This window comes from Mucilaginibacter sp. OK098, from assembly GCF_900142915.1.
In the GTDB taxonomy this organism is placed as follows: Bacteria; Bacteroidota; Bacteroidia; order Sphingobacteriales; family Sphingobacteriaceae; genus Mucilaginibacter.
In genome coordinates this window covers 1-57,671 of the sequence record NZ_FRCM01000009.1, presented here as the reverse complement: position 1 = coordinate 57,671, position 57,671 = coordinate 1, and the positions used below count along the sequence as shown (strand labels likewise).

General features: G+C 42.8%; 48 protein-coding genes and 1 tRNA gene (1 of these 49 running past the window's edge). 31 read left to right on the top strand and 18 right to left on the bottom strand.

Features of this window, described 5'->3' with window-relative positions; translation table 11 throughout:
* Positions 1–500: the 3' end of a Gfo/Idh/MocA family protein gene (locus BUE31_RS26165; protein WP_073406830.1), read on the top strand. Its footprint begins 1,024 nt before the window's first position; 500 of the gene's 1,524 nt are visible here — the last part of the coding sequence; its start codon lies beyond the left edge, outside the window; the stop codon is at positions 498–500.
* A gap of 536 nt (positions 501–1,036) precedes the next feature.
* On the opposite strand, the gene BUE31_RS26160 is transcribed toward BUE31_RS26165, so the two are convergent.
* Positions 1,037–1,765 carry a nucleotidyl transferase family protein gene (locus BUE31_RS26160; protein WP_073406829.1) on the bottom strand — a complete coding sequence of 243 codons (729 nt, stop codon included), beginning with the start codon at positions 1,763–1,765 and terminating at the stop codon, positions 1,037–1,039.
* A 674-nt stretch (positions 1,766–2,439) separates the two neighbouring features.
* Here BUE31_RS26160 and BUE31_RS26155 point away from each other — a divergent pair.
* The 3 genes from BUE31_RS26155 (at position 2,440) to BUE31_RS31625 (ending at position 6,097) form a co-directional block, all read left to right on the top strand.
* Positions 2,440–3,504, top strand: coding sequence for an AAA family ATPase (locus tag BUE31_RS26155; protein ID WP_073406828.1), 1,065 nt, complete (start codon positions 2,440–2,442; stop codon positions 3,502–3,504).
* A 167-nt stretch (positions 3,505–3,671) separates the two neighbouring features.
* Complete coding sequence (locus tag BUE31_RS26150; RefSeq protein WP_073406827.1) at positions 3,672–4,700, top strand: DUF6371 domain-containing protein; 1,029 nt, start codon at positions 3,672–3,674, stop codon at positions 4,698–4,700.
* 35 nt (positions 4,701–4,735) lie between these two features.
* Positions 4,736–6,097 carry an ATP-dependent DNA helicase gene (locus BUE31_RS31625; protein ID WP_159440748.1) on the top strand — a complete coding sequence of 454 codons (1,362 nt, stop codon included), beginning with the start codon at positions 4,736–4,738 and terminating at the stop codon, positions 6,095–6,097.
* 176 nt (positions 6,098–6,273) lie between these two features.
* Here BUE31_RS31625 and BUE31_RS26140 read toward each other — a convergent pair whose 3' ends face one another.
* Entirely contained in the window at positions 6,274–6,510 is a 237-nt protein-coding gene (locus BUE31_RS26140) for a hypothetical protein (protein WP_143167267.1), read from the bottom strand.
* A gap of 53 nt (positions 6,511–6,563) precedes the next feature.
* A complete protein-coding gene (locus tag BUE31_RS26135; protein ID WP_234997910.1) occupies positions 6,564–7,028 on the bottom strand; it encodes a hypothetical protein in 465 nt (154 codons plus the stop codon).
* A gap of 262 nt (positions 7,029–7,290) precedes the next feature.
* Between BUE31_RS26135 and BUE31_RS26130 the strand changes: the two genes are divergently transcribed.
* The 4 genes from BUE31_RS26130 to trmB all read left to right on the top strand — a co-directional run bounded on the left by BUE31_RS26130 (position 7,291) and on the right by trmB (position 9,542).
* Complete coding sequence (locus BUE31_RS26130; protein ID WP_073406824.1) at positions 7,291–7,776, top strand: hypothetical protein; 486 nt, start codon at positions 7,291–7,293, stop codon at positions 7,774–7,776.
* 144 nt (positions 7,777–7,920) lie between these two features.
* Complete coding sequence (locus BUE31_RS26125; protein ID WP_073406823.1) at positions 7,921–8,367, top strand: DUF6934 family protein; 447 nt, start codon at positions 7,921–7,923, stop codon at positions 8,365–8,367.
* A gap of 10 nt (positions 8,368–8,377) precedes the next feature.
* Entirely contained in the window at positions 8,378–8,572 is a 195-nt protein-coding gene (locus BUE31_RS30830) for a hypothetical protein (protein WP_143167266.1), read from the top strand.
* Positions 8,573–8,894: 322 nt separating this feature from the next.
* On the top strand, positions 8,895–9,542 hold the full coding sequence (trmB, locus tag BUE31_RS26120) for a tRNA (guanosine(46)-N7)-methyltransferase TrmB (RefSeq protein ID WP_073406822.1): 648 nt from the start codon (positions 8,895–8,897) through the stop codon (positions 9,540–9,542).
* A 272-nt stretch (positions 9,543–9,814) separates the two neighbouring features.
* On the opposite strand, the gene BUE31_RS26115 is transcribed toward trmB, so the two are convergent.
* The 5 genes from BUE31_RS26115 to ruvX form a co-directional block, all read right to left on the bottom strand.
* Positions 9,815–10,564 (bottom strand): hypothetical protein, encoded by a 750-nt coding sequence (locus tag BUE31_RS26115; protein WP_073406821.1) that lies wholly within the window; start codon positions 10,562–10,564, stop codon positions 9,815–9,817.
* Between the two features lie 64 nt (positions 10,565–10,628).
* A complete protein-coding gene (locus BUE31_RS26110; RefSeq protein WP_073406820.1) occupies positions 10,629–11,459 on the bottom strand; it encodes a glucosaminidase domain-containing protein in 831 nt (276 codons plus the stop codon).
* A gap of 111 nt (positions 11,460–11,570) precedes the next feature.
* Positions 11,571–12,119, bottom strand: coding sequence for a glucosaminidase domain-containing protein (locus tag BUE31_RS26105; RefSeq protein WP_073406819.1), 549 nt, complete (start codon positions 12,117–12,119; stop codon positions 11,571–11,573).
* Positions 12,120–12,122: 3 nt separating this feature from the next.
* Positions 12,123–12,761 (bottom strand): O-methyltransferase, encoded by a 639-nt coding sequence (locus BUE31_RS26100; RefSeq protein WP_073406818.1) that lies wholly within the window; start codon positions 12,759–12,761, stop codon positions 12,123–12,125.
* Positions 12,762–12,937: 176 nt separating this feature from the next.
* Positions 12,938–13,351, bottom strand: a complete 414-nt coding sequence (gene ruvX, locus BUE31_RS26095) for a Holliday junction resolvase RuvX (protein ID WP_073407042.1) — start codon at positions 13,349–13,351, stop codon at positions 12,938–12,940.
* A 258-nt stretch (positions 13,352–13,609) separates the two neighbouring features.
* On the opposite strand from ruvX, the gene BUE31_RS26090 reads away from it, so the two are divergent.
* From BUE31_RS26090 to rmuC, 4 genes are all read left to right on the top strand, one after another.
* Positions 13,610–14,755 carry a DNA polymerase III subunit gene (locus BUE31_RS26090; RefSeq protein ID WP_073406817.1) on the top strand — a complete coding sequence of 382 codons (1,146 nt, stop codon included), beginning with the start codon at positions 13,610–13,612 and terminating at the stop codon, positions 14,753–14,755.
* Positions 14,756–14,757: 2 nt separating this feature from the next.
* Positions 14,758–16,125 (top strand): PSP1 domain-containing protein, encoded by a 1,368-nt coding sequence (locus BUE31_RS26085; protein WP_073406816.1) that lies wholly within the window; start codon positions 14,758–14,760, stop codon positions 16,123–16,125.
* Complete coding sequence (locus tag BUE31_RS26080; protein WP_073406815.1) at positions 16,122–16,601, top strand: gliding motility lipoprotein GldH; 480 nt, start codon at positions 16,122–16,124, stop codon at positions 16,599–16,601. Before BUE31_RS26085 ends, BUE31_RS26080 begins: the two co-directional genes overlap by 4 nt.
* Positions 16,602–16,721: 120 nt before the next feature.
* Entirely contained in the window at positions 16,722–18,116 is a 1,395-nt protein-coding gene (gene rmuC / locus BUE31_RS26075; protein WP_143167265.1) for a DNA recombination protein RmuC, read from the top strand.
* Positions 18,117–18,172: 56 nt separating this feature from the next.
* Here rmuC and BUE31_RS26070 read toward each other — a convergent pair whose 3' ends face one another.
* Positions 18,173–19,030 (bottom strand): hypothetical protein, encoded by an 858-nt coding sequence (locus BUE31_RS26070; RefSeq protein WP_073406813.1) that lies wholly within the window; start codon positions 19,028–19,030, stop codon positions 18,173–18,175.
* Between the two features lie 56 nt (positions 19,031–19,086).
* On the opposite strand from BUE31_RS26070, the gene BUE31_RS26065 reads away from it, so the two are divergent.
* Together BUE31_RS26065 and BUE31_RS26060 are read left to right on the top strand one after the other, a co-directional pair.
* Positions 19,087–19,410, top strand: a complete 324-nt coding sequence (locus tag BUE31_RS26065) for a hypothetical protein (protein ID WP_073406812.1) — start codon at positions 19,087–19,089, stop codon at positions 19,408–19,410.
* A gap of 213 nt (positions 19,411–19,623) precedes the next feature.
* Entirely contained in the window at positions 19,624–19,863 is a 240-nt protein-coding gene (locus BUE31_RS26060) for a Fic family protein (RefSeq protein ID WP_073406811.1), read from the top strand.
* A gap of 167 nt (positions 19,864–20,030) precedes the next feature.
* Here BUE31_RS26060 and thiL read toward each other — a convergent pair whose 3' ends face one another.
* A complete protein-coding gene (thiL, locus tag BUE31_RS26055; protein WP_073406810.1) occupies positions 20,031–21,077 on the bottom strand; it encodes a thiamine-phosphate kinase in 1,047 nt (348 codons plus the stop codon).
* Positions 21,078–21,439: 362 nt separating this feature from the next.
* Between thiL and BUE31_RS26050 the strand changes: the two genes are divergently transcribed.
* Entirely contained in the window at positions 21,440–23,062 is a 1,623-nt protein-coding gene (locus BUE31_RS26050; RefSeq protein ID WP_073406809.1) for a hydrolase, read from the top strand.
* Positions 23,063–23,364: 302 nt separating this feature from the next.
* On the opposite strand, the gene nadA is transcribed toward BUE31_RS26050, so the two are convergent.
* Entirely contained in the window at positions 23,365–24,357 is a 993-nt protein-coding gene (gene nadA, locus BUE31_RS26045; RefSeq protein ID WP_073406808.1) for a quinolinate synthase NadA, read from the bottom strand.
* A gap of 407 nt (positions 24,358–24,764) precedes the next feature.
* Here nadA and nadB point away from each other — a divergent pair, with 407 nt between their 5' ends.
* Both nadB and BUE31_RS26035 read left to right on the top strand, forming a co-directional pair.
* Complete coding sequence (nadB, locus tag BUE31_RS26040) at positions 24,765–26,357, top strand: L-aspartate oxidase (protein ID WP_073406807.1); 1,593 nt, start codon at positions 24,765–24,767, stop codon at positions 26,355–26,357.
* Between the two features lie 117 nt (positions 26,358–26,474).
* A complete protein-coding gene (locus tag BUE31_RS26035; protein ID WP_073406806.1) occupies positions 26,475–26,975 on the top strand; it encodes a hypothetical protein in 501 nt (166 codons plus the stop codon).
* Between the two features lie 7 nt (positions 26,976–26,982).
* Here BUE31_RS26035 and BUE31_RS26030 read toward each other — a convergent pair.
* Positions 26,983–27,055 (bottom strand) — tRNA-Gly (locus BUE31_RS26030).
* Positions 27,056–27,115: 60 nt separating this feature from the next.
* Positions 27,116–27,622: a hypothetical protein gene (locus tag BUE31_RS26025; RefSeq protein ID WP_073406805.1), complete on the bottom strand. Its 507-nt coding sequence runs from the start codon at positions 27,620–27,622 to the stop codon at positions 27,116–27,118.
* 101 nt (positions 27,623–27,723) lie between these two features.
* Between BUE31_RS26025 and BUE31_RS26020 the strand changes: the two genes are divergently transcribed.
* Positions 27,724–28,236: a gamma carbonic anhydrase family protein gene (locus tag BUE31_RS26020; RefSeq protein WP_073406804.1), complete on the top strand. Its 513-nt coding sequence runs from the start codon at positions 27,724–27,726 to the stop codon at positions 28,234–28,236.
* Here BUE31_RS26020 and BUE31_RS26015 read toward each other — a convergent pair.
* The 5 genes from BUE31_RS26015 to BUE31_RS25995 all read right to left on the bottom strand — a co-directional run bounded on the left by BUE31_RS26015 (position 28,226) and on the right by BUE31_RS25995 (position 34,737).
* Positions 28,226–29,869, bottom strand: coding sequence for an Ig-like domain-containing protein (locus BUE31_RS26015; RefSeq protein WP_073406803.1), 1,644 nt, complete (start codon positions 29,867–29,869; stop codon positions 28,226–28,228). The genes BUE31_RS26020 and BUE31_RS26015 overlap by 11 nt on opposite strands.
* A gap of 117 nt (positions 29,870–29,986) precedes the next feature.
* Positions 29,987–31,849: a tRNA uridine-5-carboxymethylaminomethyl(34) synthesis enzyme MnmG gene (gene mnmG / locus BUE31_RS26010; protein WP_073406802.1), complete on the bottom strand. Its 1,863-nt coding sequence runs from the start codon at positions 31,847–31,849 to the stop codon at positions 29,987–29,989.
* Between the two features lie 114 nt (positions 31,850–31,963).
* Positions 31,964–32,218, bottom strand: a complete 255-nt coding sequence (locus BUE31_RS26005) for a CBU_0592 family membrane protein (RefSeq protein ID WP_073406801.1) — start codon at positions 32,216–32,218, stop codon at positions 31,964–31,966.
* Positions 32,219–34,084 carry an ABC-F family ATP-binding cassette domain-containing protein gene (locus BUE31_RS26000; RefSeq protein ID WP_073406800.1) on the bottom strand — a complete coding sequence of 622 codons (1,866 nt, stop codon included), beginning with the start codon at positions 34,082–34,084 and terminating at the stop codon, positions 32,219–32,221.
* A complete protein-coding gene (locus tag BUE31_RS25995) occupies positions 34,081–34,737 on the bottom strand; it encodes an oxidoreductase (protein ID WP_073406799.1) in 657 nt (218 codons plus the stop codon). Before BUE31_RS25995 ends, BUE31_RS26000 begins: the two co-directional genes overlap by 4 nt.
* Positions 34,738–35,233: 496 nt before the next feature.
* Here BUE31_RS25995 and BUE31_RS25990 point away from each other — a divergent pair, with 496 nt between their 5' ends.
* The 13 genes from BUE31_RS25990 to BUE31_RS25925 all read left to right on the top strand — a co-directional run.
* On the top strand, positions 35,234–36,232 hold the full coding sequence (locus BUE31_RS25990; RefSeq protein ID WP_143167264.1) for a tail fiber protein: 999 nt from the start codon (positions 35,234–35,236) through the stop codon (positions 36,230–36,232).
* Positions 36,233–36,252: 20 nt separating this feature from the next.
* Positions 36,253–37,038 (top strand): hypothetical protein, encoded by a 786-nt coding sequence (locus tag BUE31_RS25985; protein WP_073406797.1) that lies wholly within the window; start codon positions 36,253–36,255, stop codon positions 37,036–37,038.
* Between the two features lie 10 nt (positions 37,039–37,048).
* Entirely contained in the window at positions 37,049–38,245 is a 1,197-nt protein-coding gene (locus BUE31_RS25980; protein WP_073406796.1) for a hypothetical protein, read from the top strand.
* Positions 38,246–38,502: 257 nt separating this feature from the next.
* Complete coding sequence (locus BUE31_RS25975) at positions 38,503–42,417, top strand: PKD domain-containing protein (protein ID WP_073406795.1); 3,915 nt, start codon at positions 38,503–38,505, stop codon at positions 42,415–42,417.
* A gap of 17 nt (positions 42,418–42,434) precedes the next feature.
* Positions 42,435–46,298 carry a DUF6443 domain-containing protein gene (locus BUE31_RS25970; protein WP_073406794.1) on the top strand — a complete coding sequence of 1,288 codons (3,864 nt, stop codon included), beginning with the start codon at positions 42,435–42,437 and terminating at the stop codon, positions 46,296–46,298.
* Positions 46,299–46,333: 35 nt separating this feature from the next.
* Positions 46,334–46,723: a hypothetical protein gene (locus BUE31_RS25965; RefSeq protein ID WP_073406793.1), complete on the top strand. Its 390-nt coding sequence runs from the start codon at positions 46,334–46,336 to the stop codon at positions 46,721–46,723.
* A 761-nt stretch (positions 46,724–47,484) separates the two neighbouring features.
* On the top strand, positions 47,485–48,264 hold the full coding sequence (locus tag BUE31_RS25955) for an MlaE family ABC transporter permease (RefSeq protein WP_073406791.1): 780 nt from the start codon (positions 47,485–47,487) through the stop codon (positions 48,262–48,264).
* A 2-nt stretch (positions 48,265–48,266) separates the two neighbouring features.
* Positions 48,267–49,055 (top strand): ABC transporter ATP-binding protein, encoded by a 789-nt coding sequence (locus tag BUE31_RS25950; protein ID WP_073406790.1) that lies wholly within the window; start codon positions 48,267–48,269, stop codon positions 49,053–49,055.
* A complete protein-coding gene (locus BUE31_RS25945; RefSeq protein ID WP_073406789.1) occupies positions 49,052–49,816 on the top strand; it encodes an MlaD family protein in 765 nt (254 codons plus the stop codon). The genes BUE31_RS25950 and BUE31_RS25945 overlap by 4 nt, the downstream gene beginning before the upstream one ends.
* Positions 49,817–50,265: 449 nt before the next feature.
* Entirely contained in the window at positions 50,266–50,457 is a 192-nt protein-coding gene (locus BUE31_RS25940) for a hypothetical protein (protein ID WP_073406788.1), read from the top strand.
* A gap of 20 nt (positions 50,458–50,477) precedes the next feature.
* Positions 50,478–51,323 carry a hypothetical protein gene (locus BUE31_RS25935; protein WP_073406787.1) on the top strand — a complete coding sequence of 282 codons (846 nt, stop codon included), beginning with the start codon at positions 50,478–50,480 and terminating at the stop codon, positions 51,321–51,323.
* Complete coding sequence (locus BUE31_RS25930) at positions 51,323–55,027, top strand: DUF5977 domain-containing protein (protein ID WP_143167262.1); 3,705 nt, start codon at positions 51,323–51,325, stop codon at positions 55,025–55,027. The genes BUE31_RS25935 and BUE31_RS25930 overlap by 1 nt, the downstream gene beginning before the upstream one ends.
* A gap of 32 nt (positions 55,028–55,059) precedes the next feature.
* On the top strand, positions 55,060–57,671 hold a 2,612-nt coding region (locus tag BUE31_RS25925; RefSeq protein ID WP_073406785.1), incomplete at its 3' end, for a DUF6443 domain-containing protein.

The window sequence follows — 57,671 nt, the reverse complement described above, 5'->3', positions numbered from 1 at the left end:
ATATGAACGCAGCCCTGGGCGATATCTCGTCTGAAAATGATTTTGAGGGTTGTACGCTGTTTATTGGCACCAAGGGTAAGGCTAGCTGCGGCTGGGGCGGCAGTCACCCGCGGTTGTTGCCGCTGGCGTTGAACAAGGATGTGCATGTGCCCGAAAAGTATCCGCGGATACAGGGTGGCATGGATGGCCATTGGTGGCAATGGGTTGATGCAAGTATTGCTGGCTATGGTAAAATGGAGGTCGACTCGCCGTTTGTGGGGTATGCCGGGCCGCTTACCGAAACGGTGCTGATGGGCAACCTGCTGCTGCGCACCTTTAACCTCCGCGAAAAAATAAAACGCACCGATCCGGTTTATGGCAATATGGAAGGCTACAAATTCAGCGGCCGCTATACCAGTCTTAAATGGGATGGTGAAAATATGAAGATCACCAATTTTGATGCTGCTAACCAGTATATTAAACGCGAGTATAGGAAGGGTTGGGGAGAATTGGTTTTGTGAGGAGGATACATAGTTGATGGTTCATAGTTCATAGCCGGAAAGGTGGTCAGTTGGCCGTTTTGAGTAGGCAGTTGGCAGTGAGGAATGCAAAAAAGGGGTGTCATGCTGAGGCTCTCGAAGCATGAGCGCGGGGCTTGGGGATGCTGTGGGTATGAGTAAAGCCTGCTGGTTGCTTCGAAGCTATATTCCCTCTTAGAACTTAAGCATCTTCCCGCTCATAGCCGCGGAGGCTTAGTCCTTTTTTGTCTTGATACAAAAAAGGACCAAAAAAAATCAAGACAGAAAAAAGCTTCCGCGCTGCAGGCCAGACTCCCAGGCCCGCTTTTCTGTCGTGCCCTTGCCCGCTTTTGTTTTTGGATCGGATTGGGCTTCATTCTTTATTCAGGCACCTGCTTTTTTGGAGGATGTCTGCTGACAAGTAGGAGAAATTTTAGGTAACCAACAACTTTCCCAAAAGTATCCGCCCTGCGCGATTCTTCCTACTGCCACTTCCTTTCTTTCCATGGACCATCGACTATTGACCATCGACATTCTCCTCAACTATGAACCCCCAAAAGCACCAGCCACTGGTAACCATCAACTTTTTCAATTTCCTCCAATTGCTCATTTGCTATTTTAACGGTAAGGGGGATCTCGTTGGTTTTATCAAACGGACTTGTTCTTAACCGGGCATCGTATATGCCGTTGTACATTTTTATGTGAGGGTCATCTTTCAGGCGGTAGGTTGGGTATTGGCCTACCACCGCTGCAGCCTCGTCAAATTGGCCGGCCTTGAAGTTGCGGGTTACATCGCTCTTGTCTATTACCACCCTGAAGGAGTCTTTCAGTGTCCGCAGCTTAATATTTCTTAGCGCGCATTCATACTCAATAGTTGAGGTTGAGCCCGTTTCGCCAATGCCAAAGTATTGGTTTTCGCCTATCCAGAGTTCCTTTAGGGTTATCGTGCTGTCTTTAGCTAATTCATTAAAAACACCTTCGGCGCCCGCACTCAGGTCGTCGCTGCCAATGTCGAGCACCAGTATGTTATTGATCCCTAAATGTTTAAAAAGCTCGATCCTGGCAGGCAGATCGAAATAGTCTTTATAAAGCTTGCCATAGGTAAAGATTGCCGGGTTTGGATAAACAATAATTATATATGGGTTTAAGCCTTTGGTTTTACTGTAGGTGAGCAGCTTTTTAAATATGGCCCTGTGGCGGGGTAAAAGCGGGTCCCAGGTGCCCAGGATGGCTATGGCGTTATTGTTGATGTTTTTGTGGAAGATCATTGTTTAAAGCTTGGCTTGCACCGTGTGGGGCGATGGTGTTAAGGTAAGAAATTTAGATGGGAGTTGGTATGGGGGAGTTCATGGTTGATGGTTCATAGATGATGGTTCATAGTTCATAGCCGGAAGGGTCGATGGTCCATAGAAGGAGGGGGATTATGCCATTGTTGTTACCTGGGGGGCGGAAGAATCAAAACAGGTTAAATTAGCCTTTTTGTCATCCTGAACGCAGTGAAGGATCTTATCTAACTGATAAGTCGTCGCTATACTTGTCCTGCGTTCCTATCCCGCGTAGAAGATCCTTCGTCCGCGCTCCAGGATGACAAATTAATAGCCTCCAGACACCTGTGGTGATAACACCAACAAGATCTCCAAATAAATATTACAGATTATTCTTGATTGTTAAATAATTTTCTGTATATTTGTATTGAACATAAGCCTCCAGCTATTTCAAGCTTCAAAAGCGTCCGTTCGTCCGCTGACCCCTTAGTCCCCGGACAAACGAACACCCTAAAATCATAGCACTCAGGTCTTCTTATTAAATAGAAGATCAGGCCCTTTATAAAAAGGGTTATAGGAGGAGTATTATCTAAAAAACTCATTTTTTTTCCAGTAAAAAAGCAGCCGCATACCCTATCAACTGGAAATAACCAGCCTGCAACAAATAATAAAATTATATGAACACCAACAATGAAAGCTCAAAAAGCACTTACTACACCAAGCCTGACCAGATGGATTCCTTCCTGGAAAAAGTTATCCCCCAACCTGAACCATCTACCGATTTGCTCACCACCCATTCTGCTGGGCATTGGTTAAAGTCGGCAAGCAAAAAGGCTATTCCCAAAATGTTATTCGGTAAGTTTTGGTACGAGGGCGAGATCTGTATTTTATTTGCCGATAGCAACCTGGGCAAATCCATACTGGGGGTGCAGATAGCCAATTGTATAAATACCGGTAAAGCAATGGAGCCGTTCCAGCTGGAAAGCGAAGTACAGCCAACCCTGTATTGCGATTTTGAATTAACCGAAAAACAGTTTGAGGCCCGGTACTCTGATAATTACGAGAATCATTACCCTTTTAAAAGTGATTTTTACCGGTCGGAGTTAAACCCCGATTCGGTGATCCCCGAAGGGTTTAAAGATTTTGACGAATACCTTATTGCAGCGCTTGAGCGCACCATTGTGCAAAATAAGGCCAGGGTTGTTATAGTTGATAACCTTACCTACCTGCGTAATGAAACCGAGCAGGCTAAAGATGCCCTGCCGTTAATGAAGCAGTTAAAAAAGCTTAAAAACAAGTACAATCTGTCGTTACTGGTGCTGGCTCACACGCCTAAACGCGATTTAACCCAGCAAATAACGCTTAACGATTTACAAGGCAGTAAAATGCTGATGAACTTTTGCGACAGCGCCTTTACCATAGGCGAAAGCAGCGCCGAAAAAGACATGCGCTATTTAAAACAGATAAAGCAGCGCAACACCAACCAGGTATACGGTTACACCAATATTTGCCTGTGCCGCATAACCAAGCCTTTTAACTTTTTGCAATATGAATTTGCAGGCTACGGCAACGAGTTTGACCATATTAAAAAGCCGGGCGACCGCCTTAACAGCGATGATATGGAAAAGGCAGTTAAGCTAAGGCTTGAAGGGTTAAGCTTACGCGATATTGCCAAACAAATGGGCATAGGTTACCAGAAGGTTGACAGGCTGATAAAAGCTGCCGAAAAACGAAATGCCTGAATCCGTCCGTCCGTTCGGGAACCCACAGGTAAGAGAACGGACGGACGGGGTAGGAAAGTCATTGGTCATTGTGTCATTAGTCATTGCCTTGCAGACGATGACCTGAAATGACCCAATGACAGCACCGCGAAATGACCAATGACCAATGACTAATGACACAATGACCAATGACCACCCCACACCGCTACACCCTCGAACCCTATCGCGGTAGCAAAACCCGCTACCATTGCCCTGAATGTAACCAGCGCTCGCGCACGTTTACCCGTTATATTGATACCCAAACAGGCGATCACCTTGCCGACCACGTTGGCAAATGCGACCGCCTTGACCAATGCGGCTATCACTACAAGCCCCGCGACTTTTTTAAAGCCAACCCCGGCGCTTATAAACCATCAAACAACAACTCTTTTAATATGCTGCCAACAACTAAATACTTTGATACCATCCCGCCATCAATTGTTGAAGGCACCATGCGCGGGTACGATAAAAACGTTTTCACCATGTTTTTGGCCGAAATGTTTGGCGCTGAACAAGCCATCGCCTTAATAGAAAAATACAAGATAGGCTGCGCAAAACACTGGCCCGGCGCAACCGTATTTTGGCAGATTGATGCAAACGATAAAGTACGCACCGGCAAGGTAATGTTGTATGGCGGTAAAGATTGCCGCCGTATAAAACAACCCTTTAACCATATTGCATGGGTGCACCGGCTGTTGCGGGCAAAGCCAGACAAGGGCCAGCTCTCCGCAGTAAAGTTAGATTACCTGCCCCAGGCTTCCGATTATCAGCTAAAGCAATGCTTATTTGGCGAGCACCTACTCTCCCTTGAGCCTTTTAAAACGGTGGCTATTACCGAAAGCGAGAAAACCGCCATTATAGCCAGCGTTTACTACCCTAATTACATTTGGCTGGCAGCCGGCAGTTTAGAAGGCTTAAGTGTTGACAAATGCCAGGTGTTAAAAGACCGCACCGTGCGCCTGTATCCCGACATTAACGGCTATGCCAAATGGCATAGCAAAGCCCGCGAACTTAACGCCCGCATCCCCTCGGCAACTTTTGTGGTTGATGAACGCCTGCTGCACAACGCAAGCGACCAGGATCGCTTGAGCGGAATAGACATTGCCGATAAATGGATTGATGAAAAGCTGTTAGAATGGGAGCTGGAAAAGGAATTAGAACGCAGCAAGGGCAAGTAATCAATTTAATAATCAATAACCTTAACAGCCAACAAATGACAACCTATCACAACTGGTTTAACAACACCAGTAGCGCCAATAAATCAGCTAAAAAATTTGAACCGAAAAATAAATTACCCGACAACCTGCTTATAACCGATGAGTTTGCAGCCGCATTTCAGCAAATGGAGTATACTGATGATTGCGTCTATATTACCGGTAAGGCGGGCACAGGCAAATCAACCCTGCTAAAGTTTTTCAGGCAAAATACCAGCAAAAATGTAGTGGTGCTGGCACCTACAGGCATAGCCGCTTTAAATGCTGAAGGCGCTACCATCCATTCATTCTTCAGGTTTGCGCCGCAGCTTTCAAAAAAAGAAACCATTGTTAAAGACCACAGCAGGCACCAGCTTTTCAGGCAGCTGGACATGATTATTATTGACGAAATATCAATGGTGCGGGCCGATGTGCTGGATTGTATTGATTATGCCTTAAAGATAAACCGCAATGATTACAGTCCGTTTGGTGGTGTGCAGATGGTGTTTTTGGGCGATGTGTACCAGCTTGCGCCCGTAGTTGCAGGTAAAGAAACCGCTGCTTACCTCGACAGGCGCTTTGGCGGTCCGTATTTTTTTAACGCCACCGTTTTAGCCGGGGTGAACCTTGAATATATTGAGCTGCAAACCATATTCAGGCAAAAGGATGCCGCGTTTAAAGATCTGCTGAACAGCATCCGCGCAAATAACATTACCAACGGGCAATTGCAGCAACTAAACAAACAATACCTGCCCGGTTATACCCCCGCTGCCACCGATGTAAGCCTCACCCTTACAACTACCAATCAAATTGCTGATGATGCCAACAAAAGCAGGATGCAAAGCCTGCAAGCCCCGGAATTTACCTACCCGGCTATTATAAAAGGCAAATTTGAACCCTCGGCATACCCCGCCGACCCAAACCTTGTTTTAAAAGAAGGCGCACAGGTAATAATGCTAAAAAACGACAGCCTGAAACGCTGGGTAAACGGCAGCATTGGCATTGTTGAAAGCCTTAGCGATAACAGCGTAACCGTTAAATTAAACGATATAAGCTACACCATTGACCGGGCCGAATGGGAAGTGATAGCGTACCAATACAATACCAGGAGCAAGAAAATTGAGGCTGTGGTAACCGGTTCGTTTAAGCAATACCCCCTAAAACCGGCGTGGGCAATAACCATACACAAAAGCCAGGGCCAAACGTATGATAAGGTAATAATTGACTTAGGCACCGGCGCATTTGCCCACGGCCAAACCTATGTGGCACTAAGCAGGTGTACCTCCTTAGAGGGCATTGTGTTAAAAAAACAGATCCGCCACCAGGATATTATTGTTGACCCAAAAGTGGCACAGTTTATAAAACAGCGCACATCCTGGTAAAGCGTCCGGGGTGTTCTTTTGGGGATGGGGAGGAGAACGGACGGACGGTTTGGGAAGGGGGAGGTTAAAGGCGAAAGGTAGAAGAACTTTACCATCTCGTCATTGCGAGGAACAGCCTGTCCCGGATTTATTCGGGAAAGCAAACGCTGAGCTGTGCAGATCAATGGAGGTAGACGCTATTGTTGCTGCAGGGCAGCAATGCAGGTGCTTCTTAAAGGCATTTTACTACTGAGCATGCGGACCACAAGGGTGGACCCTTGCGGTAGCGGAGAGGAGGTTAAAGGCGAAAGGTAGAAGAGCTTTACCATCTCGTCAATTGCGAGGAACAAAGCAAACTCTGAGCTATGCAGATCAATGGAGTAAGATGCTATTAGTGCGGCAAGGGCAGCAATGCAGGTGCTTCTTAAAGGCATTTTACTGCTGGGCATGTGGACCACAAGGGTGGACTGTTGTGGTAGCGGGGGGCTTAATTCGATTTTATAATATTGTCTTCTTGTAGTTTTTTTAGAGCCGATAATATCCTTTTTACTATTAATTCATATTTAGACCAATCATATTCTACAATTTTTGATTTATCCCTAAACTCCATCAAAGAAATTATTGCTGTTTCGCTTTCCTTGAATGTGTCGACATAATGAGCGAAGATATTACGCTCATTATTCAATAATCGTAGTTCTTCTATAAATTTACTACTCGGCCAAGTATTGTTTTTAGTTTTTATAAAATCAGGCGTTTTTCTATCCAATATCGTTTTTAGCGCAGTTCTCTTAGCCTCAAATGTTAGCCTATTCAAAATAATATTCATTAAATCATATTTTTTGTCTGAATCTATAAAATATGAAGCTATATAAACATCTATAGTTGTTTCTAAGGCAGCGAACTGCGCTAATAAAAAACCTCGATAATAATGTTTCTCTTTATGAGTTGGCATTTCCATTGTGATTTAAATTTAGTCCTCTAATCTAATTAATTGTTTTCAAATAGATTTGTCCCCCGCTCCCGCAAGGGTCCTCCCTTGTGGTCCGCGTTCAGGTAGCCATAATGCTATGTTGAATAAAGCTTATGGTAACATCTGTCCGCCGCCACCCCATTCCCCTGACCAAACAAACACCTGTTCAGCACAACAATCATCCCATCAAAATTTTTCAATACATTTATCCCCTAACCCACCCACTTCAACAAACAACAACCCCATGGATGAACTCATAATCTCCAATTTCGATACCGCCTATTACAACAGGGCGATAGGTGGTGCCGTTGTATTTGTTGTGCTCACCGGGAGAATGCTGTATGCTTGCCTGTTGGGTAACCCGGCACCCCCCATGGCTGCTTATATAATTACGCTGCTTTTATGTGGCGTGCTTTGGGTTTATTATTATTTCTTTTCAAGATCATGGAAAAGGATCACGGTAACCGCCACCGAAATAATTGTGTACGATGTTGTTTTTAAAAAGCAGGTAATTATTCCTTATGCGGAGATCACCCGGATGGGCACTTACAGAACGCGAAAAGGTTTTTCTCAAAACTTTGCTATTGAGTTTAAGGATGATCAGTCGGTAGCCTTTAATGAAGCCTGGTATGATAATTACAACAAGCTAACCATGGCTATTTACAACCACAAATACGGCCCGGGCCATGCCCGCGAAAGGTATTTGGAACGGAGGGGGGACAAGACATAGCACACCACCGTGATTGATGCTAAGAGGACGTAAATAAAAAAATATTGAGTTAGTTTTTATCTTCATTTCTCAAGCACTACTGAAAATAATAATTATTAGGTTTGGGATGCGTACAATAAGCAATCATTAAATAATTCCGGTTGAATGAATTTAGAGCGTTATCCTTATTTAGTAAAAAATAATTTTCATGATTACGAGTTTTATAGCGAAGGGCCGAACGGTCGCATAAAAAAGGCGGTACGATTTACCAAAATCAATGATGAGGAGCCTATATTCTATAACCTGGGATTTGGTGACGTTTCAGAAAAAACGGATGCTATTGACGATAGTATAGTAAGCAACAATAATGATAGGGATATAGTGCTGGCAACAGTAGCTAAAACTGTTATTGATTTTACGAATATTCATGGTAATCACTATGTTTTTGCAACCGGAAGTACACCTGCGAGAACCCGGCTTAATCAAATAAGCATCTCCGGATTATTCAATGAAATAAGCATAGATTTTGAAGTATTGGGTTTTAAGGATGGGAATTGGCAGCCATTTAAAAAGAACGCAAATTATGAAGCGTTTTTGGTAAAAAGGAAATAAAGCAATATATTTGAATATAGGAATAAGGAAAGGAGTTGTTATGCCCGCAGTTAAGAAATCAGAAAAAGAAAATAGTTTTTACGATAATGCCATTATAAGTGATAAAGTTAAGGATCGCAGTAATGATCCTTACTTCGTAAAAAAAGCGGAAGAGGCTAAAGCGTTTTTGCACAAGCATCCGCTACCAGAGCACTTGAAAAAATAGGAATTGATGAAAAGAATAAAATAAAGGCCGGAAGAAATTCCGGCCTTTATTTTTAGCCATCCAAAAGTGTCAACCCACACCCGGCGCTCGCTGCTGCAAGGGTCCGCCCTTGTGGTCCACATGTTATGGTAACCGCGTACAATTTTGATTTTGAAAAGGATCAAATCACACCGTCCGCCTGTCCGCCACCACTCCATCCCCCAAACGGACGAACACTTGCAGGCTCAACCTAAAGCCGGGATTTTACGCTAACAAACCCCCAATTCAAATCACCCTAAATTAAATTCCCGAAAACCCTATTTTTGCGTTTTAAATATTTTAAGTGGGAAAAGATAAATTAAGGCGTTTTGCAGAGATCGATACTTTCAGCAACGTTTTACAGTTAGATGCCGGCAAGCCTTTTAAAGGGCAATGGAACACCGGTTTTTTTAAAAACAGCAACCCGGTTGTGCTCGAGCTGGCCTGTGGTAAAGGCGAATACACGGTTAACCTGGCTACCCTGTTCCCCGGTAAAAACTTTATCGGGATTGATTATAAAGGGAACCGCATCTGGCGTGGCGCCAAAACCGCGCTGGAAGATGGGGTTGGCAATGTTGGCTTTTTACGCATCCAGATTGAAACGCTGATAGAATATTTTGCCCCCGGCGAGGTCGACGAGATCTGGGTCACCTTCCCCGATCCGCAACCGCAGCTGAGCCGGGAGAAGAAACGACTTACCTCAACCCGCTTTTTGGATATGTACCGCGTAATATTAAAACCCGGCGGCTTTGTAAACCTCAAAACCGATAACGACGACCTGCATGCCTACACCGTCGAAAAAATTGCCGACACAGCCCTAAACCTGCATGTAAGAACCGAAGATCTTTATCATTCAGAACATGCCAATGAGGTGCTCAGCATCAAAACCTATTACGAGAAAAAATATTTGAAGCATAATAAAAACATTAACTACCTGAAGTTTTCTTTTTAGTGGCGGTGGGTGATTGCATGGGAGGGGCTGTTCCGCTGTGCATTGGCGTGAATATCGCGCGCAGAATCTACTCCCCCGGTCATTGCTTCGCTCGACCTGCCCTCTCTTCCGCAAGCGGGAAAGAGGGCTAAAAAAAACTTTCATTTTTTCTTTTCCTCACCTCTTTCCGTCGCAGACGAAGAGAGGTCGACCAGCCGCTGGCTAGCGGAGTCGTCGGGTGAGTCAACTCTGCGCCAAGCTTCTTCCACAAGCAGTAAAGAGAGCTAAAAATCTTAATTGATTACCGATGGGGTAACCAGGGCCGGGAGTGCGTAGGTGCGCTGGTTGCGCATATATCGGCGGAAGTTGGCTCTTATCATGGCAACAAATTCATATTCGCTGGCGGTTTGCGTGGTGTAATAGCCGGGGCGGTACCTGAGCATAAATGAGGCTAGTTTTTCGCCCTTTAGCCCGGTAATGTTGCCTACATAGGTGGGGTTAAAGCGGAAATCTATGCTGTTTTGCTCAAAGTCGCGCTGTATGGTTTCGCGCAGATGTGCGGCATTCCGGCCTTCCCTGCTAAAAGCATTCCACAGGGCATCAATGCTTAAACCGGCCCCGCCGCTTGATGGACTGGTTAAAAAATCGCTATAGGCCAATGAGCCGTATGCCTTACTAAAATCGCGCTGGCTTGCACGGAGCCGCATCAACGGACTAAGCACCGTATCATGCACCGTAACCAGGTTTAGCTGGATAGCCAGGCGCTCCAGGTAAATGGCAAGGGGGGCATTGCTAATAATTTTGATGGTATCGGGGTGATATTCGGCTTTCGTGAAAACAAGCTGATCACCGGGTTTGGCAGCTATAGCAAATTCGCCTTTTAAATTGTTATAGGCCGAAATTCCGGTAGTGATATTATGGATGCTTACGGTTGCTACACGGTCTTTGCTTTCTTTTTCAAACACAATACCGTCAACTGTTTTATCCTGCGAAAAACACTTAACCGTTAGAAACAAAAAACATAATACCAAACCCCACTTCATTGCAGCACTAAAACTACGGCTTTCGCTTAATCATAAGCGTACTATTTAACAAAAATTAACAACATCACCGGGTAACTACAATTTTCTGGCCAATTTTAATATTATTATCGCCAATATTGTTTAGCGCCTTCAGGCTGTCAACAGCTATTCCAAAACGTTTGGATATGTTATATAGTGTGTCGCCCTGCTTAATGGTGTACGTTTTATCAACAGGCGGGCTTTGAATAGAGTCTTTTGCGGCTTTGTCTTCTTTTTTGTCAATCTGCGTAAATACGCGGTCAACCCGTTTTATTTTGGCAACCTCGGTTCCTTCGGGGCTGTCGTACTGGTTAAGGTTATATTTCTGGATGATGCCTATCAGCAGCTGCGGATACTTCGGGTTGGTGGCATAGCCGGCTTTTTTTAGTCCGTAAGCCCAGCCCTGGTAGTCGTTTTTATCCAGCTCGAACAAATGGGCATAGTTTTTCTTTTGCAAAAATATGGAGTGATCACGGAACGAGTCTTCCGGCTTATCATATACCCTGAAGCTGTCGTTAGCGTTATCATCATCCTTATAGTAAACCTTTCCCTGCCATGAACTCCCGCTTTTTATGCCGAAGTGGTTATTGGCTATGCGGGCCAGGCTGCCATTGCCGCTGCCTGACTCAAACAGGCCCTGCGCCAGCGTTATACTTGCCGGGATGCCGTACAAATTCATCTCCTGGACAGCGATGGCCTTATACTTGTCAATATATTGCAAAGAAGTAAGCGGGGTATAGTTGGCAAGGCTTGCGCTATTGGTTTTTTGAACGCTTTTGTTGTTCTTGCGGGCCAGCCTGTCTGATACTGTTCCCTTACGGGCAGAGCAGGCGGTAACAAAAACCATCCCCATAAATAAATATACGAATTTTCTCATTTCAATAACAAATCAATATCACCGGCCAGGTGTGTCCCGGCCAGAATTATGACTTATAACGTAGGTTTTGAGCTGTAAGTTTCGTTTAGGGGATAGATTAACGCTCTTTTTTTAATTATTTTGCGCCATTTGATCCTGATTTGCAGTGTTTTCCTTCTCTGCCGGGTTCTCGTCGAAGTTATAAAGCTGATATTTTTTTATCAACCCCAACACCTGCGCCGACCATTTGTGGCTGCTGGCATAACCATGTTTCTGGATACCGTGCGCCCAACCTGTATAATCAAAATGGGTAAATTTATCCGCAAGGCCGCTAAATTCGCTGCGTTCGGTCATAATGCGGGCAAAATCCTGGAAGGAGTCATATACCGATTCATACCGTTTATATTTTGAATGCACTTTTTTGTTGTGCTTGTAAAAAACAGCGCCGCCGCCGCCCTTTACACCAAACTGATTGTTTAAATTTTGTGCCAGGGTGCTGTTTCCGCAACCCGACTCGTGCATTGCCACGCCTAACACTATACTTGCGGGAACTCCGGTTTGATGCATTATTTTAATGGCATCGTCCTTAAATTGTTCAATATATGATTTGGCGGTGTTTTTTTGTGCTGAGGCCAAAAGGGTTGAGGCCAGCAATAATGTAACCAGTACGAGTTTCTTCATAATTTATTTTTTTCTGATGATCAGTAATCCATCACGCACGGGCAGAATCATTTTTTCTACGCGGCTGTCTGCGGAAACCTGGTCATTTAGCTTGCGGATGTTCTCAGTGTCGGCATCATTTTCTTCGCCATACACCTTTCCTTTCCACAAAACATTATCAATTATTATTAATCCTCCGGACCTTACTTTGTCAAATACAAGTTGAAAGTATGTATAATTATTCTTTTTATCAGCATCAATAAACACCAAATCCCAATTATCAACGTCTAAACCGGGAATTATTGCCGTAGCCTCGCCAAAATGCAGCTTTATTTTTTTGCCAACATTTGTTGAGTTAAAATGTGAATTCAACATTGGCTTCAGCTCGCGGTTCACTTCAATAGTGTGGATCAGGCCATCTTCCGTTAGTCCCTCGGCAAGGCAAATGGTGGCATAGCCGGTAAAAGTACCCACCTCCAAAATGCGTTTCGGCTGGATCATTTTGCTCAGAAAACTAAGCACCCGCCCCTGGTAATGGCCCGATAACATGTGCGGACGCAATACCTTCAGGTAGGTTTCCCTGTTGATGTTTTGCAGCGCTTCCGGCTCCGGCTCGCAATGCTCATCAAGGTATGTTTGGAGTGTGTGATCCAAAATTTCCATGGGGCAAAAGTAAGGAATTTTATTTTAATGGAAATTTGGGATGCCTGTTTGCTGTTTTTGAACCATGATTAAAAGATTCTCATGATACAAAGCGGCAAAAGCACTGACAGCCGCAAACACCCAACATACAAGCATCCCTCCATCCACTAATCAAGCAAATCATGGTTCAAAAAAAATCAGAACCTCCTCTTCTCCATAAAAGACTGCAATAATATTACCGCTGATATCGTATCCACCAATTCCTTATTCTGCCGGTGTTTTTTATTCATGCCGCTTTGCGCGATGGTTGCTGAAGCCATTTTGGAAGTAAAGCGCTCATCCAGCATTTCAATCGGAATTTCGGGGAAAGTCTTGTTGAGGAGGTTCACAAATCCTTTTACATGGATGGCCGACTGGGATGGTGTGTTATCCATCTGCTTGGGTTCGCCTACTATAAAGCGTTCCACCTGTTCTGTTTGGAAGTATTTTTTAAGATAATCTATAATATGGAGCGGATGGATGGTGTCCAGTCCGGTAGCGATGATCTGCATGGGGTCGGTTACCGCAATGCCGATGCGCTTGGTACCGTAATCAAAGGCCATAACTCTCATAGATGTGAGATATGGGGTGTGAGGTATGAGATTAAGAAGCGCATGGGAGCAAAGATAAGTTGAATTAGTAGGATATTCGCTTTTGGTAATAAGAAGCGATTTAAAACCAATCATCACATCATCTGATGTATAAGGATTGTTAATTTTCGTCAAAAAAACTGCTCCTTTTTCCCAGATCTCACATCTCATATCTCGGGTCTATTGTAAAATCTTACATCACCTATCTCACATCTCATATCTAATTCCTATTTTGCACCAATGCAGTTTAAGCAAATAGTTGGACAGGATGCTATAAAGCAACGGTTAATTACCTCGGTAAAAGAGAACCGGGTTAGTCACGCGCAGTTGTTTTTGGGGCCGGGCGGATCGGGGAGCTTGCCGTTGGCGGTTGCATATGCACAATATTTGTCGTGCGAAAACAAGCTGGAAGATGATTCCTGCGGCGAGTGTTCGTCATGCCGCAAGTACCAGAAACTGATGCACCCTGACCTGCATTTCTCTTATCCATTCTTCGCCAAGCATAAGGACGATACTGCGATATCTTTTATTGAACAATGGCGCGATGCATTTATAGCAAACCCATATTTAAGCCTCGATACCTGGCGCGGATACCTGGATGCCGAAAACAAACAGGCAAACATCAACATTGCCGAGTGCCACCAGATCATCAAAAAACTGAGCTTTAAGCCGTTTGAATCGCCTTATAAAATTTTAATCCTCTGGCTGCCTGAATATTTGGATAAAGAGGGCAATGCCCTGCTAAAAATTATTGAGGAACCACAGCCAAACACTTTGTTTTTGCTGGTGGCCCAAAACCAGGACCAGATCCTGAATACCATTTTGAGCCGTACGCAGCTAATAAAAATTCCGCCTTTAGGCTTTGATGAAATAAAAAATCATTTGATAAGCCAGCATAATCAAACGGTTGATGCCGCTACCGAAATTGCATACTTAAGCAATGGCAGCTTAACCGAAGCCCTGACCATGCTTGAATATGACAACAAGGGTTATCACGGGCAGTTTGTGCAATGGCTGCGCCTGTGTTTTGCCAATAAAGGGCTGGAGGTAATGAGCTTTGTTGACCAGGCATCGAAAATGGGGCGCGAAAACCAGAAGAACTTTTTACGTTACGGGATAAACTTTTTACGGGAATGCTGCCTGCTGCTATCCGGCGCTGGCAGCCTGGTGCATTTACCGGCACATGAGTTGGAAACGGCACAAAAAATGACCAATGTAATGAATGTGCCTATGGCGCAGGCAATTGTTACCGAGCTGGAAAAGGCGCATTATCATGTGGAAAGAAATGGGAACCCTAAAATTTTATTTTTAGATGTATCTTTACAAATTATAAAAATACTTAGCTTTAAAACGATCCCGCAGGGGACACATTATATACCGAATTAATTATGGGATGCGGAAGTTGTTCAACGGGGGGCGGATGCTCGCCGGCCGGCTGCAAAAGTAATGGCTCATGCCTTACTAATGGTTGCAGCAAATTAGATGTTTACGATTGGCTGTCGCATATGGACATGCCAACTAACTATAAGCCTTTTGGCATTATCGAAGTAAAATTTAAAGGTTCGAGGAAAGAGTTTTTTCTTAATGCCGATAACATTTATCTTGAAGCCGGCGAACTGGTGGTGGTTGAAGCCGCTACAGGTGGTTATGACGTGGGCCATGTTTCTGTAACCGGCGAGCTGGTTAGGATGCAAATGGTGAAGCGCCGGGTTAAAGAAGAAGATGTTGCAAAAAAGATCTATCGCAAAGCTACCGTTGCCGATGTGGATAAATGGAAAGCGGCCAAAGAGCTTGAATGGGAAACCATGCATAAATCGCGCACCCTTGCGCTGGAGCTTAACCTATCAATGAAGTTAAGTGATGTGGATTACCAGGGCGATAAAACCAAAGCCACCTTTTATTATACGGCCGAAGGCCGGGTTGATTTCAGGGAACTGATCAAAAAAATGGCTGAAACCTTCCGCATCCGTATTGAAATGCGGCAGATCGGGATGCGCCAGGAGGCAAGCAGACTTGGAGGCATCGGATCATGCGGGCGCGAGTTGTGCTGCTCAACCTGGCTTACTGATTTTAAAACGGTATCAACCTCCGCTGCGCGGTATCAAAACCTTTCGCTCAATACTTTGAAACTGGCAGGCCAGTGCGGCAAGCTTAAATGCTGCCTCAATTACGAGCTGGATACTTACATGGATGCCCTGAAATATATCCCTGATAATGTAAACGTGCTGCGTACCGAAAAAGGGGATGCGCGCCTGCAAAAAACGGATATATTTAAAAAGCTGATGTGGTTTAGCTATCCGCGGGAAGAATCGTGGATCCCATTGCCGCTTAGCCGTGTAAAGGAAATTCAGCAAATGAACAAAGACGGCGTTATTCCGGCAGACCTGGGTGAAGTGGTTGAAGTTGAAACCAAGCCGGTAAAAGTTTTAGATTATGAAAACGTGGTTGGCCAGGATAGTTTAACCCGCCTTGACGAGCGCAGAAACCAAAACAACAAAAAGAAAAATAAGAACCGGAATAAAAACCAACGCCCCGGCGGACAGGGTGAAGGAGGCGGTGCGCCCCGCCCGGATAACGCAGCTCAGGGCGCGGCACCCCAGGCAGCACGTACGCAAGAAGGAAGGCCTGAAGGTGGAAATCCTAACCGGAATAAAAACTTCCGTCCGAACAGAAACAATCAAAACCGCCCCGGCAATCCGGGTCCCGATGGTAACCGGGACAGGAACAAGGGAGATCAGCCAGGTAAAAAGGAATGAAAAAAAGGTTGAAGCTCTTTTATTTAATATTGTCAGCAAGCCTGTTATTGCTTGCCGGCTGCACCGATAAAAACGCAGTTATTGATCAGAACACGGAAGTGCCCGATCATAACTGGACCTACCTTAACCGGTTCAGGTTCCCGGTTAAAATTGATAATGAAAAACAGGCTTACACTGTTTATATGAACCTAAGGGTAACCGGTGATTATAAATATTCAAACCTGTTTGTGCTGATCTCGCAAACTGGGCCCGATAAAAAAACTGCCCCAAAGCGCTACGAAATGAAGCTGGCCAATAAGGATGGCGAATGGCTGGGTAAAGGATCAGGTAATTTATACAGCTACCAGGTTCCTTTCCTTATTGATTATAAATTTCCGGTAAAAGGTACCTATACCTTTGTTATTGAACAAAATATGCGCGATAACCCGTTGCGGGAGGTGAGCGATGTTGGAGTGAGGGTGGAGAAAGCAAACTAAGATTAGTAGGATTCAAAGATTATAGGATCCTGAAACGTGTTAATTAATCTTAGGCATCCTCAAATCCTAAAAATCTTAGTTTAAATTATTTACCTTAATTTTGCTAATATTTTTATCAAAATGAGTGTTTATATTTTAGTGGCGTCTATCGTTATTCTTTTAATTGCTGTTTTTTTATTTTTGAAGAAACCGGCTACTGCCGTTTCTGCGGAGGAGCTACTGCGTTTAAAAAATGAAAATCAATCGCTTAATATTGAGTTGGCCAAAGCGGAACAATATGCCATTGGGCTGATCTCCGAAAAAGACAGCATCACCAGCCTGCTTAAAGAAGAAAAGAACCGGTTACTGGATGAACTGATAGACGAGCGTTCGCAACTGGCGGCTGCCAATCAATCACTGGAGAGTGCGCGGGCTTATTATAAATCGCAGCAGGAAAAGATCCAGGAACAAAAAATTGAGGTTGACCAGATCCGCAAGGATTTCCAGCTGGAATTTCAAAATATAGCCAATAAACTGTTGGATGAAAAATCGCAGAAGTTTATTGAAACCAACCGCACCAATCTTGATATACTTTTAAATCCGCTTAAAGAAAATATAAAAGCCTTTGAAGAGAAGGTGGAAAAGGTTTATAACATGGAAGCTGCCGAGCGCAATACGCTTAAAGGTGTCATCACCCAGCTGATGGACCTGAATAAACTGATCAGCAGCGAGGCGCAAAATTTAACAAAAGCCCTAAAGGGCGATAATAAAAAGCAGGGAAATTGGGGCGAAGTGATCCTTGAAAAAGTGCTGGAGCGCTCGGGACTGGCTAAAGATAGGGAATACCGCCTGCAGGCCAGTATTGTTGGTTTGGATGGAATGCGGTTACAGCCGGATGCCATTATTGACCTGCCGGATGATAAACACCTGGTTATCGACTCCAAAGTTTCCCTGGTTGCTTATGAGCGCCTGGTAAATGCCGAAACCGAAGAGGAACGCAGGCTATATTCAAAGGGGCATGTGGAATCAATCCGTGCGCACGTAAATAATTTATCATCAAAAAACTACCACGATCTGTACCAGATCAATTCGCCGGATTTTGTTTTGCTTTTTGTGCCGATAGAATCCTCTTTCAGCTTTGCTGTACAGATAGATGCGGAGCTTTTTAGCGATGCCTGGGATAAGCGGGTGGTGATTGTAAGCCCGTCTACCTTACTGGCAACGTTGCGCACCATAGCCAGCATCTGGAAGCAGGAGCGCCAAAACCGCAACGTTCTTGAAATTGCCCGGTTAAGCGGGGTGATGTATGATAAGTTTGTTGGTTTTGTTGGGGATATGGAAGGCATTGGCAAAAACATAAAGCTGAGCCAGAATGCTTATGACAGCGCGTTTAATAAGCTGGTTGACGGGAATGGGAATTTGACAAAAACTGCCGAGAAAATTAAAAGTCTTGGGGCAAAGGCCAATAAGCAGATAGATCAGAAATATATAAATGATGGTGAGGACTTCCTGTCAACTGAGAAGGAAACCGTTTAAACTATTTGTGCCGTTTTAGACTGGGGCATGCTAAGGCAAATAAAGGTAATTTATTCCTACTTAGTTGCCGGCGTTATTTTTGTTTCATGAACAGATGTGATTTTTGCCTTCCCCGTCATTGTCATTGTTTTTATTTGCATTTGATAATTAAAATCCAGGCCATTGCTCATTGTTGTCGGGAAATTGTGTGCAATATCATAAACAAGTTTTCCGCCGCCTTTTCCAATACCTTTTCCTGTCATTTTAACGCCGTCCTTTTCCATATTCATATCAAAATTCATTGATTGATCCATGTCGAAAAAAGCGCTGTTGTTTTCTATTGATATAAGTTTGTACACAATTTTTATTGTCGACGCCATATTAAAACCTGCAACAGGAAGGTTGAATGGTACTTCCTGTGTAAAAGACTCGCCGGGACTTAGTGCCTTTTCCGGAAAACGTAATTGATTTATCAAGCTGCTTAACATTGATGAAATGACCGTTTTTATGCTTTCATTTAATGCTTTACCTGGTATCGAATCCAAAGTTATCTTTCCCTCGGTTGTATAAGTGCCGTATATTTTTACCCCGATAATCGGGTTTGCAGGACTTGATGTTTCGGTACCATTAACGGCTTTTGTCGACTTAATGTCTTTAAAAGTAAAAATTATTGGGAACTCGCTTGCTGCATTAACAGTCCCTGTCTGAACACTTGTCGTCATTTTTGTTGAAGTCGTCATTGTCACTGGCATCTTTGTGCCACTGGCTTTAATTTTTTCCATGTCCGCGGCATCACCGGTCATGTTCATTTCCATGGAAATATTTGTGTCATAGGAAAGAGCAGGCACATATTTAATCTTGAACAAAATACTTTGCTGCGCCTTAAGCTGACCGAATATTAAGAAAACAAGGATAAATAGAAGAGGTGGCTTCATTAATTATAAATTTCTTAAAGATAATTAATTCGTGCTATTTTGTATTGATATAAAATATGGCCGAAAAATTAAAGATAATACCCATTCACCTGTTGGAGGTATTCATCCAACAGGTGAACCGGGATCTTCAAGTCTCCTTTGATAATTTAAAGGATGCGGAGATCTCAACGGATACTTTTAGTTTTTATACGTCGATATCAGCAATTACATCGTCGCGGATTGAGGATGAGCAGATGGAGATTGACAGCTATGTGAAACATAAAATGCTGGGTATTGAATACTTGCCCGACCTGGTACAAAAACCCGATGATTTGTACCGGGCCTATCTGTTTGCCCAGCAAAATGAGTTAAAAGCATCAAATTTTTTTTCAATCCCATAAAATAATAGCTACTCATTTACTGCCTCCTGCAAAACGGGGAAAATTGCGCCTGGCAATATGGTTGTATTGGAGCACAATATCGGCGGATCCCGTTTGAAGCAGCACCTGTAAGCCGGGTAACCGCGCTTTTTTATTTACTTTGTGGCGATATAGAACTGCTAAAAAACAAGTCCTTTCCTGCCCGGAGGTGTTTTATTTTGCCCTTTCATCCATTTGGCACTTGTAAATATTCACCCGTTTGAGGATGGCAACGGGCGCGTTGGCAGGCTGCTTGAAAAATGGTTTATAGCCGAAAAACTGGGTAGTAAGGCCTGGTACCTGCAAAGCGAATTGAATTATTATAATAATGTAACCCAATACTATAAAAACCTGAACCGCCTTTGTGTTTTTTATGATGAACTGGGTTATAGCAAAGCAATGCCTTTTTTATTGATGCTGGCTGATGCGTTGTAAATTAACAAGCAATAATGCGAAATTTTTCTGAACCATGATTCGCTTGATTTTAGGATTAAAGGATGAATGATGTAAATCAATTTCTTTTTCCAAAAAAATCAAGACATCTTAAAATCAAGCGAATCATGGTTCAAAAGACAAGGATAATTACATGGCTTGTCTGTCAATTAAACCCCGCTCTTAAACGCATTCCACCCCTGCGCAGTCAACGCATGTACTGCTCCTGCCTTCGTGACTAAATTACAGCCTGCTGAGGGCTCAGTGATGTAGCCGATGATGGTGATGTCCATTTTAAACTTGATCTTTTCGTAGTCGGCTTGTTTAACGGTGAAGAGGAGTTCATAATCTTCGCCACCGCTCAGGGCGCATACAGTTGGGTCGAGGTTAAATTCGCGGGCGGTATCAAAGGTCATCGGGTCAAGCGGGATCTTTTCCTCGTATAAGTTACAGCCTTTATCACTTTGCTTGCAGATGTGCAAAAGTTCAGATGCCAAACCATCTGAAATATCGATCATCGACGTGGGTTTTACTTCAATTTCTTTCAACAGGTCCACAATATCTCTGCGGGCTTCGGGTTTTAGCTGCCGTTCAACTATGTAATCCTTCCCTTCCAGGTCGGGCTGAATGTTTGGGTTTTCCAGGTAGATCCGCTTTTCACGCTCCAGCAATTGTAACCCTATATATGCCCCGCCAAGGTCCCCGGATACACACACCAGGTCGCCCTCTTCGGCGCCGGTGCGGTAAACCACGTCCTTTTCATCGGCATAACCAATTGAAGTTACGCTTATAACCAATCCCTGCTTTGACGAGGAAGTATCGCCGCCTACCAAATCAACATTATATTTATCGCAAGCCAGGTAAATGCCTTCGTATAGCTCCTCAACTGCTTCCAGCGGAAATTTGCTGCTGATGCCGATAGAAACCGTAACCTGCGATGCGGTACCGTTCATAGCGTAAATATCACTCAGATTTACCTGGATAGCTTTATAACCTAAATGCTTTAAAGGCGTATATGCCAGGTCGAAATGGATGCCTTCCAGCAGCAGATCAGTGGAGATCAGTGTTTTCTTTCCTTCAAAATCAAGCACAGCAGCATCGTCACCAACGCCTTTTGTGGTGCTTTTTTGGGTTAGCTTTATATTTTTTGTTAGATAGTTTATCAACCCAAACTCACCTAATTCTTCAATATTTGTTCTTTCTTTATTATCAAACATGTTTTTTTATTTAATGATTTCACCGATTTTGAATGGTGATTTCACTGATTTTTTTTCTGTAGGCGATTAACTCTTTTTTAAAAATCGCGCAACCTGTCAACATTATATCCGCCGGAGGCGGGAAAAATTTTTGGATTTAGAGGCCTCCCATCTAAATCCTCGCAATGACGAAGTTTAATTTTCTTCAAAAATACGAAAGCTTAATCCAATTACCTTATTTACTGTAAAACAGCTGCCGCAATCTACAGATTGTCACTTGTCTTATGTTACAGCCTATTATCTTAATATTAACATAATAATTAATAAACAATATATTAGATAATAATATTGACTTTTAGATAAACAAAAATAAACCATTGCTTATGAAAATTTCTAAACATCTACTTTATCCCGCAATTGCTATTGCAATATCGGGTTCATTTTTTACCAGCTGTAAAAAGGGAAATGATTTTCAATCAAAAACGCCCCAAACAGAAACAACAGCAAGCGTAACAAGCAAACTACATTTGGATGCTATTTCATTAACTGAAGATTTTGAGGTTGGCACCACCAGTCCAAAAACTGCTTATGATGTTTCGCCAACAGGATCAAGCAGCGGCGACAATGTTACCCTGCAGGGTAATTCATGGAACATGTACGATGCACTTATTGGTAATTTAAGCGGCGACCTTAAAAATGGCTCATGGGCCGGCCGTATCCGCAATACGGGAAAAATAACCATGCTTTTTGATGTTACTACCGGAATTGGTATCGTAACCATTAAACATGGTACTTACGGAAGCGATGGCGCAAGTACCTGGGGTTTATGGTATTCAATAAATGGCGGCAGTACCTGGACTCAGAGCGGAAGTAATATAACTACCACAACAACACTGCAAACACAATCATTTACCATAAATGTTACCGGAAGCGCCCGTTTAGAGATCCGTAAACTTACAGGCGGTACAAACAGGATAGATATTGATGATATTACTATAAATGACAACGGAAGTGGAGGAGGAGGCGGTGGCGGCACTGTTTTAACCGGGAAAAAATTCCTTTTTGACGCAACAAAATATGAAAACGCAGGCAGCGCCGACTGGCAAATTGATGCAGACGGCACTGAAAATGTTCCTATTTACACCGGCGGAACTACTGTTGAAACCAAGGCACAACGCATACCAACCCCATCATACACAGGTATAACTTCAACCACTGCCGAAACGTATTGGAAGGGCGCACTTTCTTCATGGGCGGTTGCGCTTGTTAAAGATGGTGAACTGGTTGAAACACTGCCTGTTGGCGCTGCCATTACTTATGGTAACAGCAGCAACCCACAGGACTTAAGTAATTACGATGTATACGTTGTTGTTGAGCCAAACCGCTTATTTACTACTGCTGAAAAAACCGCCATTATGAACTTTGTATCAAACGGTGGCGGCCTGATGATGGTTGCAGACCATACTGCGGCCACTACAAGCGGCACCGATGCAAATGGTTATAACCCAAGTGACAGGGATGGCGACGGCTTTGATTCACCCCGTGTTTGGAATGATTTAATGACCAACAACGGGATCAACAATACCCATCCCTTCGGCTTTAATATTGATTATATCGACATTAACGATCAGCCATCAAGCAACGTTTACACCGGCACCAATGCTAATGCACAAAAAGTGTTGACCGGCGCGGCAGGTACAGCTTCAAAACTGGCTTTTTATAATGGCACCACCGCTACACTTTTCCCGGCTGACAACGCGAATGTACAGGGCCTTTTCTGGCGCACAAGCTTTACTAATGGTGGCAACACCGGCGTAATGGCTTTGCTCTCTACTTATGGCTCAGGTCGTGTTGTGTTTATCGGCGACAGTTCAGATGCTGATGATGGCACTGGAGATACCGGCGATAGCTTATTTAATGGATGGTCTGGCGATGCACCTTCAGGGTTTACTTCACATCCGGCTTTTCACTTAAATGCATCTTTGTGGCTGGCTAAAGCGCAATAGTTTTTATTTTTAGATTACACTGATTTTTTTATTCCACCGATTGTCGAGGAGATGATCGGTGGAATTTTTTATTCACTTTTCCACATCGCTTTTTTAAAAATCGCGCAACCTGTCAGCATAATATCCGCCGGAGGCGGGAAAAATTTTTTGGTTTTTAGGGGATCTCTCTATGTCATTGCGAGGTACTAAGCAATCGCTAACTAGGCAAGTCTGCTATACAAAGTTTTACACCTTTCTGTTCGCTCTGTATAGTTCGCGATTGCCGCGCTACGCTCGCAATGACATAAGGGAACGTTAAAAAATCATAACCCTAACTTAGCTGATATCTCCAGCATCCTTTCAATAGGCTTTACAGCTTTCTCAATAATATCCATTGGTACGGTTACTTCAGGATATCCGTTTTTTAAGCACAGGTACAACTTTTCCAATGTATTCCTTTTCATATGCGGGCAGTCATTACAAGCGCAATTGTTATTTGGCGGGGCCGGGATAAATGTTTTATCCGGGTTTTCCTTTTGCATTTGGTGTAAAATACCAGCTTCGGTTGCTACAATAAATTCATTAGCCGGGTTATTGGTCGCATATTTTAAAATACCTGTTGTCGAACCTATATAATCTGCCAGTTGTAATATAACATCTTCACATTCAGGGTGTGCAAGTAATTTTGCACCAGGGTGTCTTTCTTTTAGCCTGGTTATTTTCTCACGGGAAAAGATCTCATGCACCATACAGGCGCCGTTCCATAAAACCAAATCTCTTCCTGTTTTCTTTGCTACGTAAGCCCCCAGGTTTTTATCAGGACCGAAGATTATTTTCTGATCTTTCGGCAGGCTTTCTACAATCCCTACTGCGTTGCTCGATGTGCAAACTATATCGCTCATGGCTTTTAGCTCAGCTGTGCAGTTTACGTAAGTTATCACCAGGTGATCAGGATACTTTTCCTTAAACTTTTTAAACAAATGCGGCGGACAGCTATCAGCCAGTGAGCAGCCGGCTTTTAAGTCGGGTAGTAAGACCTTTTTTGATGGAGATAAGATCTTTGCTGTTTCGGCCATAAAGTGAACCCCGGCAAAAACAATAATATCGGCATCCGTTTTTGCGGCTTGTTGCGATAATCCCAAACTATCCCCAATATAATCGGCAATATCCTGAATATCGGGTTCCTGGTAATAATGGGCAAGGATAACAGCATTTTTTTCCTTTTTTAATTTTTTAATTTCATCAAACAGGTCCAGGGAAGGGTCAATCTCTTCCTCTACAAAACCTTTCACATTTATTTCTTCGAAGGTATCCATTTCAACAATTCAATTAATAACAATTACTTTTTATATATAAATAAAACTATTGTTATTGGTGTGTTAGTTATGTTTAAAACTACTTTTAAAAAGAGCAACAAAAGTTTTTTTTAATAATTTATTAACAATTAATGTGCATTATTAAGTGCCTATTTAACTCATTTTTAGATTTATGTAAATAGCTAAAATTACTTTTAAAACATTTTTGTTAATACTTTATTACTTTTCAAAATGTTAGCTTTGGCACTTATAAGGCTCATAAGTAAGTTAAAAATTATTGAGTTTTGAGCTATAAACACGGGTTATCAACTATTCAATTACTTATTAAGTTTTTGCTTACACAAAATTAACATCTTTTACCCGGGTTATTAACATCATAGATAAATTTACAAATAGTACATATAATTATGACCAGAACTGTTGATTTCCTGGTAGTAGGATCAGGCATAGCAGGATTAAGTTTTGCCCTTAAGGCAGCCAAACATGGTAAAGTTCTGATAGTTACGAAGAGTAACGAGGACGAGTCAAACACTAAGTATGCCCAGGGCGGAGTTGCTGTAGTTGTTGATAAGAAAGAAGATTCTTTTGAAAAACATATAGAAGACACCCTTATAAGTGGTGACGGGCTTTGTGATGAAGAAGTTGTTGAGGCCGTTGTAAAAGAGGGCCCGGCCCGAATCCGTGAGATTATTGACTACGGAACCAACTTTGATAAAACGAATGAAGGCTTTTATGATCTTGCAAAAGAGGGAGGTCATTCTGAATTCCGTGTATTGCATTATAAGGATATTACCGGGTATGAGATAGAAAGATCATTATTGGAAGAAATTCACAGCAACCCTAACATTGAAATTTTAACCCATTATTTTGCTGTAGACCTGATAACGCAGCATCATTTAGGTGTATTTGTTGATAAGCAAAGCACTGATATTACTTGTTATGGGATCTATGCCTTTAATAATGAAACTAAAAGTGTGGAGAAGATTCTTTCTAAGGTTACAGTTATGGCATCGGGTGGCGCAGGGCATATATATTCAATAACTACTAATCCTACGATAGCTACCGGTGATGGTGTTGCCATGGTTTACCGGGCAAAAGGAAAGGTTAGAAATATGGAGTTTATCCAGTTTCATCCTACAGCTTTATATAATCCTGGCGAATATCCATCATTTTTAATTTCAGAGGCTGTTCGCGGGTTTGGTGGGGTGTTAAAACGGACGAACGGTGAAGAGTTTATGCAGGAATATGATGAACGGAAATCATTAGCTCCGCGTGATATTACTGCCCGGGCTATAGATGCTGAAATAAAAAAATCGGGTGAGGATTTTGTTTATTTAGATGTAAGGCATCGAAGTAAAAAAGATATACTGGCGCATTTCCCAAATATTTATGCCAAGTGTTTGGATATAGGTATTGATATGACCAGGGATATGATCCCTGTGGCGCCTGCCTGCCATTATATGTGTGGTGGTGTTTTGGTTGATCATGTAGGCAGATCGTCACTGATGCGTTTATATGCATGTGGAGAGTGTTCTTCAACAGGCTTACACGGAGCTAACCGATTGGCTTCCAATTCGTTATTAGAAGCGTTGGTTTTTGCACACAGGATTTATAAAGATGCTATTAATCAGGTAGATACGATTACAATCCCGGATAATATCCCTGATTGGGATGAAAAAGGCGTGCAACTTTCAAATGAAGATATCCTGGTTACGCATAATGTACGCGAGATGCAAAAACTGATGAATGATTATGTGGGAATTGTAAGATCCGATTTCAGATTAGAAAGAGCCATGCGCCGTTTGGGTTTATTACATGAAGAAACTGAAGATTTTTATAAGAAAACTAAATTATCGGTAAAGCTTTGTGAGTTAAGAAATTTGATACAGGTATCATACCTGGTTGTAAAATCGGCCATGATGCGGAAAGAGAGCAGGGGATTGCATTCAACTACAGATTATCCTAAGCATGCGGATGTTATTGAGGATACGGTATTCTGAATCGGTATTTGACCGGGATTTAGGTATTTGAGAGATTAGTAAAGGATGCCTGGCGCTAGGATGAATATAGTAATAATGATTTTTAAATAATGGTGTTAAATTGTTGATGTTTTTTAAATGGGCTTGTTTGATTTTTTTAAACGGAAAAAGAAATTAGATTTTGATATAAATAATAGTTCGCCAATTGAGCTGTTGGGCAACGGGATATTATTTGAAGAAGATAATAAATTTTTAAAGTGGGGAACTCCTATAAAAGATTTATCAAAAAGTGTAGAGCTAAATGAAAAACTATTTGCCGACCGTACAGTATACCACTGGGGTGAGCATAAAATTTTAAACGGGCTTAGTTTAGAATTAACTACTACTTATTGGAATCATAGGGAGGATAGCGTTTATAAGATGTTTAATTCAATTAGCTTTTCTGTAGCCGGAGAAGAGGCACATAAATATCTCGACTTAATAAGTAAACATTTAGAAAGTAACTTTGGTGAACCAAAAAGTAAAGAGGTTTCTGATACAGAGATTATTTGTGAATGGATTGTAAATGAAACCAGGTTATGCCTTCATTTTTTCGAGCAGTATATTAATAAGCTTAATTTTGAGATAAGCAGGTTATAGACATAAGAGCGGAAAACGGGATTCGAACCCGCGGCCTTCAGTTTGGGAAACTGATGCTCTACCAGCTGAGCTATTTCCGCTTATTGTTACCGGCAAATTTATAATAAAATTACCTTCTTTATAAATAAAAAGCACATCGGCTATTTAATATATGTTTCATCGCTTTTTAAACGATGAACAGGAAATAATGTAGATATACTGACATACTTCATCCCGGTTTCTTTTTCTTTTGCAATTATAGCAGATTTAACCATTTGCGGTTCAAAATAGTATTTGCCTGGTTTATAGGTTATGGCGCTGTCAATAAATACCGGCAAGTCTGTTTCTGTAATATGATATGTCATAAGCAACTGACTAAGCGTTAGTATTTTAAGAGATTTCTTTGTTTTAATTAATATAAGGCCATTAATGGCTTTTTTGCCATACTCTTTTGTGTGGACGCTATCCTTAAAAACATTTATCGAGTCAATGTCAACAGGTCTTATTATAATACCTGTTGCCTCAATTGGGTCAGCTAGTGGTAATTGCAGAATATATAGGGGTGCATTTTTATAATGGGTTGTATCCTTATTAAGCTCATTGTAAGTTTGCCCGTAACAAAGCGTAAATCCCAATAAAAAGAAAATTGTTAACGATAACTTTATCATAATTGGCGGGTTTATATCTAAGTTTGGGTTTTATCAAACTTAATTAAATAAAAGAATAAGTTACTAATTAACTAACCCGGTAATTCACTAATTAAAAATATATGCCTGTAATACTGCCAGTAAAAAATATAAGCCCGTCATTTGGTAAAGACTGCTTTATTGCTCCAAATGCAACTATAGTAGGCGATGTGGAAATGGGTGATAATTGTTCTGTTTGGTTTAATGCAGTGATAAGGGGAGATGTACATTATATTAAGATAGGGAACAATACGAATATCCAGGATGGGGCTGTTATTCATGCTACGTATATGTATGCGCCCACCAATATCGGCAACAACGTGTCTATAGGTCACAATGCGCTTGTACATGGCTGTACACTTAAGGATAACGTGTTAATTGGAATGGGGGCTATCGTAATGGATCATTGCGTTATAGAAGAATACGTAATTATTGCTGCCGGAGCGGTAGTGCTCGAAAAAACATTTTGTGAATCAGGATTCTTGTATGCTGGTATACCGGCAAAAAAGATCAAGCCACTTACTCCTGAACAGAAGGAAATGCTTGATCGTTTGCCTAATAATTATATTATGTATTCCGGTTGGTTTAAGGAGTAACCGGTTCTTTCGGAATCGTTATTGGTGTTACCTGTTCCCAGTTTGCCCTTAAGGTTATTGGTGTGTCATCAACCCAAATATTTTCTGGTTGTACTTTTTGTTTTACATTCCCGCTGTCCCACTTACCATTATTGTTGGCATCGTAAATAACACGTACTGTATATTTTCCGGTTAAATAATTTTTATAAACGAGCGATGTTGTTTTGCGGATCACGTCACTCCTCATTAGTTCTTTCTGCTCGTTAATTACTTCAACTATATATGCCTTGCCTGTATCAGGTATTGTTACTGCCAGGGTTAACAAACTATAGTTTTCCTGTTTATCAATAACAAATTTTTTAAATACGCGTCTATTTTTATCACCATAAATATCAGTCAGAGCGTTGCCTTCTAAAGTAAGTATATAATTATCGTTTTGCTTCCATCTGTAATTTACAATCAGGTTTTTCGGGTTTGCAGTATCTTTTTGTACTGTGAAATTACTAACCTCGGCTGAATCCTCTTTTAAGGTGATCAATGAAGGCTCAAATGTTTCGATAGGATAGAAGCCTTTGATTAGTAAATTTGTACCGGGCCTTAAACGGCCATCTCCAGTAACATTGTAACCAATTGTAAAATTCTTGGTAAAAGATTCTTTCCTACCTTTTTTCCGTGTTACAGTATCAAGAGGGTTATTATTATCCCAAATAGCTACCCGGATAGAATCAAAATCCATATTCCGCATATATAGAGTGGCTGAATCACGGGTTTTACTGAAATCAACAATTTTGTATTTATCGAAGTCGGGCGGGTAAACAATTTTTAATTCCGGTTTGTCAAGCTTCCTGTTAAATGTAAAAAACATTTTCCCGTCAAGGTCAAATCTATATTCCGTAGCTCTGAATTTTGTTGGTGTTTGTTTAAACAGGTTTAGCTGAACGTTTGAAGTATCCGTTGTTAAGTGAATTGTCTTTTTACTGAAAGCAATCAGTTCATTGTCGTTATCGTATATTTTATTTGGGCTTGTTTCCTTCAATGCGTAAATGCGGTAATCATCCGGGTGCAGGTTGTTAAGTGTAAATCTACCGGCACTGTCAGTGGTTGCATAAACGGTTGGTTTCTTTTTTCCAAATAACAGAGAATCCTGCTTTAGGGTAAAAAGCATAACCGTTGCATCTTTTTCTTTTAGTTGGGTTGCTGTATTAGTTACGGTTCCTGAAATGCTTAACGAGTCGATGTGCTCACCTGTCGAAAACACATAAGTGAAATTTTTCAAAACGTTCGACTCGTTTACGTCCGCAATGGCCTTTCCAAAATTTATAACATAAGTTGTATTTTTTTCGAGCGTATCTTTAAGCGTTATTATAAGGCTTTTTTTATTCGCCTTATATTCCGGTAATTTTGCAGGAGTTGGACTTAAACTTATTTCAGAATAAATATTTGTTAGTTTAAAAAACTCATCAAAATCCAGCTTAATTATTTTGCTGTTAAAATGACGGGTCATATTTGGAGGAGTGGCGAGCAATAATTTCGGCGGATCATGATCCCGCGGCCCACCCTGGGGTAATTGACGACTGGCGCAGCCAAAAGTCAGCAAAATGATGTAAAAAGCGAATAAGTGAGATCCAAAAAAAACGACTTTTTTATTTAACATTGTTTTTAAACGCTATAAACGATTTTTATATTTTAATGATATGGGATATTAAAAAATTAAAATAATTGATCTAATGTAAAATTATTATAACTAATTAATTATCAGTTATTTAAAGTACTATCTGGATATGTGAACCATTAAAACTGAGATATCTGATGGTGTTACCCCCGAGATCCGTGATGCCTGGCCTAAAGTACGCGGTTTTATCTTCATTAATTTTTCACGGGCTTCTTTTGAAAGTGACACAAGTTGGTTATAATTGAATTCTGAATTTATTTCTTTGTCTTCCATTTTTTTCATCCGACCGACAATTTCCATTTCCTTTTCAAAATAACTCTCGTATTTGATTTTTATTTCAGCTTGTTCAATAGTTTCTTTATCATACTTTAAAAGTAAGTCGTTTAATGTATCGTCTGCTTTCCGCAGATTTTCAAATCCAACCTGGGGCCGGCTCAGCAAATTAAATAGTTTTGCATTTTGGCTAAGCGCACTTGTTCCTAAATCTTCAAGCAAGCCATTAACACTTCCTGGGTCAATTGATTTGGAACGGGTGTAAACAACAATGCTATCCGAGTTTTTTATTTTGTTGTTTACTTTTTCCAGGCGTTCATCATTTATCAAACCAAGCTCGTGACCGATAGGACTTAGCCGGATATCTGCATTATCCTGGCGCAGAAGTAAACGATGTTCAGCCCGTGAAGTAAACATACGGTAAGGTTCTTCGGTACCCTTTGTAACAAGATCATCAATCAAAACACCGATGTATGACTCCGATCTTTTCATGATCAGCTCATGTTTATCATGGATCTTTTGATGTGCATTAATACCCGCTATAAAGCCCTGAGATGCGGCTTCTTCATAACCCGTTGTTCCGTTTATTTGCCCGGCAAAGTATAAGTTGCTGATCAATTTTGTTTCGAGGGTTAAACCCAGTTGGGTAGGGGGGAAGTAATCGTATTCAATGGCGTAACCCGGCCTGAACATTTTCGCTTTCTCAAAACCGGGAATTTGGATCAATGCTTTATACTGGATATCTTCTGGCAAGGAGGTAGAGAAACCATTTACATAGATCTCCACGGTGTTCCATCCTTCAGGCTCAACAAATATCTGGTGACGATCGCGTTCAGCAAAACGGTTTATTTTGTCTTCAATAGATGGGCAGTATCTTGGCCCCAAACCTTTGATTCTACCAGTAAACATGGGCGACTTTTCGAACCCTTCTTTCAATGTTTCGTGAACATTTTTGTTTGTATAGGTTATCCAGCAACAACGTTGTTCTTTAGCTAATTCAACATCGGTAAATGAAAAACGACCACGCTCCTCATCTCCCCATTGTTCTTCCATTAAGCTGTAATTTAAGCTACGGCCATCCACCCTTGGGGGCGTTCCAGTCTTCATTCTTCCAGAGTCAAAGCCTAACTGTACCAATTGCTCAGTTAATCCTGTTGCTGCCTTCTCAGCTGTTCTGCCTCCACCAAAGCGTTTTTCGCCAATATGAATTAAACCATTTAAGAAAGTTCCATTTGTTAAAACAACAGCATCGGCTTCGATCTCTATTCCCAACGAGGTTTTTACGCCTGCTATTGTGTTGTTTTTAACCAGGAGGGAAGTTACTGTATCCTGCCAAAAATCAACATTGGGGATACGTTCAAGGGATAATCTCCACTCTTCGGCAAAGCGCATTCTATCGCTTTGTGCTCTGGGGCTCCACATAGCCGGACCTTTTGACCTATTTAGCATGCGGAATTGAAGGGACGTTTTATCTGTTATTATACCCGAATACCCGCCCATTGCATCAATTTCGCGCACTATTTGCCCTTTTGCAACACCGCCCATAGCAGGGTTACAACTCATTTGTGCTATAACTCCCATATTCATGGTTATTAATAGTACAGATGAACCAAGGTTTCCCGCCGCCGCCGCTGCTTCACAGCCAGCATGGCCAGCTCCCACAACTATTACATTATATCTCTTAAACATTTTAACTTGGATGTTCCACGTGGAACAATATGTTGTTTGTTTTTATTATGATCCACGTGGAACATAATTTGTTGGTTATTGACAGGGAATATAACATGGCCCTATTCCACAAAATTACTTATTGCTTTCCGATGTTCCACGTGGAACATTAAATAATGATAGTAAAGCAACAAATCCCCAAACCCCTTCTAAAACAACAAAGGGATAAAACCTTATTAAATATGATGAAAAACAACAAACGCCAGCACCAATAAAGTTCATAAGCCCATATATTTTGCTTTGTGCAGGTAGTTTTTTATATAAATTTAGTAAAAAGGCAATCAATAAAATAATTACACCTATTGATGCTAATATGTCTGATGTCTTCATTTAGGCTTCTTTTAGTTCAGTCAAAGCTATCCAACGGAAACTCTTTTCGTCAAGTTTACTGTTTAAATCAGTTATTTGCTGTAGTATTTCATTTAACCTTGCTACTTCAATACCCACTACATTAAGCGTATTATTCTTTTCTTCTATTTGTTTTTCAATTGCTGCAATCTCGCCTTCTAATGTATCAAGCTCTTTTTGTTCCTTAAAACTCAGTTTATTCTTTTTAGTTTCAGTTGTTTTTACTGTTTCAACAACCGGATTACGCTTACTTTGTTGTTTGTTTTCTTCTAATTCAACCCGGTATGCAGAGTAATTTCCATTATAGATTTTCACATGCCCGCCTTCTTCCATTATAAAAAGCTGATCAGTTAGCTTGTCCAGCAAATACCTATCGTGCGAGACCATCATTAAAACACCTGAATAATTGGTTAGAAATTCTTCAAGCACATTCAAGGTATCAATATCGAGGTCGTTTGTTGGCTCATCCAGGATTAAGAAATTTGGGTTCTTCATCAAAATGTTCATTAACTGGAGCCGTTTCTTTTCGCCACCACTTAGTTTAGAGATAAATCCATACTGTTTAGCCGGTGGAAACAGGAATAAAGTCAGTAGGGCAGAAGCAGAGATCAACTTGCCATCGGCCATGGTTATAAACTCAGCTACGTTCTTTACTATATCAATAACCCGTTCATCGTCCTTAAATACTATACCCGACTGGTGGAAATAACCGATAACCGTAGTTTCCCCCTTATCAATTGTTCCCTTATCGGGCTGTAATCCGCCTGTAATTAAATTAAGCAGGGTAGATTTTCCACTCCCGTTCTTTCCGGCAAGACCAATCCTGTCTCCTTTTTTAAATATATAGCTAAAGTTATTAATGAACGTTTGATCCCTGAATGACTTGTAGAGATGGTTCATCTCCATAATTTTATTCCCCTGGCGGGCAGTTTTAACACTTAGCTCGACCTTTTGCTTGGCGCCACCGTTTTTGGTTTTTTCTTCCAGATCATAAAAAGCATCTATCCTGGCTTTTGATTTAGTGCCCCTGGCTTGTGGCTGCCTGCGCATCCATTCCAGTTCCTTGCGTAGTAAATTGCTGTTTTTTTGAAAAGAGGCCTCGTCAGCACTTTCGCGTTCCGCTTTTTTCTCCAGGTAATAACCATAATTACCAACGTAGGGGATGATCTTGCCTTTATCAATCTCCAATATCTCATTACATACATTATCCAGGAAATACCTGTCGTGCGTAACCATCAGGATGGTTTTTGAGCCATCGGTCAATAATTTCTCCAGCCACTCAATGGTGTCAATATCCAGGTGGTTGGTTGGCTCATCTAAAATATAAATGTCCGGATCTTCTATTAGCAGCTTGGCAAGGGCTAAACGCTTTTTCTGTCCGCCGGACAAGGTATTTATCTTTTGATTTAAATGATGAATATCCAATCGACCCAAAATGGTCTTTATTTTATATTCATACTCCCAGGCATCCACATTGCTCATTTCCTCCATTACGTTTTCAATGGCTTTGGAGTTTTCGGGGTCATTTTCCAGCAACTCTTCGTATTTGCGGATCAGTTGCTGCTGTATGTCATCGGCATGGAAAATATAATCGCTTATGGTAACCGCATCTTTAAAGCCCGGGTCTTGTTCTAAATAACCCATATTGAGATCGCGCATTTGGGCAACTTTGCCTTCGGTGGGTTTTAAACTACCCGCAAGTAATTTTAACAGGGTTGACTTACCTGCACCATTTATGCCTACAAGTGCAACCCGCCTGCCACGGTTAATACCAATGGCTACGTTTCTGAAAAGCCAGTGATCATGAAAAGAATGGCCGAGATTTTCGGCAGAGATGTAATTACTCACGATAGTTCTTTTATTTTATCAGAGGAGTAGATGTGTACTCCCGGTTTGTTTTGTAATGATTGTTTATACATGGCGCTGGCAACTGTTGTTGCGTTAATACTTTTGTATTTTTTAAGCTTGCCTATAAGTAGTGGATCTATGATATTCATTAACCCGGCGGAGAACTTTTCCAAAGGCCGGTCTTCTTTCCTATCCCCGGCTAAGAAAGATGGCTGATAAATATGCAGAGAAGGCAACCCAACTTTAATTATATCATTTTCTGTTTCACCCTTCATTTTTGAGTAAAAGTTTGACGCCTTTATATTCGCACCAATAGCTGACACCAAATGATACTGATGAATCCCGTTATTCAACGCAATTTGTGCCAGGTGAAAAGGATAATCATGATCCACCTGTCGGTAATCCTTCAGATCCGGCGTCTTTTTCTTTGTCGACCCTAAGCAGCAAAAAAGCACGTCACCAGTAATTTTAGCTGTATAGTCATCCAATTTATCAAAATCAACAACCATCTGTGTTAACTTACTGTGTTTTACAGGCAAATCTTTCCGCACCAGCACCAATACTTCATCATAGGCGGGTTGATGCAGTAAAATATCTAACAGGCAACTTCCCGTTAATCCGCTTGCTCCCACAATAATTGCCTTTTTAGCCATTTGGCATCCAATTTTTTGCAAAAATACACATAATTAAATTGGAGATAAATAATAGGTGTTTAAACACGCAAAATGGAATGTTTGGGTGGTCTTATATTTAATAAATTATTGATCGCATAAAGGGACGTAACACTTATTTTCAAGTAAAGCCAAATGCTGACAAAACACTGTCAGCACATTCTCTATTTCCGCTATCGATATTTGTAGTGCATGTCACATGGCCTTAGCCTTACACAAAAGGGACAAAAGTTTTTGGTTGTAACTTATAATTAAACAAATCTTTTTACCTTACTCCAAAAATTTCGTGGGCATAAAGATGCTCATGACTAACCCTTTCACAATGAAAACACACACTTAGTGCCAATACCGGCATTTACTAGCTTTTACAGCTATCCAAAAAGTTATTTATTCCTGCTTAAGAGAAGCAATGGAGGTTAACCCGCTATTTCAAAAACACATCATAGGCACCCATATTATAGACTCAAAAAATCATTACATGAAAACTTTTTTAATCACAACCATTGTTTTTTTAGCATTTTCAATAACTTGTAGCGCACAGTGGACTCCAGGAACCGGCGTTATCACAACCAGCAACTCAGTTGGCATTGGAACAACAAGTCCTGCTGAAAAACTTGTAATTGCAGGAACAGGCAATACCCCCCAACTTAGACTTGCAAATACAGATGCGGGGTCACTTGCGGCGTGGAATATCGGAAATGACGCCGCATTTGCTTATGGTTTAAATATTGGTGAAGTGGGTGTGGCAAATGGGCGCCTTTTTATTAAACCTGGCGGCAATGTGGGGATTGGTACAACTAGTCCATCTGCTGCACTTCAAATTGGAGATTTTTTAAGCGGGGCATCGTCCAATCAAATAGTAATTCCGGGGACCTATAATTTTGAACAAGTTCGTTTGGGGCAAATTGGTAATGGTAATTCAGCGTTAGAATTTGTGAACCACAACGGCCCCCCTTCGTCCTATGGCATAAAATTTTTAATTGATGTAGACCATGGAGCCTCTGGCTTGCAAATACAATATGCACCGGCTACAACAAGTTACGCTTCGTTAAGCTACACCACGGGTTTATACCTGAATTTAGCGGGAAATGTTGGCATCGGGACAACCACCCCCGATCAAAAACTCACTGTAAACGGAACTATTCACTCCAAATCAGTAGTGGTTGATGCGAATATTTTTCCAGACTATGTATTCAATAAGGACTATGCCCTGCCTTCTTTAACCGAAGTAAAAACCTACATCGATCAAAACCATCATTTACCCGATGTACCATCAGCCGCAGAAGTTGAAAAGAACGGACTTAACCTGGGTGAAATGAACAAAGTTTTAGTGCAAAAGGTGGAGGAGTTGACTTTGTATTTGATTGAACAGAACAAGCATTTGGCAGATCAGCAGAAAACAAATCAATCACAACAAAAACAAATTGATGAGATGAAGAAAAGTCTTGATAAACTGAATCATAAAAAACACAATTAACAACGCAAAAGCTTCATAAAATGAAAACTTTTTTAATAACAACCGTCGCATTTTTAGCATTTACAATAACCTGTAAGGCACAATGGACACTTTTAGGTAACAATCTTTATCCCACAACAATTAGTAATAACGTGGGTATTGGAACATCGTCCCTTGCGGCAAAACTCACTATTAGTAATACGTCTACAACCGGACTTGATCAGCTGGTACTCGTGTCTACTTTAGGTGCCGGAGCACAATCAGGTATAGTTTTTCGTACTCCGTACTCAGGCACTACCTACGATGGCTCCATAACATCATCATTTTATAACGGCACCGGGGGGATGATTTTTACCGCTCCGCGCGATTATCCCGGCGATTATGGTTTCCAGTTCAACAGCAACAGCGGTACCCCACGAATGTTTATAAACACATTAAACGGCAACGTAGGCATAGGCACTGTCAATCCCGATCAACTACTAACTGTAAATGGAACCATTCACTCCAAATCGGTAGTAGTTGATGCGAATATTTTCCCGGACTATGTATTCAATAAGGACTATGCCCTGCCTTCTTTAACCGAAGTAAAAACCTATATCGATCAAAACCACCATTTACCCGATGTACCATCAGCCGCAGAAGTTGAAAAAAACGGCCTTAACCTGGGTGAAATGAACAGGGTGCTGGTGCAAAAGGTGGAGGAGCTTACGCTGTATTTGATAGAGCAAAACAAACAGTTAGCAGAACAGAGTAAACAATTAATAGATCAGCAAAAGCAAATTGGTGACCTGAAAAAAAGTCGTAATAACTCGAATCATAATAACTAAAAAACATAGCATGAAAACCCGTTTAATCACAACCATCGCATTTTTAGCATTTACAATAACCTGTAAAGCACAATGGACTCAAGGAACCGGCATTATTACAACAACCAATTCAGTTGGCATTGGAACAACAACACCTGCATCAAAGCTTGATGTACAGGGATTAATAAATGTTGGTGCGCCAATGAATATTTCTGCATTTACCCCTGCAACCATTCACACAGGCGGAAGCGGTAGTACTACAAATGCCCCTTATGTAGTAATGGAAAATGCTACTCCTTACGGAGGATGGACACCCATGTCTGAGTTTCATATTACCAGCGATGGTACAAATGTTCCTGAAATTGGATGGACAACCGGCAACCGGCCCGGAAACATGCTGGTACGGTCATATGGTACCAGCGGTGGTGGCAATATTAATTTGCAGGCAAAAGGAATACTCAATTTTTTATCAAATGATATTCAAAGGATGGTTATTGATAATAGTGGTAATGTTGGTATTGGAACAACAAGCCCGGCATCTAAGCTTGCTGTCGCCACTACATCAGCTAACAATTCAATTGATCAGACAATTGCAATTATTCAAAGCAGCGGACTAGCAGCTTTTGGTGGCTATGTTGGGCAACGGGTAGCCTCTTCCAATACAAGACAGGGGCTTATAGTTTCTGGGAGCGCAAGCCTTACTTTACAGGCCCAGGCTTACAATATGGATTTTATTATGGGTGCTGTTACTCCTACGGACGATACAAACTTGCGTATGCGTATTCTTGCAAATGGCAACGTAGGCATTGGTACATCAGCCCCTGATCAACTACTCACAGTAAATGGAACTATTCACTCCAAATCAGTGGTGGTTGATGCGAATATTTTCCCGGACTATGTATTCACCCCAACGTACCGTTTGCCTTCTTTAACCGAAGTAAAAGCCTATATCGCACAAAATCACCATTTACCCGATATGCCATCAGCGGCAGAAGTAGAAAAGAACGGCCTTAACCTGGGCGAGATGAACAAGGTACTGGTGCAAAAGGTGGAGGAACTTACGCTGTATTTGATTCAGCAGAATAAGCAAGTGGCAGAACTAAATAAACAACTGATAAAACAAAATACAAACCTATCGGATCAATACAAAGTAAATCAATCACAGCAAAAGCAACTCGATGAGCTGAAAAAAGGGTTTAATGATCTGAATCATAAAAAAACTAAATAGCCAGAAATATAAAAAAAAGGAAAACGCTTTTACTAGCAACTATCGTGGGTTTAATAGTTTAAGGACACCTTCTGCCGCTCTATGAACTTAGAAAAATTTTTAATTGTCGCGATTGTTTTTTACCTTGGACTTCTAAATACTTAACACTTGAACCATCACATAAACTACCAAGCAATCCCCGATTAAAACAACCCCTTCCGCTTTGAAAGCGAAATGATTTTCAACCAAACTTTATACCTGTTACCCCTGAATTCCAGATGAATAAAAAACTAATTCCCTTAATTTGCGCAATTTTTATTTTTTGCTGCTACGGGACGCATGCACAAAGCGTAGTTAACGCTAACCCGCTTACCGGCACAGCTAATGTAATGATACCTATTTATACGATAAACAGCGGCGAGATATCCGTGCCTATATCCCTTACCTACCAGGCAACTGGCGTTAAACCAAAAGATGTGGAAGGCACTGCGGGTATGGGCTGGCAACTGAACGCAGGCGGACAGATCAGCAGGCTGGTTCGTGGTCTTCCGGATGATTGTTACAAAGATAATTCAGGAGCTAGCATGCCTGGCTGGATGAGTACCTCCAATACAGCCGCCAATGCTATAAGCGGATTTGGTATATTAAATAATGGGAGCACCTGCGCTAACGAAACACCAGATATCACGTATATCAACAGCCATTTTTCCTATAATTACGATACCGAGCCGGATATGTTTTATGTAAGCGCCCCTGGTTTATCCTGCCAATTGGTTTATGACAGGAGCGATGCCAAATTTCACCCGGTTAACTACCAGGATTTCGTAATCACCTATACCACAGCCGGCGGTACAGGTAATAATGCTAACAGCATCACCACCTTTACTATAACAACCGATAAAGGGATAAAATATGTGTTTGCAGCCCCCGAATCTGTTACCCAAATCACACAGTTGGGCACAGGAACAGGCAATTATTTTGCAACCCAATATAAACAATATCAAAACGGCATTAATTACTCCGACAGCTGGAATTTGACCGGCATTACAGATGCCAACGGAAATGGGGTTGTTTTCACTTATATAGCAGCTCAGGTAAGAAATAGCACCAACCCGGTGATCCTGTACCTGAACGGATCAACCACAAACGTTTTGCAATACAAAATACTGCAGGCTGTGACCCCTCAAACCCTTAACACAATAGGGACGACGAACATTAACCAGCCGACGCCGGTTACCTGGTTTATTTTTGGCTGGAACCTCCCCTCTACTTTGGATGCCGGGAATACAGGGCAAACGGTAGTATCTTCTATCACTGGTATGGGAAGAGGCTTTCAATTCAATTACAATTCTATAGGTTACAGCGTTGGAACTGTTGCATATCACAGAAAATTTCTTGCAAGCTTTAGCGATCCGGATTGTAGTACTCCGGTTAATTACCAGTTTAATTATAACAGTCCGAATGCGCTACCTGATTCGGCTTCCACACTCCTGGATTACTGGGGGTATTATTCCGCTACGGCTACAGGGGGTAATTTAATGCCATCGGTATACGTTAACCCCGCCCCTTCGGTCGCTTCTTATCCGCGTTACCTCATTAAAGAGTCGGCTTCTCCGGGTACCGGTTATTCCTATACGCTTTCGGGCAATAACAGGGCTGCCGATCCAACAAATGTAATGACCGGCTCATTAAGCAGTATTACCTACGCCCAGGGTGGCAGCTCGTCCATCACCTATGAATCCAACGATTATTTTGATGCGCCTTCGGGAACTGTAGTAAAGGGCGGCGGCATACGGGTAAACCAAATTGTTGATAAAGACAATATAACCAATACAAGCATCATCCGTAATTATTCATACCTCAACTCCTCAGGAGTTTCCAGCGGGAAACCGCTATCGCTGCCGCAATTCGCATTTACCATACCCTACAGCGGAACAGCGACCGGACAAAGCCTTTGGACGGACGGCACCGCACTTTCGGCTGACGACCTTTCGGCTGACGACCATACCATCATGTACACGAGCACTAAGGTAAGCCAGACAAGTGCCGGAAGCACTGTTTACAATTATAATATTCCGGCTACTGCATGGGATGTTTCGGCAAGCCCTTCATGCAGCGGCTGCACAACAACAGAGTGGGCGCCAACAACCAGCTATATCGCGCGCAACAATTGCAGCTCGACATATGGACCTGTTAAAAACGATGTATATTCCTATCCCTTCATTCCTAATGCCAATTACGATTTTGAAAGGGGCATACTTCAAAAAGTCACTAACTACAATGATGCAGGTACTGAGGTAAGTGAAGAAAATTACACCTATCAGCGGTCGTATGCGCCATCGGTTATAACCGCCTTGAAGTATGATGATAACCCCAGCGGCGCTTTGCTGGTAAAATCCTACAATAAATACACTATTTACTATAACACCAGTGAACTGACAGCTACTGTGGCTAAAAAAGTGTTCGACTCGCCAACGTTGAGCCAGGCACAAACCAGTACGGTTAGTTATACTTACGGAAGTACAAATCACAAACTGCTGACACAGCAATCCGTTACCAACAGCGATAATAATACGGTAACCACCCGCATTACCTATACTAAGGATTATGCGGCAGCGGCAGGCGCCAATCCAAATGTTAACGCTATTTATTACCTGGAGCAACAAAATATCAATATACCGGTGGAAACATACCGGCAGGTGACAAATGGGGGGGGTACAGCAACAACAAGCGCAAATTTAACCCTATACAGCGCCAGTACCATCGGGGCCATTACCCACTATATGCCCTCACAGCAACTTAAATGGGTACAACCGGACGGTGGGGTTTTTACTCCCCTTTCTATAAGCGGGCAAACGCTTACAAAAGACGCAGGTTATTTCCCGGTGGCTAATTACGATACCTATGACAATACCGGTTTCCCTTTAACGGTTGATGATGCCAATAAGCATATACAGACCACCATTCATGATTACCTGACGAACCAGGTTACAACAGCGTTCAAAAACGCTAATTATAATGAAGTCGCCTTTAATGATTTTGACAGCATGGTTGCCCCCCCGGTAAGCACGTTTTCCATTACCGGTACAGGTGCATACACACCTGTGGGCAGTCATGCCGGTAATGCCGCCGGGCTGTATGCCGGTACCCAAACCGTTGCTTCGGGTACACTTTCAAAAAATACGGCAGCAAAAAATTATATATTCTCTATATGGATCAATGCTAATCTGGCAGGTACGCTTACCTTATCGTTAAGTGGTATAAGTACCCATCCGGTTATTAATTATCCATCGTCCGGCTGGCAATATTATGAGGTAAAGATACCTGCGGCAACTTTACCTTCCAGTTTTACTGTCAGCTTTACATCCAATCAAAACATAAGTATAGATGATATCCTGTTTTATCCTGATGTGGCCGAAGCAGCTACGGTAGCATACGAGTCGTTTACGCACCATAAAATTGCTGAAACCAATACTAATGGTGTATCCACCTATTATACCAGCGACAAATGGGGACGGTTGTTATTTAAATTAGACCAGGATAAGAACATCATTGAAAAGAGAACCTATATAACACCCTCTCAAAATACTGCCGGCCTGGTTACCCCCGCCATTAGCTATACAGACCTGATATCGACAACAATTCCCAAAACTTTTATTGTTGCTACCACGCCATGCATAACCGGCACTACCTATGCCTGGAACTTTGGGGACGGCACGCCGGTTGTAATTGCCTTGGACGGGAACACGCAGGCACATACCTACAGCGCCAACGGAGATTATACCATAACCGTAACCGCCACAAACCCAGCCTTTGCCACGGTATCGTCATCCACCCCGGTTTCGGTGCGGCCGCCGCTGATCCCTTCGATATGCCAGTCTGGCGCGCCAGGGTGGAACAGTTGTAACCAGATACCCTTGCCTGCTGTAACCTGTGGCACAAATCCGCATGATGACCTGAACAGTTATTATACCGTCACTTCGGTAATAAACTCGGGATTTGCGACGCTTTCTTACCAATGGCAAATCAGTTATGACGGCGGCGCTACCTGGACAAACGCTGGCACTAATACCACTCAGTTTTCAATGGAAATCGCATCTCCGCCTGTAGCGTACCAGGTAAGGTGCATAGTTAGTGCTCCAGGCCAGCAAAGCGGCACATCCAATATTGCCAGTTTCGTTATTCACTGTTAACCCCTAAACCAAAGAAGATGTGCAATCTATATCATAAAAAACTAATCTGTGGTTTGTTAAGCTGTTTTGTTTTACTCCTTGCGCAGCAGGCAAAAGCCCAGCAACCCGGCTTTGTTCAGGATGAAATCATAAAGGTTCCGAATATTACTTCTGACGGCCAGGTTTACGGGCTTACAACCGTCCAGAAGCAAACCGTAATAAGTTATTACGACGGACTGGGCCGCCCCATTCAAACCGTAGCCCTGCAGGCAAGCCCAGCCGGGAATGACCTGATACAGCCCGCGGCCTATGATAACCTGGGCAGGCAAACCACAGGATACCTGCCGTATGCAGGTAAAAGCACCGATGCAACAGGCAGCTATCGCCCTAATGCCATTAGTACCGATCAAACGGCCTTTTACAGCTCTGCCGGGCAACCGCTTAACCTGGTAGCTACAGATGGGATACCCTATAACCAACAGGTTTTTGAGAACAGCCCTTTACAGCGTTTGCTTAGCACAGGCATGGTGGGAACAGGCTTTCAGCCCGGGGTTGGCGGCAACCATTGGAAAACAGTGAGCTACCGCCCAAATACCAGCGCCGATGGGAATATATTGATCTGGGGCCTTAATGGTACTTATACCGGTAGTTCTTATACGGCTAACAGCCTTTCCGTAACAGACGGTAAGGATGAGGATGGTGTGGAAACCTTTGTTTTTACAGATCTTGAAGGTCATACTATACTGAAAAGGCAAATACACAGCGGGGGTAATTTAGATACCTATTATATTTATAATGCTGCAGGTATGGTAAGCTATGTAATACCGCCAAAGGCTGTTGCGTTGCTGGTCACAAATAATTACAACCTCGCCACTGCCCCACTGATGAACATAGTATTCCATTATACCTATGATGCACGGGCGCGCGTAATAAGCAGAACAGTACCCGCACAGGGCGTGATGTATATTGTTTATGATAATTGGAACCGCCCGGTTTTAATGCAGAATGCAAAATTAAAGGAAAACAACCGGTGGAACTATATAAAATATGATGCTAAAGGAAGGGTTATAAGCCAAGGTATTTATGCTGACGGAACCCATTTAGGGCAAAGCGCCATGCAGACTTATGTGAATGGTTTTACCACCATCTGGTACGAAAGCCGCAACGGCTCGCCTATAAATGGCGGGTATTATACCAACAACGCATTCCCAACCACCGGGACTGCACTATCTTTTGCCTATTACGACGATTACGACCTTACCCTTGACGGTGTTCCGGATTTTAACTACGCAACGCAAAGCGACCCGAACCTGCCCAACGAGGAAAGCGCTACAGCGGCGGCACTGCGCGGCGTACCAACTATGGTAAGCAAGGCAAGCGTTGGCAACGGATTAACCGGCGTATGGATAACCCGGGCGTTTTTTTACGATAAGCGCGGCTCCCTCATCCAGGAGCTTAGTAACAACCAGGTGTTTTACAGCGCGGCATATACCCTTACCGATGCCAAAACTATTGTAAACGATTTTACAGGAGTTCCGCAAGCTACAAAGGTTTTAAAGAAAAGCTCCGCAAGTGTAACAACAACCGTATATACAGCCTTTACTTACGATGCTATGAACCGCGTTACCCAGGTAAGCCAGAAATATAATGCTGGTACCATGCAGCCTGTTGCAGCTTATACTTACAATGAAATTGGGCAGGTAATAAAGAAAGGATTGGGCTATGTTTCAGCAGCCGCGATCCCGGCAACGCAAAGTTTGAACACTACCTACAGTGGTACCAATACCATATTGGCTACAAGCAGCATTTCCATGAATCCCGGCTTCAGCGTACCTTTGGGGTCAACATTTACCGCGCAAATTGTAACCAACTACCTGCAATCGGTAAATTACCGCTATAACATACGCGGGCAGCTGCTTACCATAAACAACAGCACGCTTACCAACGACATGAGCACCAATAGAACCAACGATGATACCAATGATGTGTTTGGTATGGAGCTGCTGTATGATCAACAGGATGCGGGCTTATTAAATGCCCCCAGGTTTAACGGTAAGCTAACCGGGGTTAAATGGATGAGCAAAGACGGATCGGGCATTGCTACCAAAGAACGCAGCTATAAGTTTACCTACAACGACCTTGATCAGTATACGGCTGAAAACTATGGCGAGCGGGCTGCCGCGGGTATCGGCAGTTTTAGCAATAATGCAGGTGGTTTTGACGAATATGGTATAGTTTATGACGCAGGCGGCGATATTTCTCATCTGAACCGGAACACCTCTACTGTTAACGGGGGGGCCGTATCCACCATTGATAATTTGAGCTATACTTACAGCACTACTATCCCAAACCAGCTATTATCTGTTGCGGATGCAGGAACTACTGCCGGTTTCTCGGGCGGAACGGGCAATTATTTATACGATGGCAATGGCAACCTGACTACCGACCCTTATAAGCATTTATCTATCGGGTATGATGATTTGAACAGAACGGATAAGATAACCATAACCAATGCAACTAACCGTTACATTGATTATACCTACAATGCCAATGGCACGTTACTGCGCAAACGGCAGTATGATAACGGAGCATTACAGCATACTACCGATTACGTTGACGGATTTGTATTTATAGACAATATCTTAAGCTATTTTGCCATACCCGAAGGGCGTGTGTTGAACAACAGCAGTACGCTGGTACAGGAATTTGTTATAACCGACCAGCAGGGCAATGCCCGTGTTAGTTTCCAGAACAATGGCAGCAATGCAGCTGTTGTGAAACAGGAGAACAGCTACTACGGCTTTGGCATGAGCATGGCAAGCGCTATGGCTTTGCCAACAACACCCAACAAGCAATTGTATAACGGCGGTAGCGAGTGGCAGAATGATTTTAGTAATTTACCGGATTACCAGCAGACATTTTACCGTAACTACGATGCCGCATTGGCAAGGTTTGTTGGTGTCGATCCGATGGCGGAAGGGGCAGAGAACCTAAGCGTTTACCATTATGCAGGCAATAACCCGATAATGAATAACGACCCAATGGGGAATCAATCACCGCTGCAAAGTAATGCAGCTTTTGTAGATATGGTAACCAGAGAATTACATGGCGTCACCAACCCTTTTGAAACGATAGATGAGATGGGTAACGGATCTTCTAATAGCGGTGGCGGCGGCGGCGGCTTTATAGGGGCCATACTGGGCGCTACGCTCGATTATTTGAATCAAAATACTACTGTAAACGTTACGTTGAACAGATTTAGCATAGCAGGTTTAGATAACCAATACCAGCAAAATGGCGATAATGGGCGTATTGCCTCTGCCATAGCAGGGAATGATTTATTAAATTGGGGAACAGCCAATTTGGATGCCAACACTGTTACCGGGGGCTACTATCATTTATCTGATGGAAGTCCGACAACTGTCAATGGTGTAAGTGGAAGTTTTATGGCTACTAATTTTTCAGGAGGCGCTAATGAGAAAGGTGAGAGCTGGCATGGTGTGTCCGGTTCTTGGGATACTGAAACAACAACTGATTTAAGCAGCAAATCTTGGATCGCTAGCGTGGCAAGCACACAATCTGGTTTGATCGGCGAAATTTTGGCTCCTGGAGCAAAAGTAGGGTATTGGGCTCAAAGAGCCCAAGCAATAAAGAATTATAGAATTCTCACAAAAACGGGTAGGGTTTTAGGAGCGGCTTCGGTTCTCGCAACAATTGTAGAGGATAGTAATAGGCCTCAAGGTTTTACAAAAGGGACTTTCGTTAAGTCCACCATCGGAACCCTAGGGGTAATATTTCCAGAATTTGGTTTAGTCTATGGCGTTGTTGATCTTGGGTTTACCATATTTAGTAACAGATCTCTAACAGATCGAATCGGAGATGCTGTCGACAATATTAGGTAATTTATCGTGTTTTAATTATTTTTTATCCTTAATATATGAATTTTTTCTTTGATTATATATTCTACAGAATTACTCAATTTATGTTTAAACGAGATGGTAGAACTGGGGTGACCGCTCTAATTTTTATGTCATTATCACAAGCATTTTTTTTAGAACTTATAATCAACCCAATTATTAAAAATTTCTTAACAAAAGAGGAGTTGGCTCACTACTCCAAATTCATTGGATGGTTCGGGGCAATTATTTTTGTCGCACTTTTCTTAATTAACAACAAAAAATATAAAAATTCTTATAATAAATATCGTTTTTACTGGAAAGACGAAAACACCAACAAAAGATTTTATAAGGGGATTCTCGTTATTTTATCCCTAATTATCCCGATTTCATTATATATATTAATGAATGTACACTGGGGAGATAGCTAGTACATCAATCTCCTCCCATTCTGGCGCGTGAGTATGACGAACCTGGCTTAAGCGCAAAGGCTACTCGTGCCCCGCGTTTAGGTAGCCAAAGTGCTATGTTGTAACATGATTTTTAAAAACAAAATACCGCTTTCTAAGTAACCAGCAATGCGGTATTTTTATTGCTAATGAGTGTCAAATATAAATTCAAGGATCAGGAAAGGATTATCTGTATAGTAGCGCAAGAGATTATTATGGATTGCAAGGATTAATAGACATCCTTTTAATTGAGCCGGAGGTAATGTAAACCAAAAGCTCATCCGGGCACGAGTAGCCATTACTGTCGCTGCCGCAAGCGTCCCCGGCTGGCCCGCAGGACAGGTAACCAACAATTAAAGTAGCCTGCAGGACAAACAACCTGCAGGCTATTTTAATGTTACACAACCAGGCATAAACGCACAGAACCTTCCTCCGGGTTATGGATTGCAGTGGATACCGGCCTTTCGCGCCTAAGGCCTGCAGGCGTATGAGCGTAAAGCCCGGCCGCAGGCAACCCCAAAAGCACACCTCATTGCTCCCTTAAAACCCCCATTCAAACAAAACCCTAGCTGCCTTGTTTATACATCAACTCAATTATTAAAAAATGGCGCAATCCGCTTGCCTGTAGCAGATACCCTCTTAGTATTATAGCCGGTCCCGAATTAACACCAGGGTTAAATTTATTTGATAGCGCTAAAAACAAAAAAGCGAACTATTGCTTTAATATAAAAACATAAATATCTATGACAGAAGATGTTACAATGCCGGCATGGAAGCGGTGGTTCGAAAACATTGGCGACCACGTTGGCTTTTTCTTTAAATTTTTCAAAAACATTTTTGCAGGTGGTTTTGAATGGTCGGAGTTTGTGCGGCAGTGTTACGAAATTGGCTACCGCTCAATGATGCTGGTTGGCATTACCTCGTTTATAATGGGCGTGGTGCTCATCGTACAGCTGAGGCCAACACTGGTAACGTTCGGTGCGGCAAGCATGTTGCCAAAAACGCTCTCGGTTTCCTTTATCCGCGAAATTGGCCCGGTTATTATCGCCATTATTTGCGCCGGTAAAATAGCATCGAGCATTGGCGCAGAGCTGGGCAGTATGAAGGTAACGGAGCAGCTGGACGCTATGGAAGTATCCGGAGCTAATCCTATTCAATACCTGGTGGTTACCCGCATTATTGCAACAACTATAATGGTGCCCATATTATCTGTTATTGGAGATGCGATAGGTCTTTTCGGCGGTTTCCTGGCATTGAACATCCGCGATAGCATAAGCTTTCAGCTATACTTTACCAAAGTAATTGCCGCACTTGATTTTACCGACTTTTTGCCTGCTTTTATAAAAACCATTTTTTTTGGTTTTGCCATTGGCTTTGTAGGCTGCTATAAAGGCTTTCACTCCAACAAAGGCACCGAGAGTGTGGGTATTGCAGCCAATTCGGCGGTGGTAACCGCATCGCTGTGGATCTTTGTTATTGATGCCATTGCTGTTCAGATAACCAGTTTGTTGTTTTATAAATAGGGATGGAAGCAGAAAAAGAAAAAACCGGACATAAGCAGCAGGCGCCCAAAAAGCAAGAGGTTGTTATTGCTATAAAAGGGCTTAAAAAATCCTTTGGTACTAAGCATGTATTAAAAAATATAAACCTCCAGCTGCACAGGGGTGAAAATGTAGTTATCCTGGGCCGCTCAGGTACCGGTAAATCGGTAACCATTCAATGTATTGTAGGGATGTTAAAACCCGATGGCGGCTCTGTTAGGGTGTTTGGCGATGAGGTGGCCGAAATGGATGATAAAGAGCTGAAAGCGTTGAGAATAAAGATTGGTTTTTTATTTCAGAGCGGCGCGTTGTATGATTCAATGACAGTGCGCGAAAACCTGGAGTTCCCCCTCACCAGGGTGTTAAAATTAAAGGACCGCGCAGAAATTGATAAGCGGGTTGAAGCAGCCCTGGATAGCGTTGGCTTGCTTGATGCCATTGATAAAATGCCGGCAGACCTATCGGGCGGGATGCGAAAAAGGGCGGGGCTGGCGCGCACCATAATAGTTGAGCCCGAGATCATATTGTATGATGAACCAACTACCGGGCTTGACCCGATAACCTCGCGCGAGATCAGCGATCTGATCTTATCTATCCAAAAGAAACAAAAAACGTCATCCATCATCATCACCCACGATATGGAATGCGCACGCATAGCATCTGACAGGGTAGTTATTATGGACGATGGCGAATACATAGCTGAAGGCTCTTTCGACGAGCTTCACAAATCAAAAGAAAAACTTGTGGGATCATATTTTAAAGATATATTATGAAAACGACATCCGCTCAAAAAATAAAAATAGGCCTGTTTACCTTTGTCGGCTTAACGGTACTGGTGCTGGTCATTTTTTTTATCGGCAACCAAAAAAACCTTTTCAGCTCAACATATCGCGTTCACGGGACCTTTAAAAACGTAAATGGCCTGCAGGTGGGCAACAATGTGCGCTTTGCCGGGATAAACGTAGGTGTGGTTCAAAACATAACCATAGTAACAGACAGTGCGGTAAGGGTTGACCTTACCTTGAACAACAACGTTAAAAAGTTTATTAAAACCGATTCGAAAATAAGCATAGGCAGCGATGGCCTAATGGGCGATAAACTGATAGTTATTGTCCCCGGTGGCATAACCAGTACACAGCCCGTACAGGATGGCGGCCAGCTGGCATCAATTCCGCCGTTTGATGTAGACAGGATAATTGGCAAACTAACAAAAGTGGCTGATAACGCCGCGGATCTTACCGGCGACCTGGCAGCTATTGTAAATAAAGTAAACAGCGGCAAGGGCAGCATTGGCCGGTTATTAAACAGCGACAAGCTCTCAAAAGACCTTGAAGGAACCGTTCAGCAAGCCAAAACCACCATGAAGAATGTGCATGCTACCACCACCACACTAAATACCGACCTTAAAGCAGCACAAAGCAACTTCCTATTAAAAGGATTCTTCAACAAAAAGAAGAAAAAGGCCCAGCAGGATTCAGTTAAAAAAGCCCAGGCAGCAGCAGATGCCGCAGCAGGGAAAGACAAAAAAGAATAGAATTAACCTGAAAATATGTCAACCATAAATCAGCGGGGTTTATGGTTGACGGGCTTTGTAAACATTATTACTACCCGCCGCCTACAAAATTTCTGCAAATCACAGCGCAGCGTCCTTTATGAAAGAAGGCCTTGCTGGAAAAATGTTATAAAATGCTGATTTTCAGGGTTTATTTATTTTTACTGATGGATGAGATTATCATGTAGTGTAACTATTTTAGTGGTAGTTCGGCAAGATGTTTTTATTGGTTAAAAATGTTTGCCGGAATATTGTGTAATACCCCTAACACAAAAAACAGTATTTATTAAACCTTGCTTTTTTCACATGGATAAAATTTCAACCCCACCTTTTTTCAGCGCCTAATTATTTTATAGCAATCATTTGAATAAAATGGCAATTGATAGCGCGGGAAAGCAGGCCGTGAATTTAACGGCATTAACCTCGGCGAAATGAACATGGTGCTGTTGAAAAAGGTGGAGGAGTTAACGCTGTATTTGATAGAGAAGGACAGGCAATTGGCAGATCAGCAGAAGATAAATCAAGTTGTTAAGCAGCAGTCTGATCTTCTAAAATCACAACAAAAGCAAATTGATGAACTGAAGAAAAGTCTTGATAATCTGAATCATAAAACTCACAATTAACAACGCAAAAGCCTCATAAAATGAAAACTTTTTTAATAACAACAATTGCATTTTTAGTTTTTACAATAACTAGCAAGGCACAATGGACCTTATCCGGTAGTAACATTTATCCAACAACTATAACAAATAATGTAGGCATTGGAACCACAACACCTGCATCAAAGCTTGATGTACAGGGGTTAATAAATATTGGCGCAGCAATGAATATTTATGCTTTTACACCTGCAACCATTCACATGGGAGGAAGCGGTAATACTACAAATGCCCCTTATGTAGTATTGGAAAATGCAACTCCTTATGGAGGATGGACACCCATGTCTGAGTTTCATATTACCAGCGATGGTACAAATGTTCCCGAAATTGGATGGACAACGGGCGTAAGGCCTGGAAATATGCTGGTACGCTCTTATGGTTACAGTGGCGGCGGCAACATTAATCTTCAGGCTAAAGGAATAATTAATTTTTTATCAAATGATGTGCAAAGGATGATTATTAATAATGCCGGTAATGTTGGCATTGGGACCACCTCTCCGGATCAGGCACTCACTGTAAATGGAACCATTCACTCCAAATCTGTTGTAGTTGATGCAAATATCTTTCCAGATTATGTTTTCAACCCAACATATAAGTTACCCACTTTAACCGATGTAAAAACCTACATCGACAAAAACCACCATCTACCTGATGTGCCATCAGCAGCCGAAGTTGAAAAGAACGGCCTTAACCTGGGCGAAATGAACAAGGTGTTGGTACAAAAGGTGGAGGAGTTGACGTTGTATTTGATGGAATTAAATAGAACTACGGCTGAATTAACCAAAACTGTAAAAGCGCAACAAAAGGAAATAGATCAGTTAAAAAATAAATAATGATGAAAAAAATATTATTTACCCTTTGCATTATTTTAAATATTGCGGCGATGCACATAAGTGTAAAAGCGCAATCAGGCTCTCAGACACAGTATTTTGTTCCCCAGCCATTTCCCCGGTCACCAACAGCTACTGCGCTGGAGAAATATGGCACCTACCAGGTAAATGAATTTACAGGGGTGCCGGACATTTCTATTCCTTTATACACTGTTGAGGCAGGAGGGTTTCAGGTGCCAATAACTCTATCCTATCATGCCTCTGGCATAAAAGTGACCGATGTAGCTAGTTGGGCCGGTCTTGGCTGGTCTGTTTCATCCGGGGGGCAAGTCACAAGGAAAACAATGGGACTGCCGGATGACGTAGCTTATGGATACTTGAATGGCTATATGTGGCAGCCTGGCACATTTAGCGCTAATACAATAGCTAATGTTGATTACCTGGAGAATGTAGCGACAGGGATTTATGACTCCAGGCCTGATATTTATTCTTACGATTTTCCTGGCCATGGAGGAAAATTCTTCTTTGACGGTTCGGTTGGTAAAAATTATGCGGTAAGGATGTTACCGTTCTCGCCGTTAAAAATCAGCAAGACGGGATCAATAAGCAAATTCAATATCGCGGATGAGCACGGTAATAATTATTCGTTTGGAGACACAGGAGGAACGGAGTCAACCTATTCGACATTAGGGGGAGCACTCACTAATTGGATCGCATCTGCATGGAAAATCAACAGCATGATCTCTCAGAACCGGCGTGACACAATATCTTTTACTTACCAGCAGGACCAAATCGATTATCCCTCGGCAGACAATGAGGTTTACACAGTCATTGACGGTATTAATAACATTGCGCCAGGTGTTTACAGCAACGCATCTTACAGCCTCGCACCTAACAATACGGGTATTACTAATATTACAAACGAGCTACTGCCTCAACAGATCAATTTCAAGAACGGTAAAGTTGTTTTTGAACTGGACGCCGCCCGAAGAGCAGATGTTGACGGAGTCGGTGGCAATCATGCTTATGGCCTGAACGATATAAAGATCTATAGATATAATTATGGGACTAAAACAATGGAACTGCAAAAGACCATTGTGTTTTATAAATCTTATTTCAACCCCACGAGTGCTAGGCGGCTGCGGCTGGATTCCATCCAGGTGCTGGATAAAGCAGGAAGTATCATGCAGCATTACCGCTTTGATTACAACACTTCTATTTCCTTACCCGACTATCCTTCCTATCTACAGGATTACTGGGGTTATTATAATAATGGGTATGACATTAATACAGGCCTACATAACACGATGCTTACCCCTCGACAGACCATATCTTACAGCGCGAACGGCTTGGGTTCAACCAATGTGACTATCGGCCAGGCCAACCGCAATCCGGATTCCACTTACATGCAGGCCTTCGTTCTTACAGGCATCCATTATCCCTCGGGTGGCTACAGCGCATTTACCTATCAAACCAATCAATATACGGATGCAGGAACACTTTACCAGGCAGGGGGGCTGCGCATAAAAACGATTAGTAGCTATGATGGTGTCAACCCGACGCCTACTGTGAAGACCTACGTTTACAACAGCGCCAGAAAGAACTTTTTGCTTGATTACGCTTATTTCTCAACATCTCAGACCCACCGTCACTTCAGTCCTTCGCGCGGGACAGCTAACCCATTATTAGACGGCTCAGAGACCGTGCGCAGTTATTCGAGTAACCCGCATTGTGATCTGGAGGCCTATGATGGGGCCACAGTGGTTTATCCGTCGGTTACTGAATATATAGGAACACCGGGCACTAATATAGGCCGGACAGATTATACTTTTACTGATCAACGTGATGCCATATCGGATGCTTCGATGGCAGGCAACCTGGTCTACCTAAGTTCATTTTATGTCAGGGGGCATTTGCTTTCCAAAAAGGAATATATTCATAAAACAGATGGCAGCTACCAGCCGGTGAAACTTACCACCAACAGCTATACCGCTTTTCCTTATACAAATTATGATGATGTTGGATTAGCCGTAAGGAAACAGAATTATAACGAAGGGTCAGCAGGAAATCCGATCGAACCAGGTACGGCAAGTCCTGACGATGCTAATTCTTATACCCCTATTTATTATTATATCACCTCCGACGACAATTACCTGACAGGCACGACGACGAAGCTATATGACATGAACGATACGACGAAAGCTACGCTATCCACGGTGAGCTATAAATATGACAACATCGCCCACCAGCAGGTAACCCGCACCTATCATACCGATAGCAAAGGCAATACTTTAATTACCCGGAGCAAATACCCCGCAGATTATCTGGCGGGCAACGCGGTGATCGACAGTATGAAAACGCGCAATATGCAGGCAGAGGCCATTGAGAAGTATGATACCCTGAAGAACGTAACCACCTCGGTTAATGCAATAATCAGTGGCCAGCTTAACCAGTTCAAAACAGGAAATTTAACAGGAAGTATTGTACCTGCTACAGTCTCTATCCTCAATATTCCTGCTCCTGTTACAGATTTTGTTGCATCAGGTGTAAGTGGAGTCAGCTTAACCAAAGATGCCCGGTACACCCAAATGATCAGTTTTGATAACTACGACCCTCAGAATAATATTGTTCAGTATACCCCCCGTAATTCCACCCCTGTTTCCTTGCTGTGGGATTACAATTATGAACTGCCTGTGGCCCAAATAAAAAATGCTACCAGTATATCACAGGTGGCCTATACCAGCTTTGAGGCGCCGCGTAACGGCGGATGGTATTACGCAGGTGCGCCGGTAACTGACCCTACTGCGCCAACAGGCAACATGGTATACGCCCTAAATCTGGGGGCTGTTACTTCGCCTGCTATGGATGCTGCAAAAGCGTATGTGCTCTCGTTATGGAGCAACAACGGCGCGCCAACGGTTACCGCAGGCAGCAGCCTTTCCGGTACGCCCTTACGGACAAGCAATAACTGGACCTATTACGAATACCAGGTGCCGGTCGGCAACAGCAGTGTTACCGTAAGCGGAACCGCTGCTATTGATGAGCTGCGGCTGTACCCTGCTGCTGCACAGATGACCACCTATGCATACAATCCTAGCGGTATTATAAATATAGCCGATACCAAAGGCTCCATCAGCCATTTTGATTACGACGCCTTTTCACGTTTAAGGAACGTTAAAGATTGGGCAGGTAATATTGTAAAAAATTATGGCTACCATATGTACGACCAGGTAGTGGGAAATGCGGCCATAGGTGCAACCTCCTTTACGCGCAATAACTGCCCTGCGGGCACTTCGCCAACTTCAACTACGTACTCGGTGCCGGCCAACAGGTATTATGGGGCAACCACAGCCGATGCCAATGCAGAAGCAATGTATGACCTGAACACCAAGGGGCAGATAAAAGCCAATACGGTTTGTAGCTGCCCGGTACAAAACATCTCCGTTACGCTAACCAACAATACGGGGAACGCGGGCTATCAGGCTACATTTACCGGCATTGCAACACCGTATAACTTCCCGGCAACGGGCAGCACTGTAGTAAGCGTTCCGGCGGGCACCTATGCAACGGTGAGCATAAACCCGTTTGGCTCATTTACTGCAACCTTTACCATGGGGACGCGAACACCCATAAGCGGGCACAGCGCCAGCTTTAGCACGGTAATAATAGCAACAGGCAGCTCTGATTTAACATTGAGCATAAACTAACCAAATGATAACCTGGTTTAACCACTAAGGCAATGCAAAAAAACAAAAACCTGACCTATAAAACTATCCTGGCTGCCATAACGCTGCTTTTGTGCTTTACCAATACCCTGGCACAAACGGTAAACGGGCCGCTAATTTTATCATCGCCAAATACAACGGGTAATTACAGCAGCAACGTGAGGGTAACGCTGAGCACAGGCTTTACAACAACGGGCCCATTTACCGCAACTATCCAGCCCTTTGACTGCTTAACACTTACCACGGCGCCAACGCTTACGGGTAACTATGTGATCAGTAACACCCCTCGGATCTCCGGCTTTACAGACGAGAGCCAGCTTACCGGGCTGGGCAGCTGCCAGCTGATGCAAAGCATCCAATATGCTGACGGCCTTGGACGGCCCATCCAAACCGTACAGGTAATGGCCAGTCCGTTTGGAAATGACATGATCCAGCCGCAGGCCTATGACCAGTATGGAAGAGAAGTTACCAAATACCTGCCTTACACCCCGGCAACCGGCACGGCAGGCAGCTACCGGCTCAATGCAGTAAGTACTGAGCAGCAGGCTTTTTATACTACCCCGCCTGCGGGCGTAAGCGCAATTGCCAATGCTTATGCACAAACCCTGTTTGATAACTCGCCGCTAAACAGGCCTGTTGAACAGGGCGCTACCGGCGCTGCCTGGCAGCCGGGCGGCCATACCGTAAAAATGGATTATGCCTCGAACAATGCAACCGCCTTCGCAACCGACTCGGTAAACGGCAGACAGGTGGCGCTTTATACCACAACCATTAGCAGCAGCGGGGGGCAAACACTAAACAGAACAGGCAATACAGCCACTTATGCCGTAGGCCAGCTTACCTTAACCATTGCTAAAGATGAGAACTGGACAAGCGGCAGGGCAGGCACCGTGGAAGAATATAAGGATATTGACGGGCACGTGATATTAAAACGGACCTATAATTACACCGGCGGCCAGTTACAGCAGCTCAGCACTTATTATGTTTATGATGATAAAGGCCAGTTAGCCTTTGTGCTGCCACCGGGAGCCAACCCGGATGCTGCGGCAGCCATCAGCACAACCACACTGAACAATTACTGCTACCAGTACATGTACGACGGACTGGGACGGATGGTGCAGAAAAGGATCCCCGGCAAAGGATGGGACTATACCGTATACAATAATATGGACCAGCCCGTTGCCACGCAAGACAGCCTGCAGCGGCTTACCAAGCAATGGATCTATACGGAATACGACGCGCAGGGCAGGGTTGCCATTACCGGTACGTGGATTAACCCGGGTACAGATACCCGCCCGGCATTGCAGGGCATACTTACCGCTATCAACTCAAACTTTTACGAGTCGCCTGCGGCAACCACCAGCGGCTATACCAATGTGGCCTGGCCAACCACTGGCACAACCACGCCGCTTGCCATTAACTATTACGACAGCTATAGCAATGCGCCAAGCCTGCCGGCACAGTATACGGCACCTGCCGGTGCCGACTTAGCCACCCGAGGCCAATTGGTAGCCTCAAAAACAGCGGTATTAAATACCCCTGCGAATATGTTATGGAGCACCCACTATTATGATTACTGGGGACGAAGCCTGACCGGTTACGCACAGCATTACCTTGGCGGCACGCTTAATGCCGGTAATTTTGATGCATTAAGCGCCACTTATGATTTCACAGGCGCAGCAACAACTACAACGCGCAAACACTGGAACACCACCAGCGCAACCGTACCACTGTTAACCATAACCAATACCTATATTTATGATCATGTCGGGCGTAAGCTAAAAAGCTGGGAACAGATCCAGAACGGCAGCAGCACCCCAACCACCAAAACGCTGCTGAGCAAAACAGACTATAACGAAATTGGCCAGGTAAAAACCAAAATGCTGCACAGTACGGATAGCACCACGTTTTTGCAGCCTGTAAACTATACCTATAACGAACGGGGCTGGCTACAAACCAGCAGCGCAAGCCTGTTCCAGATGCAATTGTTATACAATACCGGTACCAATAAGCAATACAACGGCAACATAGCCTACCAGCAATGGGGAACAGCAGCCGCGCCAAATACCAATACTTTTACCTATACCTATGATAAGCTGAACCGGCTTACCAGTGGAACATCGGTTAGTAATGATAACGAAACAGGGATTGCCTATGATGCAATGGGCAATATTACAACCCTGCAACGTTACCAGGCCGGCACCTTGATTGATAACCTTACCTACACTTATAGCGGCACTAACCAATTGCAAAGCATTACGGATGCCACCACAAGTGATTTAGGCTTAAAGCATGGTACCTGGGCTTATACCTATGATGGCAACGGTAACCTGAAAACAGACCCGACAAAAGCCACAACGAGCATAACCATAGGCTACAACCTGCTCAACCTGCCGCAAAGCATAACAGGTGGCAAAACCATTACCTACACGTATGATGCAGCCGGAAATAAGCTGCGAAGGGTAAGCCCGGCAACCGGCAATACCGACTATATCAGTGGCATCCAGTATGACGGAACGACAACCCCGGCGTTGACCTTTATCCAGACCGAGGAAGGCAAGGCGGTACCAAACGGAGCAGGGTATGATTATCAGTATTACCTGGGCGATAACCTGGGCAATACGAG

Excerpts from the sequence above, each read along its gene's own strand:
- BUE31_RS26160 (WP_073406829.1), bottom strand. The coding sequence starts at position 1,765 with ATGATCTTCCACAAAAACATCAACAATAACGCCATAGCCATCCTGGGC.
- BUE31_RS26155 (WP_073406828.1), top strand. The coding sequence starts at position 2,440 with ATGAACACCAACAATGAAAGCTCAAAAAGCACTTACTACACCAAGCCT.
- BUE31_RS26150 (WP_073406827.1), top strand. The coding sequence starts at position 3,672 with ATGACCACCCCACACCGCTACACCCTCGAACCCTATCGCGGTAGCAAA.
- BUE31_RS31625 (WP_159440748.1), top strand. The coding sequence starts at position 4,736 with ATGACAACCTATCACAACTGGTTTAACAACACCAGTAGCGCCAATAAA.
- BUE31_RS26140 (WP_143167267.1), bottom strand. The coding sequence starts at position 6,510 with ATGCCTTTAAGAAGCACCTGCATTGCTGCCCTTGCCGCACTAATAGCA.
- BUE31_RS26135 (WP_234997910.1), bottom strand. The coding sequence starts at position 7,028 with ATGCCAACTCATAAAGAGAAACATTATTATCGAGGTTTTTTATTAGCG.
- BUE31_RS26130 (WP_073406824.1), top strand. The coding sequence starts at position 7,291 with ATGGATGAACTCATAATCTCCAATTTCGATACCGCCTATTACAACAGG.
- BUE31_RS26125 (WP_073406823.1), top strand. The coding sequence starts at position 7,921 with ATGAATTTAGAGCGTTATCCTTATTTAGTAAAAAATAATTTTCATGAT.
- BUE31_RS26115 (WP_073406821.1), bottom strand. The coding sequence starts at position 10,564 with ATGAAGTGGGGTTTGGTATTATGTTTTTTGTTTCTAACGGTTAAGTGT.
- BUE31_RS26110 (WP_073406820.1), bottom strand. The coding sequence starts at position 11,459 with ATGAGAAAATTCGTATATTTATTTATGGGGATGGTTTTTGTTACCGCC.
- BUE31_RS26105 (WP_073406819.1), bottom strand. The coding sequence starts at position 12,119 with ATGAAGAAACTCGTACTGGTTACATTATTGCTGGCCTCAACCCTTTTG.
- BUE31_RS26100 (WP_073406818.1), bottom strand. The coding sequence starts at position 12,761 with ATGGAAATTTTGGATCACACACTCCAAACATACCTTGATGAGCATTGC.
- ruvX (WP_073407042.1), bottom strand. The coding sequence starts at position 13,351 with ATGAGAGTTATGGCCTTTGATTACGGTACCAAGCGCATCGGCATTGCG.
- BUE31_RS26090 (WP_073406817.1), top strand. The coding sequence starts at position 13,610 with ATGCAGTTTAAGCAAATAGTTGGACAGGATGCTATAAAGCAACGGTTA.
- BUE31_RS26085 (WP_073406816.1), top strand. The coding sequence starts at position 14,758 with ATGGGATGCGGAAGTTGTTCAACGGGGGGCGGATGCTCGCCGGCCGGC.
- BUE31_RS26080 (WP_073406815.1), top strand. The coding sequence starts at position 16,122 with ATGAAAAAAAGGTTGAAGCTCTTTTATTTAATATTGTCAGCAAGCCTG.
- rmuC (WP_143167265.1), top strand. The coding sequence starts at position 16,722 with ATGAGTGTTTATATTTTAGTGGCGTCTATCGTTATTCTTTTAATTGCT.
- BUE31_RS26070 (WP_073406813.1), bottom strand. The coding sequence starts at position 19,030 with ATGAAGCCACCTCTTCTATTTATCCTTGTTTTCTTAATATTCGGTCAG.
- BUE31_RS26065 (WP_073406812.1), top strand. The coding sequence starts at position 19,087 with ATGGCCGAAAAATTAAAGATAATACCCATTCACCTGTTGGAGGTATTC.
- thiL (WP_073406810.1), bottom strand. The coding sequence starts at position 21,077 with ATGTTTGATAATAAAGAAAGAACAAATATTGAAGAATTAGGTGAGTTT.
- BUE31_RS26050 (WP_073406809.1), top strand. The coding sequence starts at position 21,440 with ATGAAAATTTCTAAACATCTACTTTATCCCGCAATTGCTATTGCAATA.
- nadA (WP_073406808.1), bottom strand. The coding sequence starts at position 24,357 with ATGGATACCTTCGAAGAAATAAATGTGAAAGGTTTTGTAGAGGAAGAG.
- nadB (WP_073406807.1), top strand. The coding sequence starts at position 24,765 with ATGACCAGAACTGTTGATTTCCTGGTAGTAGGATCAGGCATAGCAGGA.
- BUE31_RS26035 (WP_073406806.1), top strand. The coding sequence starts at position 26,475 with ATGGGCTTGTTTGATTTTTTTAAACGGAAAAAGAAATTAGATTTTGAT.
- BUE31_RS26025 (WP_073406805.1), bottom strand. The coding sequence starts at position 27,622 with ATGATAAAGTTATCGTTAACAATTTTCTTTTTATTGGGATTTACGCTT.
- BUE31_RS26020 (WP_073406804.1), top strand. The coding sequence starts at position 27,724 with ATGCCTGTAATACTGCCAGTAAAAAATATAAGCCCGTCATTTGGTAAA.
- BUE31_RS26015 (WP_073406803.1), bottom strand. The coding sequence starts at position 29,869 with ATGTTAAATAAAAAAGTCGTTTTTTTTGGATCTCACTTATTCGCTTTT.
- mnmG (WP_073406802.1), bottom strand. The coding sequence starts at position 31,849 with ATGTTTAAGAGATATAATGTAATAGTTGTGGGAGCTGGCCATGCTGGC.
- BUE31_RS26005 (WP_073406801.1), bottom strand. The coding sequence starts at position 32,218 with ATGAAGACATCAGACATATTAGCATCAATAGGTGTAATTATTTTATTG.
- BUE31_RS25995 (WP_073406799.1), bottom strand. The coding sequence starts at position 34,737 with ATGGCTAAAAAGGCAATTATTGTGGGAGCAAGCGGATTAACGGGAAGT.
- BUE31_RS25990 (WP_143167264.1), top strand. The coding sequence starts at position 35,234 with ATGAAAACTTTTTTAATCACAACCATTGTTTTTTTAGCATTTTCAATA.
- BUE31_RS25985 (WP_073406797.1), top strand. The coding sequence starts at position 36,253 with ATGAAAACTTTTTTAATAACAACCGTCGCATTTTTAGCATTTACAATA.
- BUE31_RS25980 (WP_073406796.1), top strand. The coding sequence starts at position 37,049 with ATGAAAACCCGTTTAATCACAACCATCGCATTTTTAGCATTTACAATA.
- BUE31_RS25975 (WP_073406795.1), top strand. The coding sequence starts at position 38,503 with ATGAATAAAAAACTAATTCCCTTAATTTGCGCAATTTTTATTTTTTGC.
- BUE31_RS25970 (WP_073406794.1), top strand. The coding sequence starts at position 42,435 with ATGTGCAATCTATATCATAAAAAACTAATCTGTGGTTTGTTAAGCTGT.
- BUE31_RS25965 (WP_073406793.1), top strand. The coding sequence starts at position 46,334 with ATGAATTTTTTCTTTGATTATATATTCTACAGAATTACTCAATTTATG.
- BUE31_RS25955 (WP_073406791.1), top strand. The coding sequence starts at position 47,485 with ATGACAGAAGATGTTACAATGCCGGCATGGAAGCGGTGGTTCGAAAAC.
- BUE31_RS25950 (WP_073406790.1), top strand. The coding sequence starts at position 48,267 with ATGGAAGCAGAAAAAGAAAAAACCGGACATAAGCAGCAGGCGCCCAAA.
- BUE31_RS25945 (WP_073406789.1), top strand. The coding sequence starts at position 49,052 with ATGAAAACGACATCCGCTCAAAAAATAAAAATAGGCCTGTTTACCTTT.
- BUE31_RS25940 (WP_073406788.1), top strand. The coding sequence starts at position 50,266 with ATGAACATGGTGCTGTTGAAAAAGGTGGAGGAGTTAACGCTGTATTTG.
- BUE31_RS25935 (WP_073406787.1), top strand. The coding sequence starts at position 50,478 with ATGAAAACTTTTTTAATAACAACAATTGCATTTTTAGTTTTTACAATA.
- BUE31_RS25930 (WP_143167262.1), top strand. The coding sequence starts at position 51,323 with ATGATGAAAAAAATATTATTTACCCTTTGCATTATTTTAAATATTGCG.